At 37.5% G+C, this 57,021-nt stretch carries 58 protein-coding genes and 15 tRNA genes (2 of these 73 only partly in view); 57 read left to right on the top strand and 16 right to left on the bottom strand.

All coding sequences use genetic code 11. From position 1 onward, the window contains the following. The 3 genes from BLW74_RS18100 to BLW74_RS18090 form a co-directional block, all read left to right on the top strand. Positions 1-84, top strand: partial view of a hypothetical protein gene (locus tag BLW74_RS18100; protein WP_089694665.1) — the 3' end only. 567 nt of this gene lie to the left of the window's left edge; 84 of the gene's 651 nt are visible here — the last part of the coding sequence; the start codon falls outside the window, past its left edge; the stop codon is at positions 82-84. A gap of 224 nt (positions 85-308) precedes the next feature. After that, entirely contained in the window at positions 309-581 is a 273-nt protein-coding gene (locus tag BLW74_RS18095) for a hypothetical protein (protein WP_185116371.1), read from the top strand. A gap of 7 nt (positions 582-588) precedes the next feature. Further along, positions 589-1,374, top strand: a complete 786-nt coding sequence (locus tag BLW74_RS18090; RefSeq protein WP_089694663.1) for a TatD family hydrolase — start codon at positions 589-591, stop codon at positions 1,372-1,374. A 73-nt stretch (positions 1,375-1,447) separates the two neighbouring features. On the opposite strand, the gene deoD is transcribed toward BLW74_RS18090, so the two are convergent. Next, positions 1,448-2,158, bottom strand: a complete 711-nt coding sequence (deoD, locus tag BLW74_RS18085) for a purine-nucleoside phosphorylase (protein ID WP_089694661.1) — start codon at positions 2,156-2,158, stop codon at positions 1,448-1,450. A 159-nt stretch (positions 2,159-2,317) separates the two neighbouring features. Here deoD and BLW74_RS18080 point away from each other — a divergent pair, with 159 nt between their 5' ends. The 31 genes from BLW74_RS18080 (at position 2,318) to BLW74_RS17940 (ending at position 18,697) form a co-directional block, all read left to right on the top strand. After that, complete coding sequence (locus BLW74_RS18080; protein ID WP_089694659.1) at positions 2,318-2,710, top strand: VOC family protein; 393 nt, start codon at positions 2,318-2,320, stop codon at positions 2,708-2,710. A 353-nt stretch (positions 2,711-3,063) separates the two neighbouring features. Beyond that, positions 3,064-3,720, top strand: coding sequence for a hypothetical protein (locus BLW74_RS18075; protein WP_167358462.1), 657 nt, complete (start codon positions 3,064-3,066; stop codon positions 3,718-3,720). Beyond that, entirely contained in the window at positions 3,713-4,288 is a 576-nt protein-coding gene (locus tag BLW74_RS18070; RefSeq protein ID WP_167358461.1) for a DUF4919 domain-containing protein, read from the top strand. Before BLW74_RS18075 ends, BLW74_RS18070 begins: the two co-directional genes overlap by 8 nt. Before the next feature lie 12 nt (positions 4,289-4,300). Further along, on the top strand, positions 4,301-5,434 hold the full coding sequence (locus BLW74_RS18065) for an AAA family ATPase (protein WP_089694655.1): 1,134 nt from the start codon (positions 4,301-4,303) through the stop codon (positions 5,432-5,434). After that, the gene (locus tag BLW74_RS18060) at positions 5,407-6,150 is read left to right on the top strand and encodes a hypothetical protein (protein WP_089694652.1); all 744 of its coding nucleotides are present in this window, start codon (positions 5,407-5,409) and stop codon (positions 6,148-6,150) included. The genes BLW74_RS18065 and BLW74_RS18060 overlap by 28 nt, the downstream gene beginning before the upstream one ends. Beyond that, the gene (locus BLW74_RS18055) at positions 6,141-8,519 is read left to right on the top strand and encodes a hypothetical protein (RefSeq protein WP_089694650.1); all 2,379 of its coding nucleotides are present in this window, start codon (positions 6,141-6,143) and stop codon (positions 8,517-8,519) included. The genes BLW74_RS18060 and BLW74_RS18055 overlap by 10 nt, the downstream gene beginning before the upstream one ends. Beyond that, a complete protein-coding gene (locus tag BLW74_RS18050; protein ID WP_089694648.1) occupies positions 8,509-10,203 on the top strand; it encodes a hypothetical protein in 1,695 nt (564 codons plus the stop codon). Before BLW74_RS18055 ends, BLW74_RS18050 begins: the two co-directional genes overlap by 11 nt. Continuing rightward, positions 10,190-11,218, top strand: coding sequence for a soluble NSF attachment family protein (locus tag BLW74_RS18045; RefSeq protein ID WP_228424957.1), 1,029 nt, complete (start codon positions 10,190-10,192; stop codon positions 11,216-11,218). Before BLW74_RS18050 ends, BLW74_RS18045 begins: the two co-directional genes overlap by 14 nt. Positions 11,219-11,639: 421 nt before the next feature. Beyond that, positions 11,640-11,768 (top strand): penicillin-binding protein, encoded by a 129-nt coding sequence (locus BLW74_RS18040; RefSeq protein ID WP_164723331.1) that lies wholly within the window; start codon positions 11,640-11,642, stop codon positions 11,766-11,768. A 387-nt stretch (positions 11,769-12,155) separates the two neighbouring features. Continuing rightward, positions 12,156-12,281 (top strand): hypothetical protein, encoded by a 126-nt coding sequence (locus tag BLW74_RS22810; RefSeq protein WP_262487324.1) that lies wholly within the window; start codon positions 12,156-12,158, stop codon positions 12,279-12,281. A gap of 151 nt (positions 12,282-12,432) precedes the next feature. Further along, positions 12,433-12,506, top strand: a tRNA-Ile gene (locus BLW74_RS18030). A gap of 74 nt (positions 12,507-12,580) precedes the next feature. Beyond that, positions 12,581-12,654, top strand: a tRNA-Lys gene (locus BLW74_RS18025). 7 nt (positions 12,655-12,661) lie between these two features. Beyond that, a tRNA-Arg gene (locus tag BLW74_RS18020) sits at positions 12,662-12,735 on the top strand. Between the two features lie 70 nt (positions 12,736-12,805). Next, positions 12,806-12,877 (top strand) — tRNA-Pro (locus BLW74_RS22535). A 6-nt stretch (positions 12,878-12,883) separates the two neighbouring features. Continuing rightward, positions 12,884-12,958: transfer RNA gene (locus BLW74_RS18015), tRNA-Glu, on the top strand. Positions 12,959-12,960: 2 nt separating this feature from the next. Further along, positions 12,961-13,034, top strand: a tRNA-Ile gene (locus BLW74_RS18010). Positions 13,035-13,038: 4 nt separating this feature from the next. Next, positions 13,039-13,112: transfer RNA gene (locus BLW74_RS18005), tRNA-Asn, on the top strand. A 220-nt stretch (positions 13,113-13,332) separates the two neighbouring features. Then, positions 13,333-13,414, top strand: a tRNA-Cys gene (locus BLW74_RS22530). A gap of 204 nt (positions 13,415-13,618) precedes the next feature. Further along, positions 13,619-13,705, top strand: a tRNA-Tyr gene (locus tag BLW74_RS18000). Between the two features lie 77 nt (positions 13,706-13,782). After that, a tRNA-Glu gene (locus BLW74_RS17995) sits at positions 13,783-13,854 on the top strand. Positions 13,855-13,896: 42 nt separating this feature from the next. Then, on the top strand, positions 13,897-14,094 hold the full coding sequence (locus BLW74_RS17990; RefSeq protein ID WP_089694643.1) for a hypothetical protein: 198 nt from the start codon (positions 13,897-13,899) through the stop codon (positions 14,092-14,094). Between the two features lie 110 nt (positions 14,095-14,204). Continuing rightward, positions 14,205-14,280: transfer RNA gene (locus BLW74_RS17985), tRNA-Leu, on the top strand. A 69-nt stretch (positions 14,281-14,349) separates the two neighbouring features. Further along, positions 14,350-14,422: transfer RNA gene (locus BLW74_RS17980), tRNA-Phe, on the top strand. A 69-nt stretch (positions 14,423-14,491) separates the two neighbouring features. Further along, positions 14,492-14,562, top strand: a tRNA-Gln gene (locus tag BLW74_RS17975). 8 nt (positions 14,563-14,570) lie between these two features. Then, positions 14,571-14,641: transfer RNA gene (locus BLW74_RS17970), tRNA-Trp, on the top strand. 75 nt (positions 14,642-14,716) lie between these two features. Next, complete coding sequence (locus BLW74_RS17965) at positions 14,717-15,202, top strand: ribonuclease H-like YkuK family protein (RefSeq protein WP_089694641.1); 486 nt, start codon at positions 14,717-14,719, stop codon at positions 15,200-15,202. 59 nt (positions 15,203-15,261) lie between these two features. Continuing rightward, entirely contained in the window at positions 15,262-15,639 is a 378-nt protein-coding gene (locus tag BLW74_RS17960; RefSeq protein WP_089694639.1) for a cyclic-phosphate processing receiver domain-containing protein, read from the top strand. Between the two features lie 6 nt (positions 15,640-15,645). Further along, positions 15,646-16,662: an RNA ligase, Rnl2 family gene (locus BLW74_RS17955; protein ID WP_089694638.1), complete on the top strand. Its 1,017-nt coding sequence runs from the start codon at positions 15,646-15,648 to the stop codon at positions 16,660-16,662. A 186-nt stretch (positions 16,663-16,848) separates the two neighbouring features. Then, positions 16,849-17,412: a metallophosphoesterase family protein gene (locus BLW74_RS17950; RefSeq protein ID WP_089694744.1), complete on the top strand. Its 564-nt coding sequence runs from the start codon at positions 16,849-16,851 to the stop codon at positions 17,410-17,412. Positions 17,413-17,491: 79 nt separating this feature from the next. After that, positions 17,492-18,034, top strand: coding sequence for a 3'-5' exonuclease (locus BLW74_RS17945; RefSeq protein ID WP_089694636.1), 543 nt, complete (start codon positions 17,492-17,494; stop codon positions 18,032-18,034). Between the two features lie 111 nt (positions 18,035-18,145). Beyond that, positions 18,146-18,697, top strand: a complete 552-nt coding sequence (locus BLW74_RS17940) for a 3'-5' exonuclease (protein WP_089694634.1) — start codon at positions 18,146-18,148, stop codon at positions 18,695-18,697. 59 nt (positions 18,698-18,756) lie between these two features. Here the strand turns inward: BLW74_RS17940 and BLW74_RS17935 are convergent, their stop codons facing one another. From BLW74_RS17935 to BLW74_RS17925, 3 genes are read right to left on the bottom strand one after another with little or no spacing between them, the layout of a single operon-like run. Further along, entirely contained in the window at positions 18,757-19,644 is an 888-nt protein-coding gene (locus tag BLW74_RS17935; RefSeq protein ID WP_089694632.1) for an alpha/beta fold hydrolase, read from the bottom strand. A 2-nt stretch (positions 19,645-19,646) separates the two neighbouring features. Further along, positions 19,647-19,985, bottom strand: a complete 339-nt coding sequence (locus BLW74_RS17930) for a GIY-YIG nuclease family protein (protein WP_089694742.1) — start codon at positions 19,983-19,985, stop codon at positions 19,647-19,649. Between the two features lie 7 nt (positions 19,986-19,992). Further along, complete coding sequence (locus BLW74_RS17925; RefSeq protein WP_089694630.1) at positions 19,993-20,418, bottom strand: MarR family winged helix-turn-helix transcriptional regulator; 426 nt, start codon at positions 20,416-20,418, stop codon at positions 19,993-19,995. A gap of 514 nt (positions 20,419-20,932) precedes the next feature. Here BLW74_RS17925 and BLW74_RS17920 point away from each other — a divergent pair. The 3 genes from BLW74_RS17920 to BLW74_RS17910 all read left to right on the top strand — a co-directional run bounded on the left by BLW74_RS17920 (position 20,933) and on the right by BLW74_RS17910 (position 25,717). Beyond that, positions 20,933-21,565, top strand: a complete 633-nt coding sequence (locus tag BLW74_RS17920) for a hypothetical protein (protein WP_139265767.1) — start codon at positions 20,933-20,935, stop codon at positions 21,563-21,565. Positions 21,566-21,672: 107 nt separating this feature from the next. Further along, a complete protein-coding gene (locus tag BLW74_RS17915) occupies positions 21,673-24,369 on the top strand; it encodes a DUF6493 family protein (protein WP_089694626.1) in 2,697 nt (898 codons plus the stop codon). 4 nt (positions 24,370-24,373) lie between these two features. Further along, positions 24,374-25,717, top strand: coding sequence for an SWIM zinc finger family protein (locus BLW74_RS17910; protein ID WP_089694624.1), 1,344 nt, complete (start codon positions 24,374-24,376; stop codon positions 25,715-25,717). A gap of 92 nt (positions 25,718-25,809) precedes the next feature. Here BLW74_RS17910 and BLW74_RS17905 read toward each other — a convergent pair whose 3' ends face one another. Beyond that, entirely contained in the window at positions 25,810-26,262 is a 453-nt protein-coding gene (locus BLW74_RS17905; RefSeq protein WP_089694622.1) for a VOC family protein, read from the bottom strand. Between the two features lie 391 nt (positions 26,263-26,653). Between BLW74_RS17905 and BLW74_RS17900 the strand changes: the two genes are divergently transcribed. The 4 genes from BLW74_RS17900 (at position 26,654) to BLW74_RS22525 (ending at position 29,520) form a co-directional block, all read left to right on the top strand. Beyond that, positions 26,654-28,171 carry a TROVE domain-containing protein gene (locus BLW74_RS17900; protein WP_089694620.1) on the top strand — a complete coding sequence of 506 codons (1,518 nt, stop codon included), beginning with the start codon at positions 26,654-26,656 and terminating at the stop codon, positions 28,169-28,171. 181 nt (positions 28,172-28,352) lie between these two features. Further along, the gene (locus BLW74_RS17895) at positions 28,353-28,880 is read left to right on the top strand and encodes a DUF6584 family protein (RefSeq protein ID WP_089694619.1); all 528 of its coding nucleotides are present in this window, start codon (positions 28,353-28,355) and stop codon (positions 28,878-28,880) included. Between the two features lie 342 nt (positions 28,881-29,222). Beyond that, complete coding sequence (locus BLW74_RS17890) at positions 29,223-29,462, top strand: phosphate ABC transporter substrate-binding protein (RefSeq protein WP_089694617.1); 240 nt, start codon at positions 29,223-29,225, stop codon at positions 29,460-29,462. Next, positions 29,422-29,520: transfer RNA gene (locus BLW74_RS22525), tRNA-OTHER, on the top strand. Before BLW74_RS17890 ends, BLW74_RS22525 begins: the two co-directional genes overlap by 41 nt. 609 nt (positions 29,521-30,129) lie before the next feature. On the opposite strand, the gene BLW74_RS17880 is transcribed toward BLW74_RS22525, so the two are convergent. Both BLW74_RS17880 and BLW74_RS17875 read right to left on the bottom strand, forming a co-directional pair. Beyond that, positions 30,130-30,435: a helix-turn-helix domain-containing protein gene (locus tag BLW74_RS17880; RefSeq protein ID WP_228424955.1), complete on the bottom strand. Its 306-nt coding sequence runs from the start codon at positions 30,433-30,435 to the stop codon at positions 30,130-30,132. Positions 30,436-30,478: 43 nt separating this feature from the next. Continuing rightward, positions 30,479-30,907, bottom strand: coding sequence for a helix-turn-helix domain-containing protein (locus BLW74_RS17875; protein WP_089694611.1), 429 nt, complete (start codon positions 30,905-30,907; stop codon positions 30,479-30,481). Between the two features lie 609 nt (positions 30,908-31,516). On the opposite strand from BLW74_RS17875, the gene BLW74_RS17870 reads away from it, so the two are divergent. Next, on the top strand, positions 31,517-33,055 hold the full coding sequence (locus tag BLW74_RS17870) for a SulP family inorganic anion transporter (protein ID WP_089694609.1): 1,539 nt from the start codon (positions 31,517-31,519) through the stop codon (positions 33,053-33,055). 94 nt (positions 33,056-33,149) lie between these two features. On the opposite strand, the gene fusA is transcribed toward BLW74_RS17870, so the two are convergent. Continuing rightward, a complete protein-coding gene (gene fusA / locus BLW74_RS17865; RefSeq protein WP_089694607.1) occupies positions 33,150-35,213 on the bottom strand; it encodes an elongation factor G in 2,064 nt (687 codons plus the stop codon). Between the two features lie 623 nt (positions 35,214-35,836). On the opposite strand from fusA, the gene BLW74_RS17860 reads away from it, so the two are divergent. The 9 genes from BLW74_RS17860 to BLW74_RS17815 all read left to right on the top strand — a co-directional run bounded on the left by BLW74_RS17860 (position 35,837) and on the right by BLW74_RS17815 (position 43,156). Beyond that, positions 35,837-36,505 (top strand): HAD family hydrolase, encoded by a 669-nt coding sequence (locus BLW74_RS17860; RefSeq protein WP_089694605.1) that lies wholly within the window; start codon positions 35,837-35,839, stop codon positions 36,503-36,505. 8 nt (positions 36,506-36,513) lie between these two features. Beyond that, positions 36,514-37,338, top strand: a complete 825-nt coding sequence (locus tag BLW74_RS17855) for a phosphoribosyltransferase family protein (protein WP_089694603.1) — start codon at positions 36,514-36,516, stop codon at positions 37,336-37,338. Further along, the gene (locus BLW74_RS17850; RefSeq protein WP_089694601.1) at positions 37,328-37,885 is read left to right on the top strand and encodes a TerD family protein; all 558 of its coding nucleotides are present in this window, start codon (positions 37,328-37,330) and stop codon (positions 37,883-37,885) included. Before BLW74_RS17855 ends, BLW74_RS17850 begins: the two co-directional genes overlap by 11 nt. A gap of 2 nt (positions 37,886-37,887) precedes the next feature. Continuing rightward, positions 37,888-39,063, top strand: a complete 1,176-nt coding sequence (locus tag BLW74_RS17845; protein ID WP_185116370.1) for a toxic anion resistance protein — start codon at positions 37,888-37,890, stop codon at positions 39,061-39,063. 16 nt (positions 39,064-39,079) lie between these two features. After that, a complete protein-coding gene (locus BLW74_RS17840; RefSeq protein ID WP_089694599.1) occupies positions 39,080-40,027 on the top strand; it encodes a hypothetical protein in 948 nt (315 codons plus the stop codon). 68 nt (positions 40,028-40,095) lie between these two features. Further along, entirely contained in the window at positions 40,096-40,704 is a 609-nt protein-coding gene (locus tag BLW74_RS17835) for a TerD family protein (RefSeq protein WP_089694597.1), read from the top strand. 85 nt (positions 40,705-40,789) lie between these two features. Continuing rightward, a complete protein-coding gene (locus BLW74_RS17830; protein ID WP_089694595.1) occupies positions 40,790-41,836 on the top strand; it encodes a TerC/Alx family metal homeostasis membrane protein in 1,047 nt (348 codons plus the stop codon). Positions 41,837-42,211: 375 nt separating this feature from the next. Next, positions 42,212-42,739: a TetR/AcrR family transcriptional regulator gene (locus BLW74_RS17820; RefSeq protein WP_089694591.1), complete on the top strand. Its 528-nt coding sequence runs from the start codon at positions 42,212-42,214 to the stop codon at positions 42,737-42,739. Positions 42,740-42,742: 3 nt separating this feature from the next. Further along, positions 42,743-43,156, top strand: a complete 414-nt coding sequence (locus tag BLW74_RS17815; RefSeq protein WP_089694589.1) for a nuclear transport factor 2 family protein — start codon at positions 42,743-42,745, stop codon at positions 43,154-43,156. Positions 43,157-43,255: 99 nt separating this feature from the next. On the opposite strand, the gene BLW74_RS17810 is transcribed toward BLW74_RS17815, so the two are convergent. After that, complete coding sequence (locus tag BLW74_RS17810) at positions 43,256-44,263, bottom strand: catalase family protein (protein ID WP_089694587.1); 1,008 nt, start codon at positions 44,261-44,263, stop codon at positions 43,256-43,258. 296 nt (positions 44,264-44,559) lie between these two features. Here BLW74_RS17810 and BLW74_RS17805 point away from each other — a divergent pair, with 296 nt between their 5' ends. The 5 genes from BLW74_RS17805 to BLW74_RS17785 all read left to right on the top strand — a co-directional run bounded on the left by BLW74_RS17805 (position 44,560) and on the right by BLW74_RS17785 (position 48,470). Continuing rightward, on the top strand, positions 44,560-44,994 hold the full coding sequence (locus BLW74_RS17805) for a BamJ family beta-barrel-assembly machinery protein (RefSeq protein WP_052198510.1): 435 nt from the start codon (positions 44,560-44,562) through the stop codon (positions 44,992-44,994). A gap of 146 nt (positions 44,995-45,140) precedes the next feature. Further along, positions 45,141-46,091: a hypothetical protein gene (locus tag BLW74_RS17800; RefSeq protein WP_089694586.1), complete on the top strand. Its 951-nt coding sequence runs from the start codon at positions 45,141-45,143 to the stop codon at positions 46,089-46,091. Positions 46,092-46,156: 65 nt separating this feature from the next. Then, positions 46,157-46,567 carry an Rrf2 family transcriptional regulator gene (locus BLW74_RS17795; protein WP_089694584.1) on the top strand — a complete coding sequence of 137 codons (411 nt, stop codon included), beginning with the start codon at positions 46,157-46,159 and terminating at the stop codon, positions 46,565-46,567. Between the two features lie 58 nt (positions 46,568-46,625). Next, complete coding sequence (locus BLW74_RS17790) at positions 46,626-47,279, top strand: NAD(P)-dependent oxidoreductase (RefSeq protein WP_089694582.1); 654 nt, start codon at positions 46,626-46,628, stop codon at positions 47,277-47,279. Between the two features lie 18 nt (positions 47,280-47,297). Then, positions 47,298-48,470, top strand: coding sequence for an MBL fold metallo-hydrolase (locus BLW74_RS17785; protein ID WP_089694580.1), 1,173 nt, complete (start codon positions 47,298-47,300; stop codon positions 48,468-48,470). A 195-nt stretch (positions 48,471-48,665) separates the two neighbouring features. On the opposite strand, the gene BLW74_RS17780 is transcribed toward BLW74_RS17785, so the two are convergent. Beyond that, a complete protein-coding gene (locus tag BLW74_RS17780; protein ID WP_089694578.1) occupies positions 48,666-49,694 on the bottom strand; it encodes a M23 family metallopeptidase in 1,029 nt (342 codons plus the stop codon). Between the two features lie 224 nt (positions 49,695-49,918). On the opposite strand from BLW74_RS17780, the gene BLW74_RS17775 reads away from it, so the two are divergent. Next, on the top strand, positions 49,919-50,959 hold the full coding sequence (locus BLW74_RS17775; RefSeq protein ID WP_089694576.1) for an NAD(P)H-dependent glycerol-3-phosphate dehydrogenase: 1,041 nt from the start codon (positions 49,919-49,921) through the stop codon (positions 50,957-50,959). A gap of 79 nt (positions 50,960-51,038) precedes the next feature. Here BLW74_RS17775 and BLW74_RS17770 read toward each other — a convergent pair whose 3' ends face one another. The 6 genes from BLW74_RS17770 to BLW74_RS17745 all read right to left on the bottom strand — a co-directional run. Next, positions 51,039-51,782, bottom strand: coding sequence for a hypothetical protein (locus tag BLW74_RS17770; protein WP_089694574.1), 744 nt, complete (start codon positions 51,780-51,782; stop codon positions 51,039-51,041). Positions 51,783-51,817: 35 nt separating this feature from the next. Beyond that, positions 51,818-52,642 (bottom strand): hypothetical protein, encoded by an 825-nt coding sequence (locus tag BLW74_RS17765; RefSeq protein WP_139265766.1) that lies wholly within the window; start codon positions 52,640-52,642, stop codon positions 51,818-51,820. A 10-nt stretch (positions 52,643-52,652) separates the two neighbouring features. Next, positions 52,653-53,747, bottom strand: coding sequence for a hypothetical protein (locus tag BLW74_RS17760; RefSeq protein WP_089694570.1), 1,095 nt, complete (start codon positions 53,745-53,747; stop codon positions 52,653-52,655). A 708-nt stretch (positions 53,748-54,455) separates the two neighbouring features. Beyond that, positions 54,456-55,226 (bottom strand): hypothetical protein, encoded by a 771-nt coding sequence (locus BLW74_RS17755; RefSeq protein WP_139265765.1) that lies wholly within the window; start codon positions 55,224-55,226, stop codon positions 54,456-54,458. Positions 55,227-55,237: 11 nt separating this feature from the next. Further along, positions 55,238-56,059: a hypothetical protein gene (locus tag BLW74_RS17750; RefSeq protein ID WP_139265764.1), complete on the bottom strand. Its 822-nt coding sequence runs from the start codon at positions 56,057-56,059 to the stop codon at positions 55,238-55,240. Between the two features lie 11 nt (positions 56,060-56,070). Further along, positions 56,071-57,021 carry the 3' portion of a hypothetical protein gene (locus tag BLW74_RS17745; protein WP_089694564.1) on the bottom strand. Its footprint extends 153 nt past the window's final position, so 951 of the gene's 1,104 nt are visible here — the last part of the coding sequence; the start codon falls outside the window, past its right edge — the gene reads right to left on this strand; it ends in the stop codon at positions 56,071-56,073.

Below are 57,021 nucleotides of genomic sequence, written 5' to 3'. Positions count from 1 at the left end.
CGTGAAAAAGAAGGCCATGGAATCCGCTGGAGCCACGGAGGAACAAAATTGATCGGCTTTCTGGAGAAATTTATCAACGAATAAACGAATAAATAAAACACAAACATCTGTGTCATCTGTGAAATCCGTGGGAAAGTAAAAGCGCCCGCAGATGATGTAGTTTTTACCCTCAAAACTATTTCAACCTTTCGTTTTTCCTCTTTTTATGTTATTTTTTACTGCGTAAAATGCTTGCGCAGCATGCTTCTAATTTTGCAGCATAAAACAGAAGCTATGAATCAGTCAGATCAAAAATTTTCAACGGAAGAATGGGAAAACTGCCTCAAAGTTTTAAATGCTTTGAAGGAAAATCCTTTCTGAATCCTGATAATCAGATATTTTCAGGATTGATTACAAAAATTCACAAAAATGCCAAAAAGCAAAGTCGCCTTGAAAATTATTCAGAGATGAAATCTCATAATCTGGCCGTGAATTCCAATCATATCCTGAAAGGAAGCAAAACACTTTATTCAATCCGGGAAAGCAGTACATGGGTATTACCACAGTTAAAAACAATAATTCAGGAAATAATACAAAAGTAAAAAACAAATGAACACTTACATTGATATTGGCATTAATCTGACCAATAAACAGTTCTATAATGAACACGAAGAAATTATCAGCCGAGCCTTAGATCATGGTATTGAACATATGATTCTCACAGGAACCAGCATCAGAGGAAGCAGAGAATCTGCGGAAATTGCAGAAGAATATCCAGAAATTTTATTTTCAACAGCAGGAATTCACCCGCATGATGCCAAATCTTTTAACGAACAAAGCATCAGCGAACTCAGAAAATTATTAAAACAGGATCATGTGGTTTCAGTAGGCGAGTGCGGACTGGATTTTGACCGGGATTTCTCTCCCAGACCCATTCAGGAAAAATGTTACCAGGCACAGCTTGAACTCGCTGTAGAAGTCAATAAACCACTTTTTCTTCATGAAAGATCCGCATTTAAAAGATTTAATGAAATCACAGATGATTATCTTACCCAATTGCCTGAAGCTGTAGTACATTGCTTTACCGGAACGTTGAACGAAGCAAAGACTTATCTTGATAAAGGATTTTATTTAGGATTTACAGGCGCCATCAGTGATGAAAAAAGATTTAAACATCTCGAAGACGTTATAAAATATGTACCTCTCGACAGAATGATGATTGAAACTGACGCTCCTTTTATGCTTCCGAAGAATATGCCCGGAAGGCAGAACAGGCGAAATGAACCTTCTTTTTTACCCTACGTGGCACAAACAATTGCCCATCATAAGAAGATCAGTATTTCTGAGGTTGCAGACGAAACTACAGAAACGGCCAGAAATTTTTTCAGACTATAAAAAAGAGCTCTACTGATCCAGTAAGGCTCTTTTTTATAATCCATTTGCAAAATTGCAAAAGCTTACTTATTTCTTACAGACTCTTAATTGCTGATTCCAAAGCCAGTTCCATCATCGGATTCAAAGCTTTTTCTCTTTCATCAGCAGAGATTTTTTCGTGGGTCGGGATAATATCCGTTACCGTAAGAATGGTTGCTGCATTTTTTCCTAAATGCTGAGCATTGGCAAATAAACCGAACGCTTCCATTTCCACTGCTGGACAGTTATATTTTGTTGCAATTTCCGGAGTATCAGGATCTTTTCTGTAGAAAATATCACTGCTGTGAATATTAATGGCCTTCGCATGTAAAGATAAATCTTTCGCTGTTTCATTGATGGTGTTGAAGATATTTCCCTGATGAGAAAGGATTTCGTCTTCAATTCCCCATGCATATTTTGCGTACGTACTTTCGCTGGCCGCTTTGTCAATATTCAGGATATCAAAAAGTTTAAGATCTGTATTGTAAGCACCACAGGTACCGATTCTGATAATCGTATCTACTTCATATTCCGTAAAAAGCTCAAAAGAATAGATTCCGATACTTGGGAAACCCATTCCACTGGCTCCTACCGTAATTTCCTTTCCTTTATAAAGACCTGTATAGTAAAAAATACCTCTGGTTTTGCTTACCAGCTTAGCATTTTCTAAATAATTTTCAGCAATATACTGTGCACGAAGCGGATCCCCCGGCTGCAATACTACTTTAGCAATTTCTCCTTTTTTGGCACTGATGTGAATACTCATAATGTTTTTTTGAATGGCACAAAGATAATAACTTTTAGTTTGTTCCTGTTATTACAAAAAATAACCTGGTAAATACAGAACAACAAAAGAATAATGCAGAGCAGGTATGGTGAAAGCAGCCCGGCTACTTTTGCAGAAGTAAATATTTAAATTTTAAAAATGAAAATTGAGCACATTGCCATTTGGGTTAAAGATCTTGAGAAATCCAGAACGTTCTATCAGAAGTATTTTGGAGCGGTATCTGATGAAAAATATCATAATACCGTTAAAAATTTTCAATCCTATTTTTTAAGCTTTGAGAATGGAAGCCGTCTTGAAATTATGACCAGACCGGATATCAAAGAAAGTGAAAATTCCTATGAAGTCCAGCATTACGGTCTTATTCACCTTGCCTTTTCAGTAGGCAACAAACAAAAGGTAGATGAGCTTACAGAAACCCTGAGAAAAGATGGATATACAATTGCAGGAGAGCCCCGTACCACAGGAGACGGCTATTATGAAAGCGTAATCCTTGATCCCGAAAATAATATCATTGAAATTGTAAAGCAGTAAGTCATTGCGAGGATTTTGAGCGACGAAGCAATCTTTTATTCAAATAATTAAAGGAGTTTAGCAACGCAAGGGCGCAAAATTTTTATAGTTACAGTGTAATTATAATAAGGACGCAAAGATTTTATCTCTGATAAAATTTTACAATGCTAATACTATTTGTAAATGAGCCCTTAAGAGGTAGCCCTGCTGAGAATCTTTAATGCTCTGGCGCCTTAAAAAAACAGCATAATGCATATCATCTTTGCGCCTTTGCGTTTTCCAACCTTATAATTACCATAAAGAACCCACATTTAACACGAATCTTCTCTACAAAAATTTTATTGTCAACGAAATAATTTTATTTTTGTTAGATCATGGAAACCAAGTCACCGTTTTTAGACACGATCTTTTTGCTTCGGAAGGAAGAATGTATTACTCTTTTTTCAAGTTTACAGCAAATTTCCGCTCAGGAAGAGACGGAAGCAGCAGATTATTTTGAAGCAGAATTCGAAAAAGAAAGGCTTGAGTTTTTGTCTGATCAGCTAAACTGCAGTAAAGAATCAGCCGTATGGGCAGCAAAAGTGCTCTATCGCAGTGCACAACTCTATCTTATCAGAGAAAATACAGAAAAAAATATTGAAGATCTTATTCCTGAATTCAAAGGAGAACGCAACATTTCTTCCATCTTATCCGCAGACTTATCATTAAGGTTTTTACCACAGATAATAGTTGCCCTGAATAGTGCAGATCCTGAAGATCCACTGATTGCCATGCTGGAAAGTATCCTGAGACAATTTCACTATTCCGGAGTAGGATACGATCTTGATCTTAAAAACGTAAATTGGAAGGAAGAACTGAAAGACAATACGTACCGGAAACTCTATCTGGAAAGAATTGTTGAAAAAAGAGATTATCAACTCGCGGAAATTCCGTTTATCAATAAGCTGCTGACAGCCGAATTCGGAATGCATAAAGACACATTTTGGCGAGAACTAAAAACTATAACCGAAGATAACCATGAAAATGTATGAGAAAGTATTTGAATTTTTAACCGATCCTACCAAAGAAACTTTTCTGAAATGCCGCGAACTGGTGATCAATGATCCGGAATATGATCCCTATTCTGAAGATCTTGAAAACATGCAGGATTTATTGAATGAAGGGAAATTTGAAGAGGTTATATTATATAAGAATGTCAATATTCTGCTGAGTCCCAGAGCACATATTTATAAATATTTTGCGTACAAAGAATTGGGTGATGAAAAAGGAAGAAATATTGAAATGACAATAGCACAGTTTATTTTTGAATGTCTTGTAAAGACCGGTGAAGGAACCCAAGATGCTCCCTATATGATCACCAGGATTTCTGATGAAAGAGATATAGTAAGACAGCATCTCAATAAAAAAGATGTCTCACAAAACCTGATCAGGGACGGAGATAAAATAATGGATGTACTCACAATGGATGACGGAACACAATTGTACTTTGATATCAAAGTGCCTTACCAGAGACTCGCTTTTTCATTCAGCAAAAGAAATGAACAGGCCGAAAATAAAGAAGAAGAGAAACACCGCAAGAAAAAATGGTGGAAATTTTAATTTTTTTAATCAATGAACCAGAATATAAATCAGCTTAATACAGCTCTTAACTACGTAAAAGATACTTTTGTTGGTAAAAATGATGTGGTAGACCTGTTGGGAATATGCCTTTTGGCAAGAGAAAATGCCTTTCTATACGGACCTCCGGGAACTGCAAAATCAGCAATTGTCAGAACACTGGCAAAAACAGTGAAAGACGGAAAGAATTTCGAGTATTTATTAACCCGTTTTACAGAACCGAACGAGATTTTCGGTCCCTTTGATATCAGAAAGCTGAAAGAAGGTGAACTTTTGACCAATACCGAAGGAATGATGCCTGAAGCTTCCATGGTTTTCCTGGATGAAATCTTCAATGCGAATTCTGCTATTTTGAATTCACTTTTAACGGCCCTCAACGAAAAAATATTTAAAAGAGGAAAAGAAACAAAACACCTTCCTGCGTTAATGTTTGTAGGCGCAAGTAACGTTCTTCCTGAAGATGAGGCTCTGAACGCGCTTTTTGACCGTTTTCTGGTAAGAATTAATGTAGACTATGTTAATCCTGAGCTCTTACAGCAGGTTCTCCTGGCCGGAAGAAAGCTTGAAAATGAAGAAGAAACGGAAATTCCGGAAATTCATGCGGATGAAATCAGACAATTACAAAGCCTGTGCAGAACCATAGATCTTAAACCCATTTATGAAGTCTATCTCAATACCATTATGAGTCTGAGAAACACCGGAATTGCCATTTCAGACCGAAGAGCCGTTAAACTTCAGAATCTTATAGCGGCAAGCGCCCTGATCTGCGGAAGAAAAGAAGCCGTACTTTCTGACCTGTGGGTTTTAAAGCATATCTGGGATACAGAAGAGCAGATTGAAATTCTCGAAGGAATTATCAACAGAATCATTGAAAAAGATGATCATCCTGATTCCCATCCGCAGGCCATGCATAACAAAACTCCCAACCCGGAAGAAGTAATGAAAGATGTAAAGATTCTTGTAGAAAAATGGAATGGGGGATCATTAAGTTTTGAAGAACAGAACGTTATAAAAGATAAACTGAGATATCTGCAGACCCGTTGCGAGTGGATCAGAAATACCGAACAGAAGCAGTACATCCAGCAGGAAATTGAAAGCTTATGGCAGAAGATTCTTCAAAGCGTTTAAGAGAATTCTGGGCGGAAATTCCCCATGCTGATGAAGATTTTCTGGGCTCTGTCAGAGACTGGAAGAATATTCTGATGGCCGTAGATGATGATACAATTTGGCTGAAAGGCTTTACAGATGAACAGGCTGCCTCCTCAGAAATACAGCAGCTGCCGGATTGTATTTTATATGAACTTCGGGATGGACTGTTATTCAAAAGAGATGCTCTGGTTCCCAGTAAAAAAATGAGAACAGCATTGCTTTGGATACCTATAGATAAAGCATTGCAGCTAAGTCTTCCGCCTTCTAATCAAAATTATTTTGGAATTCATGAGCAGGTTCATATAAAACTAAAGGAAAGCAATGACGAACAGCCGGTAATTGCTCTGCTCAGCAATATCGAAGAGATTAGAGAAAGTATTGCCGCACTTCCTAAATTTAAACTCGAAAAAATAAAATGGACTTTGCTGGGAAATCAGGCTCTATTCTTAGGAATTCCCCTGCTTAGTCTTCCCGGAAAAACCTATTGGGCGAAAGACAGACATTTACTGCCCGCCGGTCTGGATTTTGAATTTAAAAACGTTAGCAAACTGCTGCAGCAGAAATATAATAAAGTGCAGGACGGATGGCTTGTATGGGATGAAAATGGAAACTTTCTTTCAATTAAAGAGACCGATTTCCGTCCGTTATCCGTAAGCTCATTCCGTCTTACCGAAAAATCAAGAGAATGGAATTAAATGATTATTTCCAGTCCTACGAAAATTACTTTTGGGAATGGAAAACAGATGAAGATGTTCCCGGGGATTCCGGTTATCATGATAACAATCTCCTCTCGGTGCCGGGAGTGGGAGCGATTGCTTACAGACCTTATGTAATGGAGATTCTGAACCATCTTCAGCCCGTGGGATGGCCTCCGTTCGGAGCACTGCTGATGGTTTTATATGCAATGCAGGATGGTTATACGGATTTTGCCGGCCCATTGAGACGTACCGTTGAGTTTTATAGTGGAGAAGATTTTGAATTCAATGCTGAAAAAGAAATTGAATTCCTGGAAAAAATAAAATCACTTCCTAAAGTGTATAAACAAAGGCAGAACAGGATTGTACTGCTTCAGACTATTTTTGGAAACGGACATAACAGGTTATCTCCCGGTCTTTCTGATGGTTTCTTAAGATTTTACTATAAAAGACCGCAGGAACTTGCTTCCAGTGCTGAAAAACTGGATAATGGCTCCTCTGCTTTAAACAAAGATTTATGCGCTTTGAATCTGAATGAAAAATTTCCAACTGTAGAAGCTCTCATTGATGCCATGAAAGGCCTGATTCATGAGCCCGAGCTGGAAGATGAAGTGGTAGAAGAAGAAACTACAGCAGATAACGGTAAAGATTTTATTAAAGAGCTGATTGAAGAACCAAAAACCTTTCAGGTAGGAAGCCTGATTAAAAGAATCTGGAGCGGACTGAAAATTCCGATGCGTCATCTTTCTCCCGGAGAGCAGCCCATCGGAGGGATTTCTGATATGGCCAACAAAGGCGATTTTCACAGGATGCTTCTCTCAGAATTTGCCAATGAAGAGGACGTTTTCATGAATCGTGTAGCCAATAATGAAGCGCTTTATATTCAGAGAGAAATTCCACCGGAAGAAAACATTTTTGAAAGAATTATCCTGATTGATACTTCCCTAAGAAACTGGGGAACGCCAAAAGTATTAGCCTATGCCTCTGCAATAGCAGTCATCAAACATCCAAAAGCCCATTCCGAATGTAAAGTTTTTGCCTTAGGACAGGCGGAAATTCCGATTTCGCTCAATAAAGTAGAAGAAGTAGTGGAGAATCTTAATCAGGTAAGTCCGGTTCTGGAAGTTTCGGAAGCTCTGGAGAAATTTTTTAACGGACACCATTCGGAAAAAGATATTGAAGTTTTCTTTATTACCCATCAGGATAATATGGCTGATGAAAAAATTCAGCGGGTTGTCCATCAGAACAGAGATCAGCTGAAATTTTTAGTGACTACAGCTTCAGATGGTGAAATTAACTTTTATAAACACCACAAGGGAGTAAGAAAGCACATTCAGAAAATAAAACTCCCGTTACAGGAGCTTTGGGCTAATCCGCCCCAGCAAAAACAATCCCTTCATAACTTCAATGGAAAGAAAACAGATCTTCCCCAAAATTATCCTATTTTATTTCCAACACCGGTTAATAAGATTGCTAAGTTTTTATACGAAGGAGAATTTTTCATCCTGAGTTCAAAAAAACAACTGCTGAAAACGTATCTCTCTGATAATTATTATGACAGGCATTCTTACGATTATTATAAAACCCATCACGGCTGTGAAGTGTTGTTTGATAAAATTTCGATAAAACCAAAAGGACAGTTCGCCCTCGCGAAAAACAGACAGCAGCATTTTATTCTGTGTCAGTATCAGCCTGATCAGAAACTTCTCTCGAAGATTAATCTCAATACCGGAGAATATTCTGACCAGAATCTTACAGGAATGCATATTCCGGAATCTTACAGGCTGATTTATTTCGGGCGGAACTTCTATCTGCATGAAAAGTATAATCCTACCCATTACAGAATCAATATGGAAGGAAATATTTCCGTAGAGCCTGTTACCGTAAAAGAGAAAGAGTTTGAAAAAAATAATTTTAAAGCAGAGGCTGAAGTCGACAAGCTGAAAGAAAGCGGATTGAGAGTAATAAGTAATTTCCACAAAATAGGAATCAACCAATACGGAAATCTGGTGGTTTCCGGAAATGAATTATACAGTGCATCGGAAAATACGCTGAATTTTTCCAGAAATAAATATGATATCAGAATTTTTGCAGAACAGAATAAAAATAAATTTACATTCCCCGACGGCAGTGAAATCATAACCGATTCACGGGGAATGCTGACCTTCCGAAGCAGTAACAAAAGCATCGAAGAATTCTTCATTCCGTCTACACTGGGTGGTTTTCTCTCGCTGGCTACCTACACGGAATTCGGAGGATCAGAATATTATCTTCCCGAACATGCCCTGCTGAAGGTAAGAACAATGGATGATATGTGCGACAGGTTTTTAAAACCTTTTATAGAACAGATTTTGGATTATGGAGCTTAGAATAAAACCCTTCCCGAAAAATAATTATCCCAAAAAGGGCCTTTTAATCAGAGGTTCCTCGCCTGTAATATGGCTTCAGGAGATGGAGACACTTGGGATTGATTTGAGTGAGGTAAATTCTTTTGCTGTTCCGGCAGACACCCCCAATGTGCTGTATGGTTGTTTTCTTATTTTTAATGACAATATTCCACATGAAATAGGACGGAATGCATATTTTCAAAAGGTAGATGACAGGCTTTTTATTCCTGAAAATACAACTTTTTATCCCCGGATAATCCCTGAAGACTGGGCACAGCTTGACTGTCGCTTTTTGATCATGCATCCCGAATTCGGATTGGTGAAACTCTCCGAAGAAATCGACTGGTTCTCATTAATTCAACAGCCCGGTACAATAAATGAAATCATCAGAAAACCACTGAACGGAGTTTCAATCCCTCAAAAAATAGAAAGCTATACGGTAGAAATAGAGGACGAAAAAGTAATGGAGGCATTACAGCCAAAGCCTACCGAAGAAGAATGGATGAACAGCCTGCCGTTTGACCTTAAAAAAGTAATGGCAGGGAATAAAAAAGAAATAGAAAAATATTTAAAATACATTGAAAAATATCCTGAAAGAGCTGTAGAACTGGGAGTTTCCCTTGATGTAATGGGAACTTCCAGAGGTGACGGTTTTGCTAAATTTACCTGGCTGGAAGGTTTATTTGGCGGAGGCTCTGCAGGCAAAACCGAAAGTGCCGGAACAAGAAATTTCCGAAGAGTATTCTGGGCTTTGATTATTGCGGCTATTGTGCTGAGGATTGCATTACCTTCAAAAAATAATGCTGAGCAGGAAGAAAACACTGCATCTTCAGGAACTGTTGTAAACAATGCGGTAAAAGCACCTTCTGATATGATTGCCTTCCAGTCCGGAACTTCGGAAATTGATCTGAAGATAGATTCAATGTACCACCAGCAGAGAACAGGATTATCCAAAGAGCTTATTCATGCAGGGATCATAGAATCCAAAACGAAAGAAGACAAAGAAAACTATAAAAAAGCAGGAGGAAGAGACGTCAGTGAAATAGGAAGTGATATTGAAAAGCTTGTTAATAAAGAAAAGCTGAGCAGAGATTCTCTCAAAACCATTTATACCAAAAAAATTACAAAACACATCGAAGAAAATACAGAAAAGCTAAAGCGTAAAATTTCAGACTCTCTGAAACAGTACACGAAAGGAAAACCTGTAAACGGAGATGTGGTCAAATTTCTGCTAAACAAAAGAAAAGCCCTAATGGCTGATTCCCTGGGGAAACTTTACGGTACACTGGATATGATGGATCCTTCTTCTGCATCTATTGATAAAGCAAAAGTGAAAGCAATAGCTCCGGAAGGAAGTCCGCTGGAAAGAAAGACCCCGGTCTCAGATATTATCTACATGGTAATTCTGATGATTGCCGGAGTGGGACTGTTTTCTTTTCTGTTTAAAAATAAATCATTAAACCTTGGCGGAGATCATGTTCCGGTATGGGTAAAGTTTATTTTAATAGTCATCCTTATAGCCATGCTGGTATATCTGTTTTATCCGCTCGTGAGAATGTTTGGGTACAACTGGTTTGTATGGGTTCTGGTGATTTGTGTATTATTACTCCTTTACCGTCTTTTCAGAGAAGATAAAACCATTTTAAATTCGGATGATGATGAATAGACAGAAGTTTACAGACAAATTTATGGCAGCTTTTGTGCTGCTGGCCATGTTTAAAGTTGTCGGAATTGTAGCCCAGCTATTCCATGAAAGTTTCTGGAGTGTAATCGGGACATTGATTATTTTCTTAATTGTAGCTTTTATCATCCTGCTTGTGATCACCTCTCTGAAAGATAAAGAGCAGAACAACAGAAATTCAGCCGGAAGAAAAGGGAGCGGAAGCAGCAGCTTTTATCTTGAAAGCTCTCTTTTTGACCGGATCCGAAGCAAATATGAAGAGCTTGCCGAAAAATATATTTCCGAAAATGACTATAAAAAAGCAGCAAGAGTCTATATGAACCTTCTGCAGGACAACTACAGAGGTGCCAAAACACTGGAAAACGGAGGATTCTACAATGAAGCTGCGGTGGTATATCTTAAAAAGCTGAACAATAAATCTGATGCTGCAGCCTGCTATGAAAAAGCAAAGCAGCATAAAAAAGCCATTGATCTTTACAAAGAAATGGAGCAGAAGGAAAAAGTAGGAGATCTCTATAAAGAAATCAATGATCTTAAAAATGCCCATCACTATTACCAGATGGTAGCAGATGATTATACAGGAAATAATCAGATGGTAAAAGCCTCCTTAATCTACCGTAAAAAAATGGAAAACACGGAAGAAGCCCAGAAAGTGCTGTTGAAAGGATGGGAAGAAGATAAAGATGCCTTCAACTGCCTAAATAATTATTTTGCCAATATCTTTGACACTAAAAAACTGGAATCAGAAATTCTGAATTTATATGAAAAAACTCCGGCCTATAAAAAGATCACTTATCTGGAGGCGATGAAGTATGAATTCAAGAAAGATCCGAAGTTATATGCCGTAACAAGGAATATAGCGTATGAAATCATTGCCGAAAAAGTGCATACACGTTCTGAAATTGTTAATGAGCTTAAACATTTTAATCCTGATGACGACGTAATTCTGAAAGACATCTCAAGATTCAAAACAGGAAGAAACAAGATGTTCAGAAATTAAAATAAAAAGTTCAGAAGAAGAACAGTTATCAGGAAAAAATAGAACATTCTTTTCATCAATCCATGTTAATTGATTCTCCTTGGCTCCCTAACAATAAGAAACTCCTGAAATTAAAATTTTGCGTTTAAGATAACAGAGTAATTCTCTTTTGTTGGAAAATTGCAAAGATGACGGTCCTATAAATTTAGTGTATAATTGTAAGACACTAAAAAATCACAGATTTCCAGCAGTGATAACTTATTAATTATGGAATTATTCAGACCAATATTAGCGGTATTAAATTTTATCGGAGATAAAATCCTCGCGCCTTAAAACATATTTTTTTAATAATGTTTTGCATCTCTGCGTATCCAAAACCACCCCAAAATTGTGAAAATGATAAAATAATATCAAAAAAGATTTATCTTTGCGCCAGAAAATTATGACAATACAAAGAGCACATATCAATGCAGAACTATTCGGAAGTCCTTCTGATAAAGGATTATTCGGGTATGATGAGGTGATATGGAATGAGGCGAAATGTGCTGACTTTGGAAATTATTTACTGTAAACTTGTAAAAAATTAATCAAAATACAACAGAAACGTCTCGAAAAATCGAGGCGTTTTTTGTTTTTTAGGTCAGAAATTATTTAGAATGAAAAAAAATAACCATAAACATGAAAATTTTTTAATCAACAATGAAACTTTAATACGATAAAATAGAGTGATTAGCAACCCGGTGAGAGACAGTCATTTAGGTAATTGAAATATCTGCAGTGTATTGCGGACAGAAATTCTCTACTCTAAATTCAACATATAATCATCTGATTATCAATATTTTAATTTGAAAATTTATTTGCAGGTTTAAAAAAATCATATTTACTTTGCAACCGAAAATTGAAAGCAACAGGTTTTCAGGATTCAATTAAAAATAATTTAGAAACAAACAAAAATAAAATGAAACAGTTACACAACATATTCAATCAATATTCAAGACTATTCGGACAGGAGCCGACAGGGGTTGCATGTATTCTTGAAAGTGGAATTGTGGATAAAAGGTGCTTATATACGTGGGTCAGCTAATGATCTCTTACGTTTAAATAGATGAAGCGCCTCCCGAAAAGAGGCGCTTTTTTTATGGTTTTCTTTAGCTTATTGCGCCGGTCTGAGGTACCGGAGAACAGGGTTCGAAGTGCAAAGCATTCGTGAACATACTGAAGATACCAAAATATAAAATCTCATAGCTCAAATGGTTAGAGCACCGACCTGATACGTCGAAGGTTGAAGGTTCGATTCCTTCTGGGATTACAAAAATGTGAATTGTGAAATTAAAAATTGACAAGCGAAGCGAATTGATTATTAACGATTCACAAGATTAAAACAATCTCATAGCTCAAATGGTTAGAGCACCGGTCTTTTAAACCGGGGGTTGAAAGTTCAAATCTTTCTGGGATTACAAAAACGGTTCCGTAGCTCAACTGGATAGAGCATGGGGTTTCTAAACCCAGAGTTAGAGGTTCAAGTCCTATTGGAATCAACAAAAAAGGTTCATGGAAACTTTCCGATCCGGCTGTCTCCCGGAAAAGAAACAGAAGTGAACCCCAAAGCTGGAAAGATAACGGTGGTTGTTTACCCGTCTTGGACGCGGGAGGTCGCAAGTTCGAATCTTGCTTTCCAGACAATTTGTTCCATTAGCATAGTGGTAAGTGCATTCGGCTTTCTACCGAAAGACAAGGGTTCGATCCCCTTATGGAATACCAATGATTTCGTAGCTCAAGTGGTTAGAGTGTCGGTCTGATACACCGAAGGTTGAAGGTTCGAGTCCTTCCGGAATTACAATGATTTTGTAGCTCAAATGGTTAGAGCACCGGTCTGTTAAACCGGAAGTTGAAAGTTCGAATCTTTCCGGAATCGCAGGTAACTAATTGTTAATTATTCAGGAGAAAATGTAAAAGTTTGTCGAGCGCAGAAGTTCTTTACGCCAAACGAAAAATACAGACAGGCTTTTTCTTCTCTCCGGTTGAATTATCAATTTAAAACACATCATTTATAAATTTTTAGGTAAAAATAAAGTCTGTCAAGCGCAGAAGTTCTTACATCAAACAAATTGAGACACACTTTATTTTTTTGATCTGATGGTTCGCCGAAGTGGAAGAGTCGGGACGGTCTGCAAAACCGTTGTGTAAACTGAGTGGGTTTGAATCCCATAGCCATCTCAATGTAAAAACTATAGGAGATACAAGAATCTTTTATCAATGATCTTTTATCATCTATAGCAAACAATATCCTTTATTAATAAAAGAAAAAGGCTGTCGAGCGCAGAAGATCTTTAGTTAAACATTCAATATAAAGACAGACCTTTTCTTTTTTTGAAAGGAAAAAAATGAGGAATTATATATTACTCATTGCTCATAAAATTTGGAAGTACGCCGAAGTTGGAGAGTCGGGGCAGACTGTAAATCTGTTGCTTCATAGCTGAGTAGGTTCGAATCCTACTACTTCCACCAACCGCTGATAATGTAATGGCAGCATGCAGGAAATGTACTCTTGTTGTTCAGGTTCGATTCCTGGTCAGTGGCTTAATGCTCTATTCGTCTAACGGTGAGGACGCCTGCCTTTCGAGCAGAAAATAAGGGTTCGATTCCCTTATAGAGTACTGGATGTGAATAGCTGGCCAATATTAAATGAATATAATACCATGAAAGTTCAGATTTTAAAAAATTGGCCAGTTACCATTCACAAAAAAAAAGAAGAAAAGAGAAAAAGGACTGTCGGGAGCAGAAGATCTTTCATCAATAAAAACAGACAGCCTTTTACTTTTTTAGATACAATTCAATTAGGAAATGAGAAAGGTTTGTCAGGCGCAGAAGATCTTTACAAACACGAACAGGCATAGTTTATCAATAGACAGAGCTTTCTCAAACCTAATGATAATATGAGTAAAAAGTGATAAGTAGTGATGAAAATAGAAAATATTACTCATTACCAATCACTCATAAAAAACCTGCGGGAATGGTGGAATGGCAGACACTCTTGATTTAGGATCAAGCTTTTGGGGGTTCGAGTCCCTCTTCCCGTACCAAAAATATAAACGACAGGAGATCAATGGTTGCTGGGCAATTTATCAACTATCATTGATCAATTATAATATGGAAGAGTGGTGTAGAAGGTCTGCACGTTAGTCTGAAAAACTGAAGGTACAGGTTCAATTCCTGTCTGTTCCACAAATATGAATGACCAATGATTGCTGAGCACTTTATCAATCATCATTTATCAATTATCTATTATAAAACTGATTCATAGTGTAATGGCAGCACACAAGATTTTGATTCTTGGAGTTTAGGTTCGAGTCCTAATGAATTAACAACATTTATTCTGATGGTGTAATGGCAGCATCTCAGTCTCCAAAACTGATGGCATCGGTTCGAGTCCGGTTCGGAGTGCAATAGAAAATGAGTGACAGGTTGTCATTCATCAATTATCAACAATCAATTATAATTTTAAAACATGTAGAAAAAATGGAAACGCAACAACAAACATGGCAGAATATGAATGGAAAAATTTTCCAACATTCTATCACAGAGCTGGTAGAACAAGCCATCATTCGCGAACAGGCTAACGGACACCGTCTGAAAGTATGTGTGGGGTCAGACTCCCACGTATACGGAGAGGCAATCAGCTATGCTACGGCAGTAGTATTCATTCGTGAAGGAAAAGGAGCGTTTACCTTTATCAGAAAAGAAAGAGAAATACAGAGTATCAGTATCAAGGAGCGAATGCTGAATGAGGTCAACAAATCTGTTGAAATTGCATACGCGATCTGCTCTGTGCTGGATGCTTATGGTGTGGAAATGGAGGTACACGCAGACATTAATACCGACCCGGATTTTAAATCCAATGCAGCATTAAAAGATGCCATGGGATACATTCTGGGAATGGGATATGTGTTCAAGGCAAAGCCTTATGCTTTCGCAAGTTCCAACTGTGCTGATATGATGGTGTAATAAAGCTGGAAGAGGGATGTAAGAAGATGGAAGCTTAAAGAAATATAAAAAATTAAGTCATGGAAAAAACAAAAAGATTATTATTTCTGGATGATATAAGATACCCGATTGAGGCTTATCATTATACCAAACAGGATATGTTCCTCAGAAGCGACTGGCACATTGTTCGTAATTACGAGCAGTTTGTCAACAGGATTTTGGAAAAAGGACTTCCGGAAATGATCTCTTTTGACCATGATCTTGCAGACGAACACTATTTGGAAGAAGATTCTCATGAATTTGTTGAAAAAACAGCTTATGAATGCGCCAAATGGCTGGTAGAATATTGCATGGACCATCATCTGGATCTTCCAAAATTCTATTGTCACTCCATGAATCCGGTAGGAAAGGAAAATATCTTAAGCCTGCTGGAAAATTTTAAAACGATTAAAAACTAAAACAAAATGATTTTCAAAACATATAACGCTATAGAAAATGCTTACCAGGCCCGCGTGATCGAACAGATCAGGATTCAGGGTTTTGGGGATGAGGTTTTCATCGTACAGGAAAAAGTTCACGGAGCTAATTTCTCTTTCTTTACCGACGGAAAGGAAATTAAAATCGCGAAGAGAACTGCTTTCATCGAAAAAGATGAGAAATTTTTCAATGCCCATCAGATGTTGGAACGTTACAGAAAAAATGTAATAGAAGTGTTTCAAAAAGTGAAAACCATCCATCCGGATGTGGAAACTGTAGTCATCTACGGTGAATTGTTCGGTGGCGGTTACAAACATAAAGGTGTAGAACCCGTAAAAGATGCCGTGAAGGTACAGAAAGGTATTGACTATGCACCTTACAACGAATTTTACGCTTTCGATATTAAACTGAATGGGATTACCTATCTGGATACCGAAGTGGTCAATCAGATTTTTGAAGAGACCGGATTTTTCTATGCCAAAATTTTGTTTCAGGGAACACTGGAAGAAGCTTTGATGTTCCCTAATGTTTTCAATTCACAAATTCCGGCCTGGCTGGGACTACCTGAATTGGAGAACAATATGTGCGAAGGAACGATCATAAAAACTTTGAAAACCAGATACTTTGGAAATGGAGCCAGAATCATTCTGAAAAATAAGAATGAGAAATGGGTAGAAAAGTCCAAAATGGTTAAAAAAGAAGCTAAAACTGTTCATAAACAGGTTCACTTCAGCGAAAAAGCACAGGAAATCTGGGAAGAAATCCAGAATTATGCTACTGTAAACAGGTTAAATAATGTAGTAAGCAAAATCGGCGAATTCGAACCTAAAATGATAGGTAAGGTAATTGGCCTTTTTTCACAGGATATTTTAGAAGACTTCCAAAAGGACTTCCCGGCAGCTTTCAAAGCTATTGAAAAAGAAGAGCAGAAAAGGATCAACAAAAAGTTGAATTCTTTAGTCATTGATTTTATAAAAGAAGAGTTGATGACTCTTAAAGTGTAGTTTCGGTAATTTTTTACCGAAACTTTTTTATGTATAATAAATAACTACTCAAGTCGGAAGAACGAAAACACTTCATTTTATTAAAGAGAAATAGAACTAATGAAAGTGTGAAAATTCCCATCCTTTGGAGGGGTGGCGAAAATTCAAAGAATTTTTGACGCGGTGGTTTTAAAAAAAAATAAAAAAATGAAACCCAATATATTTTTTACAGCGGACCATCATTTTGGTCATGAGAATATTATCAAGTTTTCAGAGAGACCCTTTGAATCGCTGGACCATATGAATGAAGAACTTATTAAAAGATGGAACGAAAAAGTTGAACCAGGTGATACGGTCTACCATCTTGGCGACATGAGCTTAGGCAAACCGGACTTTACAAAAGAGATTTTAGACCGGTTAAACGGCAATATCCATCTCATCAAAGGCAATCACGAAGGAGCTGCTCTAACTTATCCAAAGCGGTTTGCCTCCATCAGAGACTACCACGAACTGAGGATTGATGAGCCGGATGAAAGCAATGGTAAACAGAAAATCATTCTTTTCCATTATGCCATGCGTACCTGGAATGGCTCACACCGAGGGGTATGGCAGTTATACGGTCATTCGCACGGAACACTGCCGGATGATGAAATGGCACTCAGTTTTGACGTTGGAGTAGACTGCCACAATTTTTATCCGGTCTCCTACGAAGAAGTCAAAGAACTGATGAAGAGGAAAAAGTGGAACCCTCCATTTCCTCCCAGAAACTAACAATTAACAATGAAGAGAAAGAAGAAGGGTAGAAGATATAGCCGTCCAGCTAACTTCTAAGCTTCTGACTTCCAAAAACATGAAAACAACCAATGAGATCATAATCATCGACCTGGAAGCAACATGTTGGGAAAACGACAGAATTCCCATAGGGCAGAAAGTCGATATTATAGAAATAGGAATTTGCAAACTAAACTTAACGTCAAAAGCAATTTCCCAGAAACAAAGCATCTATGTAATTCCTGAAAGGTCAGAAATCAACGGTTTCTGTACGGATCTGACAGGAATTACTCCGCAGCTGATAGGAGAAAAAGGAATCTATTTTGAAGAAGCCTGCGAAATAATCAGAGATCAGTATCATTCTGCACCGCTTACATGGGCAGGATATGGAAACTTTGATGGCGGGCAGATCATAGAGCAGTGCGATTGGCTCGGGATCCCCAATCCTTTTTCAGGAAATTATATGAATGTGATGTATGAATTCAAAAAATATTTCAATCTGCACAGGCAAATTGGCCTTAAAAGAGCGCTGAGCTATCTGAATATGGATTTTGAAGGCACCCATCACAGCGGAGCAGACGATGCTTATAACACAGCCAGAATTTTAAGTAAAATTCTGTAAATAAGTATAGGTTGGAAAACTGAAGCTGGTGGCTGGAAGTAAATTACATACAGTAAAACTTCCCTCTTCCCGTGTCCGTCTTCCATACTTTAACAATTTAATTTTAAACAAGTGAAAACTACAGAAAATATATTAATAGTAGACCTTGAAGCAACATGCTGGGAAAACCGGCCGCCAAGAGGTCAGGAAAGTGAGATCATTGAAATAGGGGTATGCATCATGAATGCAAAAACCGGTAAGATCTCTAAAAATGAAGGGATTTTAGTAAAACCTCAATATTCAAAAGTAAGTCCGTTCTGTACGGAGCTCACCACCCTTACCCAGAATATGCTGGATCATGAAGGAATCATGCTGGATGATGCTTTTGATATCCTGAGAGCAGAATATGATTCGGAAGAACTGACCTGGGCAAGCTACGGAAACTATGACCTGAATATGCTTAAGGATCAGGCAAGAAGATTCTACACAGATTATCCGATGAGTGATGACCACATCAACGTAAAGACCTTATTCGGAGAAATTCATCCTACCATCAGGAAGAGTGTCGGGATGAACAGAGCTTTGGGTGAACTGGGAATGACTTTAGAAGGTACCCACCACAGAGGTGTAGATGATGCCAAAAACATTGCAAAGATTCTGCACTGGTGCCTGAAGAATTATTAAAAAATCTCAAATAACGATTGCAAAATGAAGACTGTCTCAAATGATGAGGCAGTCTTTTTTTATTTTGTCAGATCAGAAATCCTGTCACAGATAAAACCATAAAGCTCCACAGGGATAGAATGTCCCATTCCTTCTATAACAACCCATTCAGCAGACGGAATACAGTCTGCAATATCTTTTCCGCAGTCAGGATGAAAGATCAGATCGTCTGTTCCATGAATAACCAAAGCCGGAGCAGCTATTTTCTTTAACATATCAACATTATACTGAAAAGAGCCCATCGCTAAAAGCTGTCGTATAATTCCGTTTTTTGTCTTTGATCGGGTAAGTTCCTCCTCGAGAAAAGCTTTTTCCTGATCCGGATCAAAAGCATATCCCGAACCTGAAATTTTCTCTGCAAAATGTATTTTTTTTCTCAAATATTCCTGTTTGTGGACAACAGGATCAGGATATACCTGTGTCATCATGGCCATCACTTCCGGATCTGGCTTGGGAAGAGCAGGATTTAAAGATGTTGACATCATGATTGTTAATGATAAAACTCTGTCAGGGTAATAAGAACCCAGAAGCTGAGCAATAATTCCCCCCATGGAACGCCCCGCAACATGGGCTTTTTTTATCTTTAAATGGTCAAGTAAGCCTATAACATCATTCGCCATATCCATTAGAGAATAAGGAATGCGTTCATTGCTGAATTCAGCAAAAACCTCTTCAATGCCTTTATCAGAAGGAATTTCTTTTTTAGTGTTAAAAACAGAACTCCCGGAATCCCTGTTGTCAAAACGGATCACCCTGAAGCCTTTTTCAACCAGCAGATTGCAGAACGCAATATCCCAGCGGATCATCTGACTTCCTAGGCCGGGAATCAAAACGAGAGTATGCTGATGACCATCTCCAAAGATCTCATAGCAAAGATCAACCTCTTTTAGGCGTACAGTTTTCATCATAATTAATATAATACGCGGTTACTTTCTGATAAAAAAACCTGTTCAGCCTTCTTTATCTCCTGGCGATAGTTGATATACTCATTGTTTTGATCAGGGACAGTCACGGCAAATTCAAAAATAAAACCATCACTTCCCAATTCATTCCAATCCTTTTGTAATTGCTGATGTTCAAACATTCCGCAGTTTAAAAGAAACTTCATTTTGTTCACCAGCGCTTCCAGATGTAAAGAAGGCTGCACATACTGTTTGCCATTTAACGTATTGATAACAGAAAGAACTCCCATCGTTGTTTTGTAATCCTTTGCTTTTTCTCTCAGCTGTTTCTTTAATGTATTTTTCATGTTTTCATTATTGTATATTTCCTCCGAGATCATAGAGAAGCTCATTGATCATTTTTAAAGATTTACCCTTTTTAGAGGAAAGAATTTCTTTCGTAATATGCTCAGCGCTTAGTCTGGCCTCCTCAAATATCTTTTTACCGGTAGGCGTGATCACCACATAGCTTACACGGGCATCCCTTTCATTAGCTTCTCTGGCTATCAGCCCGATTTTCTCCAGCGGATTTAATAACCGGGTTATTCCTGATGCCGTAAGACCTGTTTTTTCTGCAAGGTCTATTCTCCGCATTCTGCTTTCCGATGAAGAATGGAGAATATAAAGTATCACAAAGTCATTGAATCCCAGGCCATGAACGCTGAGAGAGTCAAACTTTCTGGAGATTACAGATTGCAGCTTATTGATGTTGATCAAAAATAATAATTCTGTGCTTATCATTGAAAAGTATTTGAGTTATCAAGTATTTATATTTTGCAAATATATAAAATTTAGCGAATTACAAACCTGATTTTAGTATTTTAAATAAAATTAACGTATTCGGATGGTGGAATTCTATCAGCTTTAGATTGTTGCTTTCTCAAAATTAAGACACCAAATGATGTGTAAATGTCCATATAGAAGGACTTTATATGCTTTTTTATAAATATATCTTTAAACAGGGAATTGTTTTTACAGTACGCAGAGTCTTATTGACAGGTGTTTTATTAACTTAATATTTTGTTAAAAAATTCACATTAAAGGGATAATTTACTGTCTGACAGCCATTTTTTTTTATTTTAGCAGGCAATAATAAATTTATGTGGATAGATGGAGGTTTTGAGAAAATATAGTTAAACTGAAAAATAAATAACAAACTCCTTTTTCTTGAAGAGTACATCAAAAACGTACAAAAAGAAGATTTTAGTCATTTGAAAAACAGAATCGTAAAATACATAGACAGAATATGATTTCTATGTTGATTTCTTTGATGGGCTGTAAGGCCGGAAATGAATACAAAGCAAAATCCGGAAGTGGAATAACACCGGCTTGTTTCGGCGACCCATTTTTTGAAAAAAAATATCTTCCTGAAAACATCACTTTTTTAAACATTTTATTCCATCCTGATGAGGATGTTTATGATAATGGGATGATCAGAATTTTGCATTGGAAACAGTGTTTTTCCCGTCTGTTTTTTATAGAGCAAAACAGTGAATTTTTGTTATGTCTTGATTGTCAGTGTAAAACTGGTGGAAATGGAAGATTTGAGGATACTTGGATGAAGCTGAATTTACCTTCCCGGCACTGGCTTTATTCATTCCTGTTTACGGAGCTGTTTAATAATCCTGAAATGCCCTCTGGTATGGCTTTTGAAGCCTCATTTAACAGGATAATTCCGGATAATGCGAAGAGAAAGAAACCGGGAAAAATAATCAGTGAAAAGATAAATAGAGGTTGGATATCAGTAAAGAGATTTACAGATCATGTTTTAAAGAATATCAGTCTGATTACCAGTTATAAATTTACCTGCATAAAACTGCTGATATCCATTCTTTCAGCCGTTAAGCAACCGTTTTTAACGGGAAAAGACTCTTTGATCTTTAGGTGAACGCAAAAATAAAGATCTGGTAGAACTGGCTAAATCCTTTAGTAGACTGCTTAAAGAATGGAAAAAAAGAATAACCTGAAACAAATTATACATCAAATTAGAAGCACATGAAAGAAAGACTTTATGAGATCCTTAATGAGGAAAAGATACATGAGATTATCCCCTTTCTAAAAGAGCTTAGTATTGAAGAAAGGAAAACACTGGTGCCGTCTATTAAGAAAATGGATCGTGAGATCAGTAAGATTGTAATGACCAAAAATTCCTACCATACGGCAGGATCTGTCAACCAGCATTCCATTATTGATATTGCTTCGTTTGTCTGTATGGATAAAAAAAACTTCGGTAAAAATTACTGGAGTCTCTTCCGTAACGCAGAACAGACAGAACAAATACTGGAATGGGGCTGCCCGGAATGGTTTTCAGATTTTATTAATGAATCCGTAGAAGCTGAATTTACAGCATTTAACTACAGAGATATTTTAGGATGGACGGAAAAAGGATATGTACAGCCCAAGCCTGAACTGCTGGGGCATCACCTGAGCAATTATCCGGCCGATCTTGATGATCATCCTGAAACCCTAAATACCCATTTTTGGTATTTGTGTGAATTCCCATCGAAGTCTTTACCCTTTCGTAAAGAATGGTTTCCCATTGTTCAAAAGCTCATTGCAGAGAAAAAGATTGAGAGGAAAAGGTTCCTGAGAGAGTGCCTTCTGGCTTCCAACAGGAATTTTAATAAGAATGTCACAGGCTGGTTTATGGATGCTTTTACCTCATTGAAACCCTCGGAAGAAGAATTATCTGAACTGCAGAATGAATTGCTTGCAGGATTAGCTTCCCCGCAGTCAAAAGCGGTGAATACCATCTTATCACATCTGAAAAAAATAGTGGGTACCACAGGGTTTAAACATGATGAATTTTCACATTATCTTCCTAATCTTCTCAGCTCGGAGGTGAAAACAGTAGTGGTTTCCAGTTTAGTACTTACGGAAAAAATATTTCAGAGAAAGAAAATGGATCCGGAAATGCTGGGAATGGCCTTAAGTTCTGCATTTGTAAGCAAAGATGACGGCATACAGTCGAAAGCGGCAAAGATTATTCTTAAATACATTCCGGTTTCAGAAAATATGAAACAGGCACTTTCGGATTATTCTGATAATATACTGACCAACATACGCCCACTTTTAGTAAAATATGTTGTAGAAGAACAAACGGAACTGGAAGCTATCGCTCCGGAAAAACGATTGCTGACAGGAGATGAAAATGCAGTGAAGGTACTTCAGAATTTTGAAGATCTGATGTTTTATCTTCCCTTGGCGATGGATGATCCGTACAGTTATCATTGTGATATTGCTTTGACGGGATTTATCAAATTTGCCGGTGATGCAGATGCTGAATCTGTGAAACTGTTGGAACCTGTATTTTTGAAAGCCTGTAAAACGATTTCGAAATGGGAAGTTCCTTATCTGAATGTTTTACTGTGCAATGCCATTATTAATTACGGAATGTCCTTGCTGGAAAAATATCCTGTTCAGCTTAAAAATCTGGAAAAAATATACCAGAAAACTAAAGAAGAAGAAACTGCCAGAGAATCCTATTCAACGTATCAGAAAAAGCTGGGACCAATGGGAGAGGTAGGTGCAGATTGTCCCGCAAGACAGGCGTTTAAGGAAATTGCAGTGTATGCTATGGAAAAAATAAAATCCGGCGATCATATTCCTCTGCTATTTCCGATCACCCATGCGCCATGCTGGATTTCTCCGTTAATTTTGGTAGAAAGACTGGAAAGCTATCAGAATAACAATGTAGAGCCCCATCATCTGGATATTCAGCTGGCGCTGCAAAGATGCGCATTAGATGATACCTCAAAAGCGACTGAAGAAGCTGAGAAAAGATTAAAAGGGGAATATAAAGAACTGCTGCTTTTTTTCTTTGGTAAAAATACAAGACCTGAAGGTGAATTTATTCATCCATCTTGGTGGATGACGGCTGGAATTACCCGTTCACCGGGGACTGTTTTTGAGGAGTTCCGGAATTTCGGATATGATACTGTACCTGTGGAATTCTTTTCAGGTGCTTATCAATGGAAAACTATTGACAGTAAGAAAAATTCCTACTACCCGGTAGAGCTTAATATTGATATTCCCACATATCATATTGAAAAAAGAAAGGAATCTTTATTCATGGAGTATTTCGTTGCTGAACAGAAAGAACTCAACGAAATTCCGGCACTCCTGCTATGCTTTCCTAACACACCCGCCAATGCATTGGCAAAGGTGATCAAGCACTGTCTTTTCTATTCCGGAATTGCAGAAGTTTTTGAAAGAAACCTTGTTTTAAACACTGCCAATGCACTTTATCAAATCAAAAAACCTTTGGATGAAGTTGGATATCTGTTCTTAGGAACTATTTTTCTGGACAGTGATAAAACCATTCGGGGAACAGCAGCTGAAATATGGCTTGAACATGTTTCGTGCCAGATGATGGATAATGCATGGCTGGGAAGAGTAATCGGTTTGCATGAAAAACTGGAGTGGGCACCGGTTAAAAGATTAACGGATCTTATGCAGCATCATATGCTGAATGTAAGTAAAAATCATAATATCGCTTTAGAGGAGCTGATTTCCAATATTCTGCTTCAAATGGATACACCAGTTACCAATCTGAAAAAAATTCTGGAAATCTACCATGAAGTATTGGCTTTGAATCATTCAGAAGCTCATAAAGAACTCATTAAAAAATTAAACAACTGGAAAGAAAACTCGAGCCTGAAAAAAATCTGCAATCTTCTTCTGAAAAAATAAATTTATGGAAGATACGCTTATTTACAACTATTCAGGAACTTCCTATCTGCTGGATAAAGGAAATCTTGAAGAACTATTTCTCGCGCAATACAGTGAGATACAAAAAAATACCCATGTCCCGTGTTTTTTCTGGGGAAATGTGGAGCAGCCCTTTATTTTAGCGCGATGTCTCATCTCGCTTTCCAATATTGTGAGATCCAGCTTTAGTCTTTCACCATTTCAGATGGCCCTTCTTAAAGATCCTATCGTAACGGCAGGCAATGAAAGATTAAGGTTTGAAGGATTTTCACATTGTGCAGGAGTTTATGCAAGAATAGACGTGATGCCTGATGGGCTGGATGGTGAGTTTCCGGAAAACGGAACAACAAATGTAGACTTTAATCAACCTTTGATAAACGCCTTGGGAAGTATTCGCCCCAACGAAAAAATTATGCTTTCTGTAGGTGAAAAAGAAGTGGGGTTATACAAAAATGAAGAAAGAATAATAGAAAGAAAAGTGCCTTTGCCTGCAAAATGGATCAAAGGTTTGGGAACTGTTCAGGTGTATTTATCAGAGTCGGAAAAACGTTACAGGTTCAATAAAATCCAGGCACAGCAATTATTCCGTGCCATGCCTAAAGGAGTTATAAAGACCGATTATTATCTGACTGTGAGAGGAAACAAACCCGTCTTTTCTCCCGTAAAATCTGCAGATTCTGTCTGTATTGGCGGGCTGCACAGGCTTCGTCTTTTAGAACCTCTTCTTCCTTACATTGACAGTATGCAGGTTTTTTCACATGTTCGCATGCAGTCTACCACCTGGCAGCTCTATATGGGAAATATCAGATTGAGTTTTTCTCTGTCAAGAGAATCTTGGAGAGGTTTTTCCGGAGAAGGAGCTTTATTGGAAAGCCTGCTTTCGGATGTTTCCGATGAATGGATTGATGCTTTGGATAAATACGCCTATGTCAATCAGTCTGTTAATCCTTCAAGACTTGCTCTGGAAAACAAGATCAGTCTGGACAAAACTGAAAATATTACAGCAAAGCTTGCCTCGATGGGATTGCTCGGCTATGATCTTGATGACAGGGAATTTTTCTACCGCAGACTTCCCTTTAAATTAAGCCGGATTATAGGACTGAATCCCCGTTTAAAGAATGCTGAAAAACTTATAGAAGACGGAAAAGTAGAAATTTTAAATAACAATAAAGAGAGAACAGAAGCCCGGGTAGAAGGCTCAGGTGTTCATCATACAGTAATTCTTGAAGAAGAAAGAGAACGCTGTACCTGTGATTGGTTTACAAAATACCAAGGAGAAAGAGGGCCCTGCAAACATGTATTGGCAGTAAAAAAGTTGATTACTGCTTAAAACTGCTGATGATTATCTTATTGTATTTATGAACAGCACAGAGGCGCAGAGAATGTAACTTCCTGCGCCTCTGCACTGTGTTGGGTTCTGCATTAATGGTTTGCCTGTTTCATCCATTCTTCATAGCTGAGTACTCCCAGTTCCGGTTTGCCTTCCCCCTCAAGAATAGAAATAAACTCAAGCTGGTTTCCGTCTGGATCATTAAAATAAATGGCTAATGCAGGCATCCATGCAAATACCATAGGTTCAATGCTCCCGTTTTTCAGAAAATTATAGGGTTGCAAATCCTTTTTTTTAAGAAATTCTACTGAATAATTTAGAATATCCTCCGTACTGCTGGAAAAAGCAAAATGCCGGGTCTGAAGATTTTCCTTCTGCTCCCACAGTCCCAGCATAAATTCTTTTCCCTCTCCAACCCATAAAAAGGCAATAGGTCTGGTTTCGTCTCTGTGCGCCAGTTTTAATCCGAGCACTTCTGTATAAAATTGTATTGCATTTTCAAGATTGCTTACCTGCACATGAGTCTCATAAAGTCCTTTAATCATAGCTTAAATTTTAATAACTACAAAGCTAGAAAAGGCTTACCATAAAAAGCAGGATAGGCGATTTCTTTATTGAAAATGAATGATAGAAGGATTTTATAATAATTAATTCAATTTTATTCCCACGACATCTGTGCTATCTGTGGTTAAAATAATTTCGATATTGCATTATTCAATAGAGCTTGGCTTTAGCCCACCTAGTACATTATGCCCTTATTTTCAGACTTTAGCCAAAACTTAAAAGCAGCGTAATCCTGCACGAATCAATTTAAAAATAAAAAAATCAAAGAAAAATTATCTACGCAAAAAGGTTGCGCAATACTGTTTTTACTTTGCATCAGAAATCAGAGGAAAACAATCCTTCTTCTCATGTTGAATAATAAAAACAGTAACCATGAAATTTAATTTTTTAAAAAAAGAAAGTAAAGCAGTTCTTAACTACGAAGGTGCAAAAGCTTACAGCATGACGCCTGCAGAAGAATTATATAGTGCTGTTGTAACAACAGGACTGTCAGATGCCAACTATGAAAAAGGACATGACAGATTAGAAAGAATACAGTCTCTGATCAAAAAAAATGAACCAGAATTTGTGGCAAAGCTCGCTGTATATGCAAGGAAAGATATGTACCTAAGATCTATTCCATTGGTTTTGACGGCCGAATTGGCAAAGCAGACCTCAGGTACAGACCTTGTAAGCAAAACAGTAGATGGAGTTGTTCAAAGAGCAGATGAAATCACGGAATTGCTGGCATATTACCAGTTGGCCAACAAAAGAACAGATGTGAAGAAACTGAACAGGCTTTCAAAGCAGATTCAGAAAGGGCTGGTAAAATCATTCAATAAATTTGATGAATACCAGTTTGCAAAATACAACAGAAAAGCGGAGGTAACTTTAAAAGATGCGTTGTTTCTGGTTCATCCAAAAGCTAAAGATGAAAATCAACAGGCTGTTTTTAACAAAATTGCGAACAATACACTCGAAACCCCTTATACATGGGAAGTGGAGCTTTCCGTTTTAGGACAGACGAAATTTGCAGATGATGCCGAGAGAAAACTTGCCTTCAAAAACAAATGGGAAGAATTGATCTTCAGTAATAAACTGGGATATATGGCAACCATGAGAAACCTGAGAAATATCCTGGAGGCTAAAGTTTCGCCTGATGCAATGAATAAAGTATGCGCCTATCTTTCCGATGAAAGAGCAGTATCCAATTCAAAACAGCTTCCATTCAGGTTTCTGGCAGCTTACAGAGAGTTAAAGAATATTGATTCTCCTTATCTTTCCTCAGTACTGGAAGCATTGGAAAATGCTGTGGTGGTGAGTGCCGGAAATATCAAAGGCTTTGGCTTTGACACTTCAGTAGTGATCGCTGCGGATGTGTCCGGTTCTATGCAGAAAGCGGTTTCCGGCAAAAGTGAAATTTTGCTGTATGATATCGGTTTGCTGATGTCTATGATCCTGCAGTCACAGTGTAAAAACGTGGTAACGGGTATCTTCGGTAACCGTTGGCTGAGAGTTCCAATGCCGAAAAACGGTATTTTGAATAACGTGGATGCATTCTACAAACGTGAAGGTGAAGTAGGATATTCTACCAATGGCTACCTGGTAATCGAAGACCTGATCAAAAGAAAAGAACAGGTGGATAAAGTAATGCTTTTCACGGATACCCAGCTATGGGATAGCATAGGAAACAGAAACTCCTTTGAAGATACCTGGAAAAAGTACAAGGCCATTGCTCCTCATGCAAAGCTGTATATTTTTGACCTGGCAGGTTATGGTACGCAGCCGCTTGATATCGGGAAAGATGATGTACACCTTATTGCAGGCTGGTCAGACAAAATTTTCGATGTACTGAATGCGTTGGAAGACAAAAAATCTGCAGTGAAAATGATTCATAAAGTAGTGCTGTAACAGGCACTGCTTTTGAAATTACAAAAAGTGAAACGAAAACTAACGCTACATATGCGCAAGTTTTAGAATTTTTAGAGAGTGTAGATTATTTTTAACCGGAGTTTCCAAGTCTTGAATTTTTGGTTCTTTTGCTTCAGGGCAAAACGAACAAATATTTAAAAATAAGACTGCTTAAAAAATTATGGAAAATTTATTGTACAGAATTGAAAAGGATCTTAAAGATGGCAGAAAGAAAAAAGCATGCGACAGATTAAGAAATATGATCAATCAGTTTCCTAATGACCTTTCCTTGAGAAAAAAGCTGGGGCAGATTTATTTTGAAGCAGGATTTCTGGATGAAGCAGGCAAATTCTGGATTCTGTCAGCGCCGGAGAATGATGAAATGAAAAAAGCTGTAGAGCTGTACACAAAATCGTTAAGCCATTCAGGAAGTGCAATTTTGAAAGATATTGTTTTCAGGGGTGACAAAGATTTTCTAGATGAATATGCATTGAAAGTGATCACTGAACTGGAAAAAGATAGTGTAAGGGTTACAAAACATATTCCTGTTTTTAAAACCAAAACCAGAGAAAAAGGAAATTATTCAGAAACTCAAACAGGTTTTTTAAGTAAAATCGTAATTTGTTTAGTTATTGGACTTGTTATATTAGTTCCTGTATTAGGAATTGTTAAACTTTTTGAAATAATTTCATCATTATTTTCTCAATAAAATCATACTACGTAAAAAGATTGCGTACCTGCAGTATAATTTTGCAGTGTTAATAATACCGGTGCCGTTCGAAAGACCTACTTCAATTTCACACTGACAGAGTCTTTCACCAGATTGCCCGGTAGCTAACCAATGTCGTTCATAAGAGTTCCATCATCAAACTTTTAATTTGAATCGAATCAAAAACTCTTATCCATTGTTACTTGGTTTTTAATAAAAAAGCAACTGCGAAAATAGAATGCGCAGTAACAACACAAATTTGTAAAAGAAAAACTAATTACTATGAATAATTATAAAACAGATTTAAAAGAAGCTGTGTATTGAGTTTAATACTCAATACTTATGAAAAAAGCTAAAATGCTAAGACAAAAATTCGGATGTAATGAATACGGATTAATTGACTTTCCAAAGAAAATTTCCGGTGTAAGGATCTCAAGATTAATCTACGGGAATGATATGGGTTGCTCGTATTGTTTTCCGCACGGTTATGAAGTGGTTAATGCAACGTATACAAAATTCCAGCGAAACTGGAAGAAATATAGAAAAGTGCAATGGAAAAATTATAATCAGGTGTCGTCTTAGAATCATACTTCGAGATTGAATAAACATTGGGTCGCAGGTTCGAATCCTGCCTTTTCCCTCGAAAAGGAGAAGTAGCTCAGCAGGTAGAGCAAATGCACGGAAGATTCTGAAAAAATATTACCTTGATTGTATAAAGAGTGCCGTAGAGAAGACCTGCTTCGGTTTAATTTGGTTCGACTCCAAAAGGTCATGGAAATGATCTTGTAAAAGTCTTTTCGGATCTTGCCTCTTGTATTTTAAAAACAAACAAGTGCCGTAGAAAAATGTTACTTCGCTCATCACGACGGGGTCACGGGTTCGAGTCCCGTCTCTTCCACAACAAAAACACATCTGTAAAGGAAGAGTAGCTCAGCTGGTTAGAGCACGACTGCATTATTCGCCTGCTGCCTTGTTTTATACGGATACGGAAAGCCGGAAGTGGGACGTTGAAAGATATCTTTGTATATAATTTTCTATAAAGTCACAGATTTTCAGACTTTAATCTTTCTTCTTCCCACTCCCAGCTTCTTTATATGACCATTCAAAAGTGTCGTTAGGAAAAATACATCGTAGCATAATTAGGGGAGGAATAGCGAAGCCGGTTGATTCGGCAAGGCTATCCGGTTCGACTCCGGCACACGCAGCCCAGTTTTTCCTTTTTATTACCTTTTTAAAAATGCCGGTTAGATTATTTACCGGCATTTTTTATTGTATTGTCAAGTTCTTCTTCAAACATAAGCTTCCATTTGGAAAGTGTAGTTCTGCTTATTTTATATTTTCTAGACATATAACTTGTGGAGTGGCCATGCTTTTTCTGATACTGCAGTAATTTCAGCATAGTCTGCCTGTCATAGGTTTTGAGCTTTTGGTTTTCTCTGGATTGCTTGAACAGCTTTTCGTTGAATTTAAGAACATCCTCACTTGTATGAAGTTTTTCGAGCAGTTCTTTGATTTTTGGATCTTTAAGCTTTTCAGGATATTCTATTGTAAGCATATCCTGATATATTTTTTTGTAATTGGGACGCATTTTTATATGTTTATCCGTTTGTATTCTCACCTTTCTGAAGCCATCTGTGCAACGTGCTTTTCGGGATAGAATATTCCTTAATCACTTCGCTTTGGGTCATTTCACCGGAAAGAATTCTTTTCAGAATAAAGTCTTTGATTTCCTGTGTGTAAATATTTTTCCTGAAATAGGGCGTTTTTTCGGATTTCTGCTGGTTTTTATTAATGGCAGAAGGAGGTGCATATAAAATTAAGTGTGAACTGTAGAGTCTGAAAAAATCGTATTCCAATAATTTGCTCCATCTAAGGAGAAGATCTGTGTCCATTGATCTGCTGTCATACATCATTTCAACAGTACTTTCATCTTTACCTAAAAATTTGCATATCCTCTCCGTTGTTATTTCATTTTCGTCTACTCTTTCCTTAATAAACTTTCCAATATGGATTTCTTTATATAACATTTTTACTGAATATTGTTCTTTTGTTAAAATTTATATCAAAAAAACGAAAATAGGGCGTTTGTATTGTCTGCTATGGTAGAAAAGAGGTTGATTGTATTTGAAATTGATAAAAAATAGAAATTATGATTTAGAATATTGAAAATATGTTTACTAAGATAGCGGTCTTAATAAATGGATTAACAGTTAACCAATCTGCAACAGGCGGGTAGGGAGCACCTTAATATCTTTGGTTATATTCTTTATTTTAATGGATTTCCTCTTCTCTCTTTCAAACTTCTCTTTCTGCCATTTGTGTAAAATAACATATAACCTATTAAGGTTTTTATAAATTCTGTAAGCGAAAGCTGTGTGAAAATCGTAAACAGCTTTTTACGCGTTGAATTTCTGATTAGTACCAAATAATTGCTTATCCGCTTCCAAATGTAAACAAAAAAAATTAGCAATATGAGATGAAAATGTAAAAAATATACTTTATATATTTATTTTAATTAAAATTAACAGATAATAACAATCGCTGAACGAATTATGTAAATTCCTTAGCGTCATCATAAAGAAATGATAAAAAGAAAAATTGTATACCAGTGAGACAGTCCATACCTTTGCACATCAATGAAAAATACATTAAGCTTATTCGACTTTTCGAAAAAAATAAATTACAAGAATGAATTGCTTGCCGGCTTTACTGTGGCGATGACAATGATTCCTGAGTCTCTGTCATTTGCTATCCTGGCCGGTCTGTCTCCGCTTATAGGGCTTTATGCCGCTTTTATGATGGGGCTTGTAACGGCTGTTTTAGGTGGGCGTCCGGGGATGGTTTCCGGGGGAGCAGGAGCAACTATTGTTGTGCTCATTGCTCTTATAAAATCTCATGGGGTAGAATATCTTTTTGCCACGGTTGTGCTTGCGGGAATATTTCAGATGATGGTAGGGATTTTTAAGCTGGGTAAATTTGTAAGGCTGATTCCACAGCCTGTTATGTACGGATTTCTAAACGGTCTGGCCATTATTATTTTTATGGCGCAGGTAGAGCAGTTCAAAATAACCGATGCAAGCGGAACTGTAAACTGGCTGCAGGGAATGCCTTTGTATATTATGGCAGGCCTTACTGCTCTTACCATTGTTATCGTTTATTTTTTTCCAAAAATTACAAAAGTTGTTCCGGCTTCCCTGGCAGCTATCATCGTGGTATTTGCTGTAGTTCTCGGATTTGATATTCCAACAAAGACAGTGGCAGATATTGCTCATATCAGTGGGAATCTTCCAGTCTTTCATATTCCACAGATCCCTTTTTCTCTGGAAACTTTACAGGTTATTTTTCCCTATGCCCTTATTATGGCCGGTGTAGGTTTAATTGAATCTCTTCTGACTTTATCTATGGTGGATGAAATTACCAATACCAAAGGAAGTGCAAACAAAGAATCTGTGGCGCAGGGATTGGCCAATATTACCAATGGTTTCTTTGGCGGAATGGGAGGCTGTGCGATGGTAGCACAAACTCTTGTAAATCTTAATGCAGGCTCCAGAGCCAGATTATCAGGAATAATAGCATCGCTGCTGATTCTTATTATTATTCTTTGTGGAGCACCTGTAATAGAGAAAATTCCGATGGCTGCTTTAGTAGGAGTAATGATGATGGTTGCTATCAGTACTTTTCAGTGGGTATCCATCAGGATTGTGAATAAAATGCCAAAATCGGATATTTTTGTGGGAGTTACAGTAGCTGTGATTACGGTAATTTTACATAATCTGGCTTTAGCGGTTTTAATAGGAGTGATCATTTCAGCATTGGTTTTTGCATGGGATAATGCCAAAAGAATAAGGGCAAGAAAATATGTGGATGAAAACGGGGTGAAATATTACGAAATATACGGTCCTTTATTTTTTGGATCGGTAACAGCATTTACAGATAAATTTGATCCTGTAGGAGATCCTGATCAGGTGGTAGTTGATTTTAAGGAGAGCCGGATTGTAGATATGAGTGCAATAGATGCTCTGGACAAATTGTCCAAACGTTATAAGCAATATCACAAAACATTGCATCTGCGTCATCTCAGTGAAGACTGCCGGAAAATACTTAAAAATGCCGAAGCCGTAGTGGAAATTAATATTCAGGAAGACCCCACCTATAAAGTGATACCGGAAAAATAAGAAATAAGAATTGATTGTTGTACCAGTATCCATTCAGAGATAAACCCCAATAACAAGACAAGGACTGTAAGAAAAATCTACAGTCCCTGCTTGTTTAGGTTATTAATGCATTCGCGATAAAATCAGGCACTAAAGTATAGTGTGATAATTTCATGCTGATGGAAGCTCTTCCGCTTGTCAGCGTTCTCAGGTCAGAGATGTACCCGAAAGTTGATGCTAACGGAACTTCCGCGGCAAAGATTTTTCTTCCTGATTTTTCATCAATAGAAGTGATGATTCCTCTTCTTCTGTTGATATCCGCAGTGACAGCACCAGTATATTCCTCAATACTTTGGATCTCTATCTGCATGATAGGCTCCATAAGTTTAGGACTGCATTCTATTGCTGCCGACCTGAATCCCTCTCTTGCTGCTATTTCAAAATCAAACGCTGCGGAATCCTGAGCATGGAAAGAACCATCTATGAGAGTGATCTTCATGTTTTCTAAAGGATATCCTTTCAATGGTCCATGTTCCATGGCTTCTCTGAAGCCTTTTTCAACAGAAGGAATATATTCAGTGGGAATAACTCCTCCTTTGATCCTACTGATGAATTCCAATCCATATTCATTATCATTCCTTGGTCCTATTTCAAAAGTAATATCAGCGAACTGACCACTTCCTCCGTTCTGCTTGGAAAGCTTTTCTCTGTGAACTTTGGTTTCCGTTAAGATCTCACGATAAGAAACTTTAGGTTTTCCCTGATTGATTTCAATACCATGATTCAGACGGATTTTCTCAAGGGTCACCTCAAGATGAAGTTCGCCCAATCCACTAAGTAATGTTTCCCCGGTTTGTGGATCTCTTTCTACGACCAAAGAAGGATCTTCTTCCTGGATTTTTGCCAGCACCAGACCGAAAGATTTCTCATCACCATTGGTTCTGGGCTCAATAGCAACCCGGATCACAGGAGTCGGAATTGTAATGGCTTCCAGTAATATCGGCTTTTCCACAGAAGATAAAGAATCTCCGGTTTTGGCATCCTTTATTCCTGTTAAAGCTACGATATCTCCAGCTTTAGCTTTCTCCATTGATAAGGTTTTGTCAGACTGCATCTGTAAGATTCTCGAAATCCTGTATCTTTCACCTGTTCTCACATTCAGTATTGTGTCACCGGACGTTATCATTCCGGAATATACACGAAGCATAGCCAGTCTTCCCATATGTTTATCAATCACAACCTTGAAGACAAGCCCGGAAAAAACATTGGCTTCATCTCTTCCTAATAGTACTTCTTCTTCCGTATGAGGGTCTCTTCCCTCTATATCAGCCAGCTGATCAGGAGCCGGAAGATACGTTACCACTGCATCAAGAAGAGGCTGGATTCCCTTATTCTTAAAAGCAGAACCACAAAGAACGGGAACGGCAGATCCTGATCTGCAGACTCTTTGTATAGCCTCTGAAATCATTTCGACGTTGGCAGTTTGTTCTGCCATAAAGATGTCAAAAAACATTTCGTCATTTTCTGCTAGAGTTTCCAGTAATTTTATCCTGTATTCATCAGCTTCAGCAATGTATTGAGCGGGGATTTCCTTTTCCACAACGGTTTCACCGTTTTCATCGGTCCAGTATAAAGCTTTCATTTTTACAAGATCAATAACGCCTTCAAAATGTACTTCTGCGCCAATCGGAATCTGAAGAGCCAGAGGAACAGCATTCAGTTTGGTTTTTATTTCATTAAGAACTGCAAAGAAGTCTGCACCAACCCTGTCCATTTTATTGATGAAACAGATTTTGGATGCTCCGTGCTTTTCAGCCTGGAACCAAACATTTTCAGTTTGAGGCTGAACACCTGAAGAAGCGCAGAAAACGGCCACAACACTGTCCAGAACTCGTAGAGATCGTTCCACTTCTATTGCGAAATCAATGTGCCCCGGTGTATCAATAATGTTGATATTGTAAACTTTATCGTCTTTTTTCCATGCTGTAGAAACGGCAGCTGATGAAATGGTAATACCTCTGTTCCTTTCCTGGATATCTTTGTCCATGGTAGTATTTCCGTCGTCTACATTTCCAATTTTATGAATGAGCCCCGTATAATAAAGAAGTCTTTCTGATAATGTTGTTTTTCCTGCATCTACGTGTGCGATAATCCCTATATTTCGTGTGTTGTATTTCATTTTGTTTAATTTAAATTGTTGATTGTTAGATCTGTATTAAGAAAAGATTCTGAAAAAATGAGCACAAAATATACTCCGGTCTTATAAGGCCGGTAAAACATTTTTTGCATTTTGTATCAAAGGGAAATTTTCAGAGATCTTAACAAATTACAGAAATTTTCGAATTGTTAAAGTCTGAAAATAGGGCAGCAAAAAAGACCTGTCTGAATAGACAGGTCTTTACTATATTTTTAGTGTAAAAGATCTATAGAACTATTCAGATAAATATTCAGTGCTGCCAAAGAACACAGCTCTGACAGGATGACTTAAAGTTATTATATTTATCATTTTTGTTGACATTGTTGATTGTTAATCGGTTGCGAAATTATAATTTTTTTTTGATTTCCAAAGAATTTTTGAAAATATTTTTTGTGAACGGAAAATAAATGGCGGGTAAATCATTTTCGGAAGGGGATGTGAAACTCGTCACATTTCATAAAAATATCTTAAAACAGACAACAACGTAATGCTTTTATGATAAAAATTTTATCTTTGGGAAGAATAGTCAGGCAAACACTTTCTGATGATTGAAAATTTTAAATCTTTTTCAAGAAGCTAAATAAAAACTTTTAACTTAAAACCTATTGAAAACAGAGATCGACATCCATAGCCACTGTCATTTTTCTTTTGATCTGTGGCTCACCTTAATCAAATCTCATCCTGAATTTAAAGCAAAAAGAGTGGGGCTGTTCTCCTCATTTTTTAACGTAGATAAACCGATAGAACAGGTTGCGAAAACCGTAAAATATTATGATGATCTTTGCAATACCATCAATGAGGTTACCGGAGGAAATATTGATACTTTTGAGATATATCTGATGATTTTGAATGCCTTGGATGTAGATATTAAACTCTTGAATAAAGAGAAGCTTAATGAATTTTATACAAAAAGTGAAGACCTGTTTCTGGAATACAGACCGGTGGTGATTTTTGAAAATATCCATGGTTTTTTTGAAAATATTAAAAATCAGGGAAAAACGATTAATATTCTGAGCAACACAGGATTTATTAAAGGGAAAACAATGAGAAAATTCCTGATTCATGAAAATCTGGATCAGTACATAGATTTCCATATCTATTCTGATGAAATTAACTGCTCAAAACCGAATCCGCTGATCTTTCAGGAAGTGAAGAATAAGATCAAAGATCAGGATGTGCCCCTGAACAAAATTCTTCACATCGGAGATAACCCAGTGGCAGATTATCAGGGAGCAAAAAAATTTGGTTTCAGTGCCTATTTACTTAAACACTAACAATAAACATGAATACAAGATACAGCTTACACCACATTCATTCAGCGGATGAGTTTAGTTTCTCACCTGCGGAATACAGCTATTTCAAATATGGCGATAAGTCGTATGCTGAAAAATTTGCAAAAGAATTATTTGACGGATTTATTTCCGAAAATGAAGAACTTTTAAATACAGATAAAGAGATTGTAGTGCTTCCAAGCCCCTATATGGCGATTCCTACAGCCTCCAATTTTTTATGCTTTTACTTTAAAAAGCATTTGGATTTTTATCTGTTTCAGAAAGGAAAAAAGTCCAGTATCTTATCAAAAATCAATCGTAATCACACGTATATCACAGATTATGGGAATCTTAATTTTGAAGACCGTAAAAATCTGATCGCCAATGATACTTATTATATTGATAAAGATTTTTTGAGAGGAAAACTTTGTATTTTTATAGATGATATAAAAATCACAGGAAGTCATGAATACACAGTGAACAGAATCCTGGATGAATATAATGTGGAAGCAGACTTTATGTTCCTGTACTACGCAGAGCTGATGAATTTTGACCTTGATCCGAAGATTGAAAACTTTTTCAACTATTATGCAGTGAAAAATGTAAATCATGTTGCAGAAGTAATGAATAAAGAGCATTTCCAGTTCAACACCAGAATTGTAAAATATATTTTAGGCCTGGATTCAAGTAATTTTGATTATCTTACGTCTAAAGTAAAAAAGGAACAGATGGACCTGCTTTTGGAGCTGGCCATCAGTAACAATTATCATTTAATAAAAGAATATAAAAATAACATCAATACTTTAACACAAACGGAATTATATTATGGCTATTAACTTACAAAAAGGACAACGAGAAAATATTAACGCACCTAAATTTACTGTAGGTTTAGGATGGGATATCAATAATACTTCTACAGGAACAGCTTTCGACCTTGATGCTTCTTTATTCCTGCTTGGGGACGACAAAAAATTAGTTTCAGACAACCACTTTATTTTTTATAACAACCTTGAGTCTCCGGACAAATCTGTAATCCATACAGGGGATAACCTTACAGGAGAAGGAGCAGGAGATGATGAGCAGATCAGAATTGATCTTACAAAAATAGATGACGCTATCAAAGAAATTACAGTAGTTGTAACCATTCATGAGGCTGATTCCAGAAAACAAAATTTTGGACAGGTAAGAAATTCTTTCATCAGAATTTTTAATACAGATACGAATGAGGAAATCTTAAAATATGAACTGGACGAAGATTTCTCAATCGAAACCGCAGTAGAATTCGGAAGAATCTACAACAGAAACGGAGAATGGAAATTCGAGGCAGTAGGTGCAGGGCAGAGAGAAGGCCTTGAGAAATTTGTATCAATTTATCAGAAGTAATTATGGACAATCAGGAAAATCAACCCATAGATCCACTGGGATCAATAGAACCTCTTAAAACCTTTGAACCTACCCCAATGGTTCCTCCAACTCCGGCTCAGCCTGTTCAGCCTGCCGCGCCGGCAGTTCTTGTGGATAGAGAAGGAAATGTAAACCTTACACAGCTGCAGTCAGAAGAACGTCAGAAATATGAAGTTCTTGCCAACTCCATTGACGAAACCAACCCAGGTTCCATTGTAAATTTCGGAGCAGAACTTCAGAAAACTCTTACCAATCAGAGTGACAGCTTTTTAGGGAATGTAAGAAGATCAAACTCCGGAGAAGTAGGAGGGCTTATCAATGATTTGCTGGTGGAGCTTAATTATGTAGATGTAGATGAGCTTAACGGAAATAAAGTAAAAAGTTTTCTGAGTAAGTTACCGTTCATGAAGAAGGTTATGACTCAGGTAGAAAACTTATTTGCAAAATATGATAAGATTATCAATAATATTGAGCAGATCTCGTACAAGGTAAATGCTGGAATCATTACTTCTACAAAGGATAATGCAGTGCTTCAGACTATTTTTGAAAGTAACGTGAATTCTATCAAGCAAATTGAAGAACTTGTCATCGCGGGAAATATCAGAATGGAGAGAGCTGCAGCAGAGCTTGCCCAAATGGAGGCTGCTCCTCAGAATTTTCAGGATTATCAGATTGCGGATAAAAGAGATTTTATTGCCAGGCTAGACAGAAGAATGGCAGATCTTAAAGTGGTGCGTGTAATTATGATGCAGTCACTTCCGCAGATCAGGCTGGTACAGAACAACAACGTTTCTATCGCTGAGAAAGCGCAGACGATTCTTACCACTACACTTCCTGTATGGAAAAACCAGCTTTCACTGGCTGTAGCCATGTACAGACAGCAGCAGAATATTGAGATTCAGCAGAAAGTGTCTTCTACTACAGAAGAAATTTTAAGAAAAAATGCAGAGCGTCTTGGTCAGAATTCAGTGAATGTTGCGAAAGCAAATGAGCAGACTATTGTATCTGTAGAAACATTGAAAGAAACCACATCCATGCTGATCAATACATTGAATGAAGTAAAACAAATCCAGAAGCAGGGAGCAGATAACCGAAGAAAACTGGATCAGGAGCTTCAGACATTGGAGCATGAACTTAAAGCGAATGTCAGAGGTTAATTTATAAGGTACCAAGGTGGGGGATGATGCAGCAACCATATTGTCGCAAAGCAAAAGAAGATTAACAAAGCTTAAGCTTCTTGCAAATTTTTTTGAACATATTGACATAATATCCATTTACATCAAAACTGATATTATCCACAATCTGTTCCAGGAGAATACGGCTTTAGATTACAATAAGCTGGAACTTTTCCACCTGCAGTATACAGACAGCCTCATAGAACTTCTGACTAAAATCAAAAAGCAGAAAGAAAATGATATGCTGGCAGTTATTAATGAAATTAACATTAATAATAAATATATTTCAGGCTTCGAGGAAAGACAGGCAGACAGCTTTCAGACCGACAGGAAAATGTACAGCGGTGTATTTTCCCAACATCTGAAAACCTTATATAAAGACCTTACAGAAGACAGCTTTACAGCCAATTGGGAGAATGTACTGTATTTTCATAAAAAATATGCCCAGGAATTTTACAGAACAGGAGCAGAGGAAACATTGCTGAAATCCGGCTCTTTCCCAGCATACCAGTATAAAGAGTACTCCATAGAAAGGAAGCTGTTGGGACGGCTTAATATTCAGGGGTTTAAGGTCCGTTTTGTATGCGGTTACCTTATAGGAACCCATGATTACGAGCTTTTCAAAATTTTTCAGTCGGATGATCATTTTATTTTCAGCATAGACGAAAAGAAATTGTATCTTTTTGACAAAGAACTGGATAAGCTGGATACTTCTGAAAATCAATCGAATCAGAGTTCAATTATTGATCAGCTGAGAAGTAAAAATGAGCAGCTGGAACACAGTATGAACGAAAGGAAACGGATATTACCACCAGAAGTAGAAGGAGTTTTGAAAGATTATATTAAAAATCTTGAAAATATGGACATTATGAGCAAAATATTTGATTTCGATGAAGAAACAAATATTCTGCGTGCAATGCTAAATTTGAATTTAAATAATAACTGAAACGAAATTTGAAAGCAGAGAAGCTTCGCTTTTTTGCAAAAAATTAAATAATAACTAAACATAAAAAGATGGCAATCAACTTACAAAAAGGTCAGAGAATAAACCTTAAAAAAGAAAATGGTGCTGAGCTTTCCCAGGCTTGTGTAGGAATCAACTGGGGAGCAATTGAAAAGAAAGGATTTTTTGGAACCAAAAAAGAAGCAGTAGACTTAGACGGAAGCTGTATTTTATATGATTCAAACAAAAACGTTACGGAAGTGATCTATTTCGGAAACCTTAAATCCAGAAACGGATCTGTAAGACACAGCGGAGATGACCTTACCGGTGATGTAGACGGAGATGACGGATTGGATAACGAAGTAATCACTGTAGATTTCAGCCAGCTTGAGCCAAACGTAGAGCACGTAGCAATGGTACTGAACAGCTACAGAGGTCAGGATTTCGGGACCATTCCTTTCGCTTCTATCCGTATTTATGAAGGCTCTCCTACCAATGTAAGAGAAGTTTTTGCTAAATATGATATTGCGAATGACGCTTCCTTCAGAGGGCATGTTGCCATGGTAATGGGAGTTTTCTATAAGAGAAACGGAGAATGGAAATTCAATGCAATCGGAGATCCTACAGCAGATAAAAAGCTGGAGCAGACGATTCAGACGGTACAGATGAATTACCTGTAATCAATTGTCAATCAAAGGATAAATAAAATAGCAATATTTGTACCCTGTGCATCTATTGCTTTTATCATATAATAACATAACTCAAGTGGAAAAACATCAAAGTATTTTAGAACTGCACCCAGGTCTGGTGTGGGGATTTGCGGTAACAGTCGTTATCATGCTGCTTCTGGACTTAGGAGTATTTAATAAAAAAAGTCATGAAGTCTCTTCCAAAGAAGCTACAATCTGGTCCATCGTATGGATTTCACTTTCAATGGTTTTTTCTGGGGTAGTGTATTGGGTATTCAATACCGATGGAAGCCCGGAAAGCCATGCTTTGGCAGTAGAAAAATTTACCCAGTACCAGGCAGCCTACTGGATTGAGAAGGCCCTGTCTGTGGATAACTTATTCGTATTTATCCTCGTTTTCGGATTCTTCAAAGTTCCGAAATACCTTCATCATAAAGTTCTTTTCTGGGGAATTATCGGTGCACTGATCTTCAGAGCTATCTTTATCTTTGCCGGAGTAGGATTAATCAATCTTACCTATCTTCCTGAAATGAACATCTTCGGCGAAGCAGTAAAAATCAATGTTGTAATGACCTTGTTCGGATTATTCCTGGTCTATGCGGGGATCAAATCCTGGGGTGATGGTGACGATGATGACGATGAAGATTACAGCAATACTGCAGGAGCAAGGCTGATCAAAAGTTTCTGGAAAGTTTCCGATAACTATGATGGAGATAAATTCTTCACCATCCAGAACGGAATCAAGATGGCAACACCTCTTTTGGTAGTGGTAGGGGTTATTGAATTTACTGATGTACTTTTCGCAGTAGATTCCATTCCGGCGATCTTTGCAATTTCAAATGACCCGTTCATCCTCTATACCTCCAATATCTTTGCTATTCTAGGATTAAGATCATTGTATTTCCTGCTGGCAAACTTTATCCATATGTTCAGCAAACTTCCATACGGATTGGCCATTATCCTGTCATTCATCGGAGTTAAAATGCTTATTGCACCATGGATCCATATTCCGTCTCCGGTTTCATTGGGAATTGTAGGAGGAGTATTGGTGATCTCTGTTCTTTTATCCATCATTTTCCCTGAAAAAGAGGAAGAAAAGAAAGAAGAACTGGAAGAAAAATAATCTTATTTAAAAATATATAAAAAGCCTCTGGAATTTATTTCTGGAGGTTTTTTGTTTGTTATTGGAAAAACGCAAAAGCGCTAAAGATTAATATTAATAGTGTTTTTAAGGCGCAGGAATATTTCGATTTCGCTCAAATTTAGATTTCAACAATGTTATTTTTGTGAATTGTCTATATCATTCAAAGCCATATTATTAGCGGTATTAAATTTTATCGGAGAAAAAATTCTTGCGTCCTTACTATGCTTAACCAATAAAAATCTAGCCCTTTGCGTTTTCCAAAATTTCATTCCAAAAAAATATTTTCCAAATAAAACAGACAGATCAGTCTGTTCATTGTTTTTTTTCATATATTTGTTCCATAAAAGAAAGCAAATGAAATCTCCAAAAGAAAGAATCATAGAAACCACCTTTCAATTGTTTGCCAGACAAGGGTACAATTCTACCGGAATCAATCAGATTATCTCCGAAGCAGAAGTAGCCAGAGCAAGCTTTTATCAGCATTTCAAATCCAAAGAAGATCTGTGTGTAGAATTTCTGAATGTGAGACACGAATATTGGTTTGGTGAACTCAATACTTTTTTAGCCAACGAAGAAGATTCAACATCTAAAATCATCAAAGCTTTCGATTTTCTGGTTGATATGAACAAAAAGGAAAACTTCAGAGGATGCAGTTTCCTGAATATTCTGTCGGAAATACCAATGGATAATATTAAAATCCTAAGTGTTATTCAGTCTCATAAAGCAGATCTCAGAAAATATTTTTTTGAACTGCTGCATGATGATATCCTTTCTGATCATATATATATGCTTTTTGAAAGCAGCATCATAGAAAGTCAGCTTTTTAAATCCAACGAATTAATAGAAAAATCAAAAAGAATAGCAACCATTTTAATACAATAAATTATGGAACAAAAACATCCGCTTCCGCCTTTCAACCTTGAAAAAGCACTGCAGAAAGTTCAATTGGCGGAAGACGCCTGGAACAGCCAGAATCCTGAAAAAGTGTCCCAAGCATATACCATCGACAGCGAATGGAGAAACAGAGATACATTTCTAAAGGGCAGGGAAGAAATTGTAACATTTCTTACGAAAAAGTGGCAGAAAGAACTTCATTATAAGCTTAAAAAAGAATATTGGGCGCATACAGACAACCGTATCGCTGTACGCTTCGAATATGAATACCAGACGAAAGACGGCAATTGGTTCAGAGCGTACGGAAATGAAAACTGGGAGTTTGATGAAAATGGACTGATGGCTAAAAGATACGCTAGCATCAATGATCTGGCTATCAAAGAAGAAGACCGGAAGTTCAGCTAAAAAGAAAGACTGTTCCCGGAACAGTCTTTTTTATTTGAATAAAAGCTTTATACCGGCATTCAAAAATTTATAACACATCCGGTATCATTCATTATTATGCTAGCTGTTTTTACCATGCAGCAGCTTATTGATCTTCCTCCTTGTCTGCACAGAAACTTTATAAGCTTCATCTCTCAGCTTTTGAATCTTTCCCACAGGCTGAAAAAAGATTTTACTGTCAAACGGATTGAATGAAAGAAGCTCCGTTGTACAGTTACGGGAATCCAGCAAAGAATTTTTCTCTATTCTCAGCTCTCCAATTTTTACAAAGGGAGAATTTTTCCATTCCACATTCAGTTTATTGATGGGCTGATCATTCAGATTATAGCAAATCTGTATCAGAACATCTGCAGTAAAATCATGAGTCTTCAGATAATGTTGCAGAGCATCTTTCACCTTTTGTTTTCTGCCGGTATTTTTATCCACAACCTGAGGGCATAATTTTATTTTGATCATACAATCTCCAAGACGATAGGCCCCTATAGAATAATAATCAAAAGAAAGAATAAAGTCATTTCTTTTCGTAAAGAGTTTGATCATATTGCGGATCATATCACCGGTACATACAGAAGGAAGCATTTTGATCAGCTGATAAAGCATCGGAAACAGGCTGCTCCATTTTTTAGTATAAAGCTTATTGACCGCAGTAAACAGTTTTAAAAAAGTGGAAACCGAATTCACAGGGAATAAAGGAAAATTAACCAAAGGATAATTCGCAAGCAGTAATCCTTTTTCATCCCGGATCTGCACTGCAAATCCGTAAGCAGGAATATCTTTTTTCGAATTTTTAATTTTCAGCTGAGCATTAGAAAATCTTAGGGTAAGGTCAAATTGATCCTTATCAAAAAAAGGCTGTAATATTTCAGGTAGATGAGGGTCAATCCAAAATACACCCTTTGCTGCCGCGTAGGTTTTAGCATGAGCATTCCTGGTAGCATAATTGACATCACTGATGGAGGAGGATTGTTCAACAAAATCTGCAATTGTTTTTTTATTGATTTCCAGAAGTATTTTTTCCTCTTCATTCAGTTCATCAAACTTCTTATTATATTTTAATGGATTTGGCATTTAGTTTTTAAATCCAATTATAACGCCAAGTTTCGGAATCTGTGTTAAATAAGTATTACAATTATTTGAATTTTGAGTAAGGCAGGGGCTGGAAGAACGAAGCCCGAAGTTACCAGAAAGATTTTTTTTACTGAATCTGTACCTTAAATTGCTGATTAACAGTATTTATTTGTTTGCTGAATAATGACGGAAGACCAATCAGGTTTGGTATCGAAATGTTCCGGATTCCCTACTTCCACCCCCATACTTCCATTTTCCCAATCCAAAAAGCCTTATCTTTGTACAAAAATTATCATATGGGAGTAGCAGATATGTTATTTAAACGTAAAAAAGAATTGGCAGAAAAGAACCTGAAAGATGGTAAAGAATATATGGAAGAGTATGGTAAAAGAGAAAGCGTTGTGCAGTTACCAAGCGGCTTGCAGTATGAAATCATCACAGAAGGAGATGGCCCGAAACCAGGTCCTAAATCTACTGTAAAGTGCCACTATCACGGAACAACGATTTCCGGAAAAGTATTCGACAGCTCCGTAAAAAGAGGTACACCTGCATCTTTTCCTTTAAACAGAGTTATTTCAGGATGGACAGAAGCCCTTCAGCTTATGCCTGTAGGAAGTAAGTGGAGACTGATCATTCCACCGCATTTGGCCTACGGAGATCAGGAGATCAGCAAAGAAATAGGACCGAACAGCACTCTTGTTTTCGAAGTTGAATTGCTGGATATTAAATAATCCTTCTTAAAAATAGATTAAAAATTTACCTGATTTCAGGTAAATTTTTTTATTTGTATTATATTCGTACTGATGAATTGCAAGTGGAAGAAGAATGAAGAAGAGATGAGGTTACAATACATCCGGATAACACAATTTATGACTGTATGAAAAAACTTTTTTACCTTTTTGCTGTTGCTGGCTTACTGGTATCCTGTGTTTCAAAAAAAAATCAGGCCATCCAGCAGAATATTCTCACCCTGAAAGACAGCTATTGTAAAGCCCCTTTTAAGTATAATTACAATAATAAGTTGCCGTCTTATAATTCGGATTCTATTCTGACGGCTAATAAAGATCTGAAAGGAATGTTTACCGACCAGAGTATTTTAATCTTAAATGCTTTGAATAATCTGGGTGATGTTCACAAAATCATTGAACTTAAAAAAGACTCCTCGCTGACTTCACAGGTTAAGATATTACAGCTCAAGACCAAAATCAACAGCAGAATTACCATTGCATTAACCGAACTGGATGCAGTGGCAGCAGAATTTGATTGTGAAGGCGAAAGGGTAGCACAAATAGGAAACTATGTGGACAACCTGAATTCTTCCAGAAACAATAAGCTTATTTTATATTCAATCATTGCCGGAGCAGCCTCGTCAATTGCGGGAGGAATTGTAAAAAGCGATGGCTGGGACAATGCTATTGGTATTGGAGGAGGTATCTTAGGTGCTGGTTTTGGTTTGGCAACCCTTAATCCCAAAGGAAAAAAAGTGGAATTCATCCACCAGAGAAATCTTTTGAGAGACATTTGGAAAGAAAAACTGGAATCTCCCAATTTTCCGCCTTTTATCTGGTACATGTATACTGAGAAAAAATTTTCCAATAAAGAAGAGCATTCCATCATTGGAAGCATGAAACAAAGATGGCTTCATTATCAGTTTGATGATGTAAAAGAAGCGGCAGACAAGTCCGTTATTTTCAGTGATGGCGGCTTTTACAGAGCAGATGATCTTCATAACCGCGCTGCTATGCTCAATCAGATGCAGTCAGCAACCCGAACCATTAATCAGAACATCAATTATTTGCTGCTGGATCTTGATAAATTAATCCTTTAAGAAAAATTTAACTGTAATAAATTTTGTTACATTTAAAAAATGTGTATCTTTGCCATGTAATTACAATGAACAATACAAGATTTGCTACGGCAGTACATATTATGACATTATTGGCGAAAAGTCCTCAGGAGTGGCTTACTTCTGACTGGATGGCCGGCAGTATTAATGTAAATCCGGTGATAGTCCGAAAGGAGATCAGCGTATTGAGAGAAGCTGGTCTTATTATCAGCAGACAGGGAAAAGAAGGAGGAAGCCAGCTTGCCAGGAATGCGGAACTGATCACTATTTCAGAGATCTATAAAGCCGTAAAAAATACAGAAGTGTTAGGTAAGAAAAACCAGAATCCCAATCCTGCATGCAGTGTAGGGAAAGAAATTAATGATCATTTAAATACATTATTTCAGGAAACAGATCAATTGGTGGTAAACTTTTTAGGAAACAAATCATTACAGGAATTTTCAGATCAGTTTGAATAAAATTTTTTACCCTTAAATGTAACAAAATTTATTACAATTTAATTAAAAATAAAACATTATGAAAAAAGTAGCAGTAATCGGTGCAACAGGATTTGTAGGAGCACACGTAGTATCAGAATTGGCAGACAGAGGATATGCAGTGGAAGCATTGGTAAGAGACGCATCTAAAGTAAAAACACAGGAAAATGTAACCGCAAAAAGCGTTGATGTGAATAACGTGGAAGAATTAGCTGAAGCATTGAAAGGAAGTGATGCTGTCATCAGTACATTCAACGCAGGATGGACGAATCCTAATCTGTACAACGATTTTTTAAATGGCTCAGAAAATATTGAAAAAGCTGTAGAGCAGTCAGGAGTAAAAAGACTGATTGTAGTAGGTGGGGCCGGAAGCCTTTATACTCCGGATAATGTACAAATCGTAGATACTCCGGATTTCCCTGAAGCATACAAGCCGGGAGCAACAGCAGCGAGAGACTATTTAAACAAAATCAAAGAAAACAATACACTGGATTGGACATTCTTCAGCCCAGCTATCGAGATGAATCAGGCCAATGTAGGAGAAAGAACAGGAAAATACAGAACTTCTTTAGAAACTCCAGTATTTGATGAAAACGGAAGAAGCCGCCTTTCTGTAGAAGATGTAGCAGTAGTTTTAGTAGATGAATTGGAGCAGAACAACCACATCCGTGAACGTTTTACCGCAGCCTACTAACCCTATAAAAGAACAGAAATGATACAGAAAAAATTATGGTCGTTATTAACACTTTTGGGATTCATCAGCGTATTCGCGGGAAATCTCAAAGTAAAAGTATATAACCCGGGAAGCAAAGCTATTTTTCCTATAACATCTACCATTATCTACGGAGATAAAGATGCGATACTGGTGGATGCCCAGTTCCAGAAGCAATATGCAGAACAGCTGGTAAAAGAGATAAAAGCAACAGGAAAAACCCTGAAAACCGTTTTTATTTCTCACAGCGATCCTGATTTTTATTTCGGGCTGGATGTCATTAAAAAAGCTTTTCCCAACGCAAAAATTATTTCAACAGCTCAGACGGCATATCTGATTTCAGCATCGAAAGATGATAAACTCGCAGTATGGAAACCACAGCTGAAAGCAGATGCACCATCAGAAATCATTGTTCCTGAGGCCGCCGTTTCTATTCCTGATCTTGAGGGAAATAAAATTGAAATCAGACAAAATCCTGAAGATCCCGCACACAGTTTTCTTTGGATTCCTTCCATCAAAACCATTGCAGGCGGAATTTCAGTTTCGGTTGGCTCCCATCTTTGGATGGCAGATACTCAGAATGCAAAAGCAATTGATCAGTGGATCGCACAGATTGATGCCATGAAAGCACTGAACCCTGAAAAGGTGATCCCTTCCCACTTTGCGGAGCCTTCCACATCACCGGAATCTCTTGGCTTTGTGAAAGGTTATCTGGAAAATTATAAACAAGCCGTAACTGAAAATAAAACTCCAGCCGCCATTGCAGATTTTATGGTTAAAAAGTATCCTAAACTGCCGGGAAAAGAGGAACTTGAAATGGGAGCAAAAGTTTATCTTAAAGAAATGAACTGGGATCTGAAATCTCCGTATCCTGCAATCGGACGTAAAGTAGAAGTGGATTTTGGAAGCGTTACATTCATTCTTGATTTTAAAGATAACAAAACCATGACGTTCACGGGAACAGCCGGAAGTTCAAAAAACAGTACAGATACGGTAGAATATACTGCTGTAGAAGTAGCGAAAAATGTTTTTATGGTATATTGGCATGAGCCTCATCTTGGCTACAATGTAACCCATATTCAGGATTATAATAAAAATGTCATCTATTCAAATATTGCAGCTCCGGACGGTACATTTACCCATCCGAAAGGAACTCTTAAGATTTTGAAGTAAGATAAAAAACTACCATCACATGATGGTAGTTTTTATTTTGAGCCATTAAACTTTTTAAAGGATCGAAGCTTCATTAAGAAAAATAAAAGGCGCTGCTTAAAGCGAAACTGATCTCCATATTCTTAACAACTTAGTAGATCATAAGGATTTAAGAATTTTGTCATTAAAAAAGCTGTCTATCTTGACAGCTTTATATTATAAATTCATAAACAGTTTCGGGTTTACCGGAGTATTGTTTTTGTGTACTTCATAATGAAGATGAGGACCGGTAGAACGTCCGGAATTACCGGATTTAGCAATTACCTGGCCTACTTTTACTTTATCATTTACTTTAGCTACAAGCTGAGATAAATGCCCATATAAGGTAGCCAGCCCGTTTCCGTGAGAAACAATTACACAGTTTCCGTAACCTCCTTTCTGTCCGGAAAAAATAATGGTTCCGGCAGCTGCAGCTCTTACATCAGAGCCATATGCCACAGCAATGTCAAGTCCTTTGTGAAACTGCATCTGATCCGCCTCAGCAGGAGGATTGTTTTTTTCTGCAACAGCAGTTTTTGCAGTAGTGGTTCCGGCAGCCGCTTTTGTAGCCGCAGGTGCTGGTGCGGCCGCTACAGGAGCCGCTTTGGGAGTAACCATCACTTTTACTTCCCTTTTATTTCCGTAACTGTCGGTGAGCTCTATAATTTTCTCAACCGGTTCAGCTTTTACTTCAGGTTTTGCAGCTGCAACAGCTGCCGGTTTTGATTCTGCAGCGGTATTTGGTTGTACCGAGGCATAAACCGTTTTAAAAGGAATAGGGTTTTTTCTAATCCCGAAATTAGAGGAAATATATCCGTCCGTTGGCATGCCTAAAGGAACCTGCATCAGTTTTTTCTGAAGATCCATCAGATACTGACTGTATCGGTTGGCCTGTTTGGAAAGATATATAGAGTTTGAAATGCTGTCCTGATTAAGCATCATCAGCTTTTCATTAGCGATGTCTTTGGATTTCAGGAAGGAATTAAGCTGGGCAACGGTCTGATCCACAAGAGTAAGATCAGTTTTCATTTTTAAATAATCTACACTGTCTTTTTCAGTGTTTATTTTTACAAGGTTTACTTCATAGGTTTTGTCATCTCTTTCAGAAAAGAGTTTGGCAATGCATACACCTTGTGCAAAAACTACTAGTAAAAGTCCTCCGAGGAGAATATTTACGTTCTTCTTGCTGTTTAGAAATTTTTTCATATTTCTTCTCTTAGTAAGTTAAAACGGTTTTGAAGATGCAAATTTAATTAAAAATAAGCTTTGTGGGTTATTTTTAATTTAAATTCAGTTTTTTCTGTATTTAACGGTTAATTAGCTGTTTAATTGTCCTGTAATGTTAATTTTTTCAGAAAATGGCTTTTATCATAGTTTCAAAGCCTGTGTTACGTCTTTGTTTTAATATCTTTGCATTTCACATTCCAATTATGGCTAAAAAGAAAATTATTTCAGAATCTTCGAATCCAAAAAAGAATAAAAAAGATATTTCTGTAGGAGTTGTAGGAAGCGGAAGTTTTGCTACCGCGATCGTAAAAATGCTTGTTGAAAACTGCAAAGTAGTCCACTGGTGTGTAAGAAGTGAATTTGTAAAAGGAGCCATTGAGCTCCGCGGGCATAACCCAACCTATCTTACCGCTGCACATTTTAATCTTAAAAGTTTAAAACTTACAACAGATATCAATGAGCTGGTTTCTGCCTGTGATGTTATTGTGCTGGCTACACCGTCCATTTATCTTTCCGACACATTAGATAAAATGACCTGCGATTATTCAGATAAAATCTTTATCTCTGCAATCAAAGGAATTATTCCTAAGGTAAATGATGTAGTGGCACATTATCTTCGTGACGAATTTAAAATTGGTTTCAGAAACCAGGCCGTTATTGCAGGGCCCTGCCATGCGGAAGAAGTAGCAATGGAAAGACTTTCTTACCTTACCATTGCAGCTGCAGAAGACGAAACCGCAGAAAAGCTTGAAGGAATATTCAGCTCAGATTTTATCAAAGTACAAACAAGTAAAGATATTTTAGGAAACGAATACAGTGCTATTCTTAAAAATATTTTTGCCATCGGAGCAGGAATTGCAAGCGGATTAGGGTATGGTGATAACTTTACGGCAGTCTTTGTTTCTAATGCAATCCGTGAGATGGAAACTTTCCTTGAAGCAATTTATGAGGCACCAAGAGATGTGAATGAAAGTGCGTATCTGGGTGACCTTTTAGTAACGGCCTATTCCCTTTTTTCAAGAAACAGAAACCTTGGAAACCTTATCGGAAAAGGGTATACAGTAAAATCCGCAATCCAGTCTATGAATATGGTGGCGGAAGGATATTATGCAGCCGATTCCATTTATAAAACAGCAAAACAGAAAAATCTTAAATTACCCATTATAGATACGGTATATGCTATTCTTTATGAAGGTAAAAATGCTGAAAAACAGTTTAAAAAGCTGACGGCAAAGCTGAATTAAAAAAAATATCAGCAAGGTTTTATTAAGACCTTGCTGATAAAAAACTTATTATAAACTTAAGCATCTATGCTTAATTATTTTACGATGGCATTTTGGTGATAATAAGAGCTAATGAAGACCTTACATTTAAATTATCACTGTTAAATCCATTCCCGGTGTCGAATTCAAACTTTTGACGAATGGTTGTGGGAGCTGTCAGTTTTAAATAAAAAGTACCCTGAAAGAATGTAAAATTACCAGATGATTCGCACATTCTGTTCATTTCTGAAATAGTTGCGCTGGTTGCAGCATTAACCAGATACGTACGGGTACATGCTATGATCGTTGAAAAATAGGTGGTATTGGCTGGTGTGGTACTCGTTGTTCCATAGGCATTATCTACAGAGTAACGGAGGATATATGTACCTGCAGGTAGTGTAATGGTAGAAGTATCTGCTCCCAGGGAAGCTCCTGTAATTTTATTGGATGTTACAGTAAATCTGTTAAGAATATTATTGGTACTGCCTTTAGGTATCATTGTTCCTGCTCCGATGCTCAAAGACATAATCTGCGGCTCTGAACCGGCAATCAAAGTGCGGTACCACTGATCCCTGATCCAAATATAGTAGCCCTTCTGAAGGGTAGAAAGTCCTCCTTTATTATAAATGACAAGTCCGTTTGCAGGGTTTGCTATCGGAGTCACATTGCTGGTCGCGGTAATAAGATCATATTGTGGTAAAAGAACTCCTTTGTTGGAAGAATTGATATGAAGTACACTGCTCTGGTCCGGGGTGTTCGTATTAATACCAACTTGCGGGTAAGCATGAATACTGAATAATATCATGCAAAAATAAATATAGGGTTTCATTGTACGGGTAATTATTGGTTAAGTGCTGATCTTTGAATGTCAATTTTAGCATTGGTAATGATGATCTCTCCATTATTGGGAGCAGTTCCTCCAACTCCGTTCTCATAAGTTCCTCCTGTATCATGGGCTATAGCGGGAACTAAATTGATAGGAGTTGCAGAGTTCGTTACAAAGGAAAAGCTCATATTAAGTGTCTGGGTTTTATTACTGGCTATTGATTGGGTGTTTAAGCTTATCGTTTTTCCGTATTGAGTTCCGGTTACAGGATCTATCAGTTTTACGAGATACTGATGCGCATGAACCGGTGTTCCAGCTACGCCTGCTGTACTGCTTTCAATAGCCGTTCTCACATCCATACAGACATTCACCAGATAGCCGCTGTTCCCCAAAAGGGTTACCACTCCCGTAGTACTGTTGTAAGCCGCGCCGATACCGTTGTATATCACTGTAAGCGCAGCATCATTAAAATTTTTGTACGTACCATTAGCCAACCCTCCCAAAACTGAATAATCAGTAGTACGCTGAAGCATCATATAGTCTACAAGGTTATAAGTATCAGAAAGTTGAGTCCATTTATTGTTTTTCCAAAGGTAGAGCCCTGGGCTGATGGTATTTCCCTGATTATACACGATCAATCCTTCGACAGGATTATTTACAGGAGAGGTTTTGTTGAATTGATCCTTAATATCAACTCTTGGGAAAATTACTCCTTTATTGTTGGATTCCGAAACTTCCAGAACAGCGGAATTGTTTACAATGGTCTTTCCGATAGCGACTTGCGCAATGATAGTTTGTGCTGCGATCAATAATAGCAGCAGAGTATATTTTTTTTTCATGTATGTGTTTTTAAAGCTTGGATATTTTAATATATGAACCTGCGGGAATAACATTTACAAGATCATTAAAAGTACTATACTGCATCCTGCCTAAATTGAGTCGTAGTGCTCCCATGATGTTAAGATCAGCGTTGGCAGGGACACTGTAGTAATAAGACCAGGAAACTAAATGATTGGTATTGACCTTCGAGATCACTGGCTGTTCTTTTCTCGCATTAATACCACCATATACAAACGAATCAATAGAATTGTAATAGGTGTCATTGTAGAAATCTATAAAATAACCCATCAGGTAATAAGGAGAGGAAGAGAGCGGAGTAGCTTGGGTTGAAGGATTTGCCGGAGGTGCATTTAAATTCAGATTGACCTCTACCAGATAGTTTCCCTGTGGCAGAATCAGGCAGTAACTTCCTGAAGTATTTTTGACCACTTTAAAACCATTAATATTCGATACTCCGGAAACGGAAGGCCTATTTACCATCAGAGGAGCGCTGGCTCCTGCTGCGTAATTGTCCAGAGCAGATAATGAACCGGTGAAATCCAGATAAGCAATTTTGGGTGTATCATCAGCATCAATGGTACTTTGCCAGGTACTGGACGTGCTGTTAAAAAAATACATACTTTTACTGGTACTCACGTTATTGTAAGCAAGAAGCCCGTCGGCAGGGGAAGCAACAGGAGTCGTTGTACTAGTAAGGTTGGGAATAGTAAGACTTGGGAAAAGCATCCCTTTGTTACCACCAGAGATCACTACTGTAGGGACAGTAGTATAGCCGCTTCCGCCATTATTAATTGTGATACTTGTAACCTGGCCATTAGAAATGGTGGCTGTAGCAATGGCTTTTGAACCTCCGCTGATAACAGCTCCTCCTGCATAAAAATTAACTGTTGGGGGGGTAGTATAGCCGCTTCCGCCATTTGTAACGGTAATACCGGTAATGGCACCTCCTGAAATAGTGGCTGTTGCAGTAGCAGGAGTTCCTTTAAAGCTTTCTATGTGCAGAATCGCACTGGGGTCAGGTGTGAATGTGTTAATTCCCACACTTCCGCTTTGGGCATAGGCCGAAACTGCGCAAAGTGCACCTAATAAATTAAGAAATTTCATCGAAAAGTGTTTTTAAAATTTTTTATTGTGGTAAATGTGTTAGGTATCTTCTTATGGGTTGTGTATTATTTGTTATGAATTAAATATTAGCTTTCAATAAAAATCACCTGATGATTATTTTAATTAACAGCTATACACAAATGTATTTTTATTTGTTAACTAAAGTGAATTATAGGCTATTACATAGATATGACATGATTTTTTATATCTGATTAACAGTGTTTTAGAATAATTGTCTCTTGATGTAATATAACTGATTATGCATTTTTTTAGTAAAAAATAATTGCAGGTCAGACTTGCCTTTTTATTTCTAAAAAGAAAATTTGCTATACAGATGATGGTTTTCTGCTTTAAAAATTACTGTTTTTGGTGGTGTTTTCCTGCTGTAATTTATACCCTGGTGATCAGTTAGAATGATAAAATTGACTGATATAAGCGTTTGATAAATAATAAATTATATTTATATATGTCATTCGGAGTAAAAATGTTTTCCACATTATTTGATTAAAATTGTGAACATATTGTGACCGAAAAACAATCAGTAAATCTCAATCTATTATTCTTGAGCTTGCTATTTTAGCATGAAATTTTTAACTGCAAAATATAAAAGAAGCAGCGCCTTAAAATAAAAAACAGAGCTTTATCCTTAAAGCTCTGTTTTAACATAAATAATATAGGATAAGCATCAGAAATGCTTAACGGTCTTTATTACTGCCCCATCTTGGTAATTACCAATGATAACGAGGATCTGACATTCAGATTATTGGCTGTATAACCATTACCCGGAGAATCAAATTCGAATTTCTGACGGATCGTAGTAGGAGCAGCCAGCGTTAAAAAGTAAGTTCCCTGAAAGAAAGTAAAAGAACTCGACAGGAGGCACGTTCTGTTCACTTCAGTAATTGTTGCACTGGTAGCAGAATTAATCAGATAAGACCTTGTGCAGGTGAAATTCTGACCAAGATACTGCGTATTCGTTCCGCTGACGAAGGCTCCGTTTCCTGAGTCTACGGAATAACGGATAATGTAACTGCCCGCAGGGAGTGTAATGGTAGAATTGTCTGCTGCCAGAGATGCACCTGTAATTTTATTGGAGGTCACAGAAAAACTGGCAAGTGTATTGTTGGTACTTCCGGCAGGAATTAAAACACCCGGACCTATCAGCAAAGACATGTTCTGAGGCTCACTTCCTGCAATAAGGGTACGCTGCCATTGATTTCTGACCCATACGTAATATCCTTTCGGAAATGTGGACGCCCCTCCGCTGTTATAAATAATAAGCCCGTCCGTAGGATTAGCTACAGGAGTGGAAGTGCTGTTAAGAACTACAAGATCATACTGTGGGAAAAGAACTCCTTTGTTCGACGAATTGATGTCCAGGACACTGCTTGCATTCGGCGTATTTGTATTGATACCAACTTGTGCTCGCGTACAAACGCCGAAAAGTATCATGCAGACAATATAAATATATGTTTTCATTGTGTTTTTAATTATTGGTTAAGGGCTGATCTTTGGATGTCAACTTTTGCATTGGTAATAATAATCTCTCCATTATTGGGAGTGGTTCCACCGGCTCCGTTCTGATAGGTTCCTCCGTTGTCGTGTGCAATGGCCGGCACTAAAAGAATAGGAGAAGCTGATGTGGTGACAAAAGAAAAACTCATATTCAGGGTGTGCGTCTTATTGCTGGCAATAGACTGGGCATTGATGCTGATAGTTTTACCATACTGAGTTCCGCTCACAGGATCTATAAGTTTTACAAGATACTGATGCAGATGAACCTGGGTGCCGCCAATTCCACCTGTTGTAGTTTCAAGAGCTGTTCTTACATTCAGACACAAGTTTACCAGATAGCCACTGTTTCCCGGAAGAGTAATTACCCCGGTAGATGTATTGTACAAAGCTCCGATATCATTCGATACAACAGTAAAAGCAGCATCATTGAAATTTTTATAGGTACCATTAGCCAAACCGCCTAATACAGCATAATCTGTAGTACGCTGAAGCATCATATAACTTACAAGATTATAAGTGTCTGATAACAGAGTCCACATATTGTTTTTCCAGATATAAACCCCGGGGCTTATAGAATTTCCTTTGTTGTACACTACAAGCCCTTCCGCAGGGTTATTTACGGGAGAGGTATTACTCAGTATGTCTACAATATCCACTCTCGGAAGAAGAACTCCCTTATTGGTTGTAGAGGCAACATCCAGAACAGCTGAACTGTTCACTGTGGATTTTCCAATAGCAACCTGTGCATATATGGTCTGTGCTATGATCAATAATAGCAGGATATAACTTTTTTTCATATTCATTGTTTTTAAAGCTGAGATATTTTAATATAAGATCCGTTGGCAATTACATTCACAAGATCATAGAATGTACTGTTTTGCATTCTTCCCAGACTCAATCTTAATGCGCCGATAATATTGGCATTGGCATTGGCAGGAACATTATAATAGAAAGACCATGTAGCCAGGTGGTTGGTATTTACTTTTGAAACAATAGGAACTTCCTTTCTGGAAACAGATACCGGAGTAAAAGTATTCGTTGAATTATTATAGGTATCTGGATAGAAATCTATAAAATATCCCATCAGGTAATAAGTACTTCCGGATAATGGAGCAGTACCGTTTACGCCCGCCGGATTTTCCTGGGGTGAATTTAAATTCAGGTTTACTTCCACCAGATAATTACCCTGCGGAAGAATAAGTGAATAGCCTGAAGAGGTGTTCGGAAGAACTTTGAATCCGCTGATGTTTGATACTCCGGAAATAGCAGGGTTATTCACCAAAAGTGGGGCGCTGGCACCTGCTACAGCATTATCCAGCCCAGAGTATGATCCGGTAAAATCAAGATAAGCGATCTTAGGGGTATTTTGTGCATCAATGGTACTCTGCCAGGAATTGGTTGTGCTATTGAAGACATGCAGCGCTTTGTTGTTGCTGTTCGTTCCTCCGTTAAATCCGATCAGTCCGTTGGCAGGGGAGGCAACGGGAGTAGTCGTGCTGTTCAGATTCGCAAGATTCAGGTTGGGGAACAGCATTCCTTTGTTACCCCCTGAAATGGCTACCGTAGGAGCAGAGGTATAACCGGTTCCTCCATTATTGATCGTAATGCCTGTAACGACACCTCCTGAAATGGTAGCGGTAGCACGGGCCTTTGAGCCTCCGTTTACAATGGGGCCTCCTCCGTAAAAATTGACCGTAGGAGCGGATGTGTAGCCGCTTCCTCCATTATTGATGGTGATCCCTGTAACGGCACCTCCTGA

The organism is Chryseobacterium culicis, from assembly GCF_900108365.1.
Classification (GTDB): Bacteria; Bacteroidota; Bacteroidia; order Flavobacteriales; family Weeksellaceae; genus Chryseobacterium; species Chryseobacterium culicis.
This window is presented reverse-complemented; position numbering and strand designations above follow the sequence as displayed.

Excerpts from the sequence above, each read along its gene's own strand:
- BLW74_RS17965 (WP_089694641.1), top strand. The coding sequence starts at position 14,717 with ATGGAAACGCAACAACAAACATGGCAGAATATGAATGGAAAAATTTTC.
- BLW74_RS17905 (WP_089694622.1), bottom strand. The coding sequence starts at position 26,262 with ATGATTAAAGGACTTTATGAGACTCATGTGCAGGTAAGCAATCTTGAA.
- BLW74_RS17850 (WP_089694601.1), top strand. The coding sequence starts at position 37,328 with ATGGCTATTAACTTACAAAAAGGACAACGAGAAAATATTAACGCACCT.
- BLW74_RS17925 (WP_089694630.1), bottom strand. The coding sequence starts at position 20,418 with ATGATAAGCACAGAATTATTATTTTTGATCAACATCAATAAGCTGCAA.
- BLW74_RS17790 (WP_089694582.1), top strand. The coding sequence starts at position 46,626 with ATGAAAAAAGTAGCAGTAATCGGTGCAACAGGATTTGTAGGAGCACAC.
- BLW74_RS17800 (WP_089694586.1), top strand. The coding sequence starts at position 45,141 with ATGAAAAAACTTTTTTACCTTTTTGCTGTTGCTGGCTTACTGGTATCC.
- BLW74_RS18065 (WP_089694655.1), top strand. The coding sequence starts at position 4,301 with ATGAACCAGAATATAAATCAGCTTAATACAGCTCTTAACTACGTAAAA.
- BLW74_RS17765 (WP_139265766.1), bottom strand. The coding sequence starts at position 52,642 with ATGAAAAAAAAATATACTCTGCTGCTATTATTGATCGCAGCACAAACT.
- BLW74_RS17960 (WP_089694639.1), top strand. The coding sequence starts at position 15,262 with ATGGAAAAAACAAAAAGATTATTATTTCTGGATGATATAAGATACCCG.
- BLW74_RS17955 (WP_089694638.1), top strand. The coding sequence starts at position 15,646 with ATGATTTTCAAAACATATAACGCTATAGAAAATGCTTACCAGGCCCGC.
- BLW74_RS17755 (WP_139265765.1), bottom strand. The coding sequence starts at position 55,226 with ATGAAAACATATATTTATATTGTCTGCATGATACTTTTCGGCGTTTGT.
- BLW74_RS17780 (WP_089694578.1), bottom strand. The coding sequence starts at position 49,694 with ATGAAAAAATTTCTAAACAGCAAGAAGAACGTAAATATTCTCCTCGGA.
- BLW74_RS17990 (WP_089694643.1), top strand. The coding sequence starts at position 13,897 with ATGAAAGTTCAGATTTTAAAAAATTGGCCAGTTACCATTCACAAAAAA.
- BLW74_RS17760 (WP_089694570.1), bottom strand. The coding sequence starts at position 53,747 with ATGAAATTTCTTAATTTATTAGGTGCACTTTGCGCAGTTTCGGCCTAT.
- BLW74_RS17815 (WP_089694589.1), top strand. The coding sequence starts at position 42,743 with ATGGAACAAAAACATCCGCTTCCGCCTTTCAACCTTGAAAAAGCACTG.
- BLW74_RS17875 (WP_089694611.1), bottom strand. The coding sequence starts at position 30,907 with ATGTTATATAAAGAAATCCATATTGGAAAGTTTATTAAGGAAAGAGTA.
- BLW74_RS17835 (WP_089694597.1), top strand. The coding sequence starts at position 40,096 with ATGGCAATCAACTTACAAAAAGGTCAGAGAATAAACCTTAAAAAAGAA.
- BLW74_RS17810 (WP_089694587.1), bottom strand. The coding sequence starts at position 44,263 with ATGCCAAATCCATTAAAATATAATAAGAAGTTTGATGAACTGAATGAA.
- BLW74_RS18050 (WP_089694648.1), top strand. The coding sequence starts at position 8,509 with ATGGAGCTTAGAATAAAACCCTTCCCGAAAAATAATTATCCCAAAAAG.
- BLW74_RS17950 (WP_089694744.1), top strand. The coding sequence starts at position 16,849 with ATGAAACCCAATATATTTTTTACAGCGGACCATCATTTTGGTCATGAG.
- BLW74_RS18045 (WP_228424957.1), top strand. The coding sequence starts at position 10,190 with ATGATGATGAATAGACAGAAGTTTACAGACAAATTTATGGCAGCTTTT.
- BLW74_RS22810 (WP_262487324.1), top strand. The coding sequence starts at position 12,156 with ATGAAACAGTTACACAACATATTCAATCAATATTCAAGACTATTCGGA.
- BLW74_RS17775 (WP_089694576.1), top strand. The coding sequence starts at position 49,919 with ATGGCTAAAAAGAAAATTATTTCAGAATCTTCGAATCCAAAAAAGAAT.
- BLW74_RS17880 (WP_228424955.1), bottom strand. The coding sequence starts at position 30,435 with ATGCTTACAATAGAATATCCTGAAAAGCTTAAAGATCCAAAAATCAAA.
- BLW74_RS18095 (WP_185116371.1), top strand. The coding sequence starts at position 309 with ATGGGAAAACTGCCTCAAAGTTTTAAATGCTTTGAAGGAAAATCCTTT.
- BLW74_RS17805 (WP_052198510.1), top strand. The coding sequence starts at position 44,560 with ATGGGAGTAGCAGATATGTTATTTAAACGTAAAAAAGAATTGGCAGAA.
- BLW74_RS18080 (WP_089694659.1), top strand. The coding sequence starts at position 2,318 with ATGAAAATTGAGCACATTGCCATTTGGGTTAAAGATCTTGAGAAATCC.
- BLW74_RS17855 (WP_089694603.1), top strand. The coding sequence starts at position 36,514 with ATGAATACAAGATACAGCTTACACCACATTCATTCAGCGGATGAGTTT.
- fusA (WP_089694607.1), bottom strand. The coding sequence starts at position 35,213 with ATGAAATACAACACACGAAATATAGGGATTATCGCACACGTAGATGCA.
- BLW74_RS17890 (WP_089694617.1), top strand. The coding sequence starts at position 29,223 with ATGAAAAAAGCTAAAATGCTAAGACAAAAATTCGGATGTAATGAATAC.
- BLW74_RS17915 (WP_089694626.1), top strand. The coding sequence starts at position 21,673 with ATGAAAGAAAGACTTTATGAGATCCTTAATGAGGAAAAGATACATGAG.
- BLW74_RS18070 (WP_167358461.1), top strand. The coding sequence starts at position 3,713 with ATGTATGAGAAAGTATTTGAATTTTTAACCGATCCTACCAAAGAAACT.
- BLW74_RS17935 (WP_089694632.1), bottom strand. The coding sequence starts at position 19,644 with ATGATGAAAACTGTACGCCTAAAAGAGGTTGATCTTTGCTATGAGATC.
- BLW74_RS17870 (WP_089694609.1), top strand. The coding sequence starts at position 31,517 with ATGAAAAATACATTAAGCTTATTCGACTTTTCGAAAAAAATAAATTAC.
- BLW74_RS18090 (WP_089694663.1), top strand. The coding sequence starts at position 589 with ATGAACACTTACATTGATATTGGCATTAATCTGACCAATAAACAGTTC.
- BLW74_RS17930 (WP_089694742.1), bottom strand. The coding sequence starts at position 19,985 with ATGAAAAATACATTAAAGAAACAGCTGAGAGAAAAAGCAAAGGATTAC.
- BLW74_RS17910 (WP_089694624.1), top strand. The coding sequence starts at position 24,374 with ATGGAAGATACGCTTATTTACAACTATTCAGGAACTTCCTATCTGCTG.
- BLW74_RS18040 (WP_164723331.1), top strand. The coding sequence starts at position 11,640 with ATGACAATACAAAGAGCACATATCAATGCAGAACTATTCGGAAGTCCT.
- deoD (WP_089694661.1), bottom strand. The coding sequence starts at position 2,158 with ATGAGTATTCACATCAGTGCCAAAAAAGGAGAAATTGCTAAAGTAGTA.
- BLW74_RS17820 (WP_089694591.1), top strand. The coding sequence starts at position 42,212 with ATGAAATCTCCAAAAGAAAGAATCATAGAAACCACCTTTCAATTGTTT.
- BLW74_RS17920 (WP_139265767.1), top strand. The coding sequence starts at position 20,933 with ATGTTGATTTCTTTGATGGGCTGTAAGGCCGGAAATGAATACAAAGCA.
- BLW74_RS17795 (WP_089694584.1), top strand. The coding sequence starts at position 46,157 with ATGAACAATACAAGATTTGCTACGGCAGTACATATTATGACATTATTG.
- BLW74_RS17895 (WP_089694619.1), top strand. The coding sequence starts at position 28,353 with ATGGAAAATTTATTGTACAGAATTGAAAAGGATCTTAAAGATGGCAGA.
- BLW74_RS17750 (WP_139265764.1), bottom strand. The coding sequence starts at position 56,059 with ATGAAAAAAAGTTATATCCTGCTATTATTGATCATAGCACAGACCATA.
- BLW74_RS17900 (WP_089694620.1), top strand. The coding sequence starts at position 26,654 with ATGAAATTTAATTTTTTAAAAAAAGAAAGTAAAGCAGTTCTTAACTAC.
- BLW74_RS18055 (WP_089694650.1), top strand. The coding sequence starts at position 6,141 with ATGGAATTAAATGATTATTTCCAGTCCTACGAAAATTACTTTTGGGAA.
- BLW74_RS17945 (WP_089694636.1), top strand. The coding sequence starts at position 17,492 with ATGAAAACAACCAATGAGATCATAATCATCGACCTGGAAGCAACATGT.
- BLW74_RS17785 (WP_089694580.1), top strand. The coding sequence starts at position 47,298 with ATGATACAGAAAAAATTATGGTCGTTATTAACACTTTTGGGATTCATC.
- BLW74_RS18075 (WP_167358462.1), top strand. The coding sequence starts at position 3,064 with ATGGAAACCAAGTCACCGTTTTTAGACACGATCTTTTTGCTTCGGAAG.
- BLW74_RS18060 (WP_089694652.1), top strand. The coding sequence starts at position 5,407 with ATGGCAGAAGATTCTTCAAAGCGTTTAAGAGAATTCTGGGCGGAAATT.
- BLW74_RS17770 (WP_089694574.1), bottom strand. The coding sequence starts at position 51,782 with ATGATATTATTCAGTATTCATGCTTACCCGCAAGTTGGTATTAATACG.
- BLW74_RS17845 (WP_185116370.1), top strand. The coding sequence starts at position 37,888 with ATGGACAATCAGGAAAATCAACCCATAGATCCACTGGGATCAATAGAA.